Annotated in this window: 61 protein-coding genes and 2 pseudogenes (1 of these 63 running past the window's edge); 32 read left to right on the top strand and 31 right to left on the bottom strand. The window is 41.8% G+C overall.

Annotated features, from left to right (window positions below; all coding sequences use genetic code 11):
* The 4 genes from IQ274_RS28635 to IQ274_RS28620 all read left to right on the top strand — a co-directional run.
* On the top strand, positions 1–242 hold part of the coding region annotated (locus IQ274_RS28635; protein ID WP_194144223.1) for a hypothetical protein (this coding region is incomplete at its 5' end). The annotated region extends 198 nt beyond the left edge of the window; 242 of 440 annotated nt are visible.
* Positions 243–247: 5 nt separating this feature from the next.
* On the top strand, positions 248–679 hold the full coding sequence (locus IQ274_RS28630) for a tyrosine-type recombinase/integrase (RefSeq protein ID WP_194144222.1): 432 nt from the start codon (positions 248–250) through the stop codon (positions 677–679).
* A gap of 543 nt (positions 680–1222) precedes the next feature.
* Positions 1223–2374 (top strand): hypothetical protein, encoded by a 1152-nt coding sequence (locus IQ274_RS28625; protein ID WP_194144221.1) that lies wholly within the window; start codon positions 1223–1225, stop codon positions 2372–2374.
* Between the two features lie 45 nt (positions 2375–2419).
* Positions 2420–2788, top strand: a complete 369-nt coding sequence (locus IQ274_RS28620) for a hypothetical protein (protein WP_194144220.1) — start codon at positions 2420–2422, stop codon at positions 2786–2788.
* Positions 2789–3054: 266 nt separating this feature from the next.
* Here the strand turns inward: IQ274_RS28620 and IQ274_RS28615 are convergent, their stop codons facing one another.
* The 11 genes from IQ274_RS28615 to IQ274_RS28565 all read right to left on the bottom strand — a co-directional run bounded on the left by IQ274_RS28615 (position 3055) and on the right by IQ274_RS28565 (position 13748).
* Entirely contained in the window at positions 3055–4095 is a 1041-nt protein-coding gene (locus IQ274_RS28615) for a hypothetical protein (RefSeq protein ID WP_194144219.1), read from the bottom strand.
* A gap of 19 nt (positions 4096–4114) precedes the next feature.
* Complete coding sequence (locus IQ274_RS28610) at positions 4115–5824, bottom strand: DEAD/DEAH box helicase (protein ID WP_194144218.1); 1710 nt, start codon at positions 5822–5824, stop codon at positions 4115–4117.
* Positions 5825–5888: 64 nt separating this feature from the next.
* Positions 5889–6317 carry a type II toxin-antitoxin system VapC family toxin gene (locus IQ274_RS28605; protein WP_194144217.1) on the bottom strand — a complete coding sequence of 143 codons (429 nt, stop codon included), beginning with the start codon at positions 6315–6317 and terminating at the stop codon, positions 5889–5891.
* Complete coding sequence (locus IQ274_RS28600) at positions 6307–6522, bottom strand: hypothetical protein (protein WP_194144216.1); 216 nt, start codon at positions 6520–6522, stop codon at positions 6307–6309. Before IQ274_RS28600 ends, IQ274_RS28605 begins: the two co-directional genes overlap by 11 nt.
* 286 nt (positions 6523–6808) lie before the next feature.
* On the bottom strand, positions 6809–7129 hold the full coding sequence (locus IQ274_RS28595) for an AAA domain-containing protein (protein WP_228058420.1): 321 nt from the start codon (positions 7127–7129) through the stop codon (positions 6809–6811).
* Entirely contained in the window at positions 7129–8751 is a 1623-nt protein-coding gene (locus IQ274_RS28590) for a hypothetical protein (RefSeq protein WP_194144214.1), read from the bottom strand. The genes IQ274_RS28595 and IQ274_RS28590 overlap by 1 nt, the downstream gene beginning before the upstream one ends.
* A 61-nt stretch (positions 8752–8812) precedes the next feature.
* The gene (locus IQ274_RS28585) at positions 8813–10120 is read right to left on the bottom strand and encodes an NF041680 family putative transposase (RefSeq protein WP_194144213.1); all 1308 of its coding nucleotides are present in this window, start codon (positions 10118–10120) and stop codon (positions 8813–8815) included.
* Between the two features lie 98 nt (positions 10121–10218).
* Positions 10219–11190 carry a superfamily I DNA/RNA helicase gene (locus tag IQ274_RS28580; protein WP_194144212.1) on the bottom strand — a complete coding sequence of 324 codons (972 nt, stop codon included), beginning with the start codon at positions 11188–11190 and terminating at the stop codon, positions 10219–10221.
* A 91-nt stretch (positions 11191–11281) separates the two neighbouring features.
* Complete coding sequence (locus tag IQ274_RS28575; protein WP_194144211.1) at positions 11282–12394, bottom strand: ParB/RepB/Spo0J family partition protein; 1113 nt, start codon at positions 12392–12394, stop codon at positions 11282–11284.
* Positions 12391–13146 carry a ParA family protein gene (locus IQ274_RS28570; RefSeq protein ID WP_194144210.1) on the bottom strand — a complete coding sequence of 252 codons (756 nt, stop codon included), beginning with the start codon at positions 13144–13146 and terminating at the stop codon, positions 12391–12393. Before IQ274_RS28570 ends, IQ274_RS28575 begins: the two co-directional genes overlap by 4 nt.
* A 239-nt stretch (positions 13147–13385) precedes the next feature.
* Entirely contained in the window at positions 13386–13748 is a 363-nt protein-coding gene (locus tag IQ274_RS28565; RefSeq protein ID WP_194144209.1) for a pentapeptide repeat-containing protein, read from the bottom strand.
* A gap of 167 nt (positions 13749–13915) precedes the next feature.
* On the opposite strand from IQ274_RS28565, the gene IQ274_RS28560 reads away from it, so the two are divergent.
* On the top strand, positions 13916–14434 hold the full coding sequence (locus IQ274_RS28560; protein ID WP_194144208.1) for a hypothetical protein: 519 nt from the start codon (positions 13916–13918) through the stop codon (positions 14432–14434).
* 224 nt (positions 14435–14658) lie between these two features.
* Here the strand turns inward: IQ274_RS28560 and IQ274_RS28555 are convergent, their stop codons facing one another.
* From IQ274_RS28555 to IQ274_RS28540, 4 genes are all read right to left on the bottom strand, one after another.
* On the bottom strand, positions 14659–15660 hold the full coding sequence (locus IQ274_RS28555; RefSeq protein WP_194144207.1) for a hypothetical protein: 1002 nt from the start codon (positions 15658–15660) through the stop codon (positions 14659–14661).
* Between the two features lie 672 nt (positions 15661–16332).
* Positions 16333–17517, bottom strand: coding sequence for a transposase (locus IQ274_RS28550; RefSeq protein WP_228058416.1), 1185 nt, complete (start codon positions 17515–17517; stop codon positions 16333–16335).
* Positions 17518–18109: 592 nt separating this feature from the next.
* On the bottom strand, positions 18110–19642 hold the full coding sequence (locus IQ274_RS28545) for a relaxase/mobilization nuclease domain-containing protein (protein ID WP_194144206.1): 1533 nt from the start codon (positions 19640–19642) through the stop codon (positions 18110–18112).
* Positions 19617–20027 carry a plasmid mobilization protein gene (locus IQ274_RS28540; RefSeq protein WP_194144205.1) on the bottom strand — a complete coding sequence of 137 codons (411 nt, stop codon included), beginning with the start codon at positions 20025–20027 and terminating at the stop codon, positions 19617–19619. The genes IQ274_RS28545 and IQ274_RS28540 overlap by 26 nt, the downstream gene beginning before the upstream one ends.
* Before the next feature lie 149 nt (positions 20028–20176).
* On the opposite strand from IQ274_RS28540, the gene IQ274_RS37515 reads away from it, so the two are divergent.
* The gene (locus tag IQ274_RS37515) at positions 20177–20305 is read left to right on the top strand and encodes a hypothetical protein (protein ID WP_265578574.1); all 129 of its coding nucleotides are present in this window, start codon (positions 20177–20179) and stop codon (positions 20303–20305) included.
* A 379-nt stretch (positions 20306–20684) separates the two neighbouring features.
* A complete protein-coding gene (locus IQ274_RS28535) occupies positions 20685–21185 on the top strand; it encodes a hypothetical protein (RefSeq protein WP_194144204.1) in 501 nt (166 codons plus the stop codon).
* A 197-nt stretch (positions 21186–21382) separates the two neighbouring features.
* Here IQ274_RS28535 and IQ274_RS28530 read toward each other — a convergent pair whose 3' ends face one another.
* Positions 21383–21625, bottom strand: coding sequence for a hypothetical protein (locus IQ274_RS28530; RefSeq protein ID WP_322745360.1), 243 nt, complete (start codon positions 21623–21625; stop codon positions 21383–21385).
* Between the two features lie 300 nt (positions 21626–21925).
* Here IQ274_RS28530 and IQ274_RS28525 point away from each other — a divergent pair, with 300 nt between their 5' ends.
* The gene (locus IQ274_RS28525) at positions 21926–22246 is read left to right on the top strand and encodes a hypothetical protein (RefSeq protein ID WP_194144202.1); all 321 of its coding nucleotides are present in this window, start codon (positions 21926–21928) and stop codon (positions 22244–22246) included.
* Between the two features lie 77 nt (positions 22247–22323).
* Here the strand turns inward: IQ274_RS28525 and IQ274_RS28520 are convergent, their stop codons facing one another.
* Positions 22324–22554: a hypothetical protein gene (locus IQ274_RS28520; protein ID WP_228058414.1), complete on the bottom strand. Its 231-nt coding sequence runs from the start codon at positions 22552–22554 to the stop codon at positions 22324–22326.
* A 51-nt stretch (positions 22555–22605) separates the two neighbouring features.
* Between IQ274_RS28520 and IQ274_RS28515 the strand changes: the two genes are divergently transcribed.
* From IQ274_RS28515 to IQ274_RS28505, 3 genes are all read left to right on the top strand, one after another.
* The gene (locus IQ274_RS28515; RefSeq protein WP_194144201.1) at positions 22606–22779 is read left to right on the top strand and encodes a hypothetical protein; all 174 of its coding nucleotides are present in this window, start codon (positions 22606–22608) and stop codon (positions 22777–22779) included.
* A 148-nt stretch (positions 22780–22927) separates the two neighbouring features.
* Positions 22928–23518 carry an S-layer family protein gene (locus tag IQ274_RS28510; RefSeq protein WP_194144200.1) on the top strand — a complete coding sequence of 197 codons (591 nt, stop codon included), beginning with the start codon at positions 22928–22930 and terminating at the stop codon, positions 23516–23518.
* A gap of 318 nt (positions 23519–23836) precedes the next feature.
* Positions 23837–24106 (top strand): hypothetical protein, encoded by a 270-nt coding sequence (locus IQ274_RS28505; RefSeq protein ID WP_194144199.1) that lies wholly within the window; start codon positions 23837–23839, stop codon positions 24104–24106.
* Here the strand turns inward: IQ274_RS28505 and IQ274_RS28500 are convergent.
* Positions 24069–27005: a plasmid replication protein, CyRepA1 family gene (locus tag IQ274_RS28500; RefSeq protein ID WP_322745358.1), complete on the bottom strand. Its 2937-nt coding sequence runs from the start codon at positions 27003–27005 to the stop codon at positions 24069–24071. The genes IQ274_RS28505 and IQ274_RS28500 overlap by 38 nt on opposite strands.
* A gap of 543 nt (positions 27006–27548) precedes the next feature.
* Positions 27549–27800: a hypothetical protein gene (locus IQ274_RS28495; RefSeq protein WP_045875043.1), complete on the bottom strand. Its 252-nt coding sequence runs from the start codon at positions 27798–27800 to the stop codon at positions 27549–27551.
* A gap of 224 nt (positions 27801–28024) precedes the next feature.
* On the opposite strand from IQ274_RS28495, the gene IQ274_RS28490 reads away from it, so the two are divergent.
* From IQ274_RS28490 to IQ274_RS28425, 14 genes and pseudogenes are all read left to right on the top strand, one after another.
* Complete coding sequence (locus IQ274_RS28490; protein WP_194144198.1) at positions 28025–29140, top strand: ParM/StbA family protein; 1116 nt, start codon at positions 28025–28027, stop codon at positions 29138–29140.
* 3 nt (positions 29141–29143) lie between these two features.
* Positions 29144–29377: a hypothetical protein gene (locus IQ274_RS28485; protein WP_194144197.1), complete on the top strand. Its 234-nt coding sequence runs from the start codon at positions 29144–29146 to the stop codon at positions 29375–29377.
* The gene (locus tag IQ274_RS28480; RefSeq protein WP_194144196.1) at positions 29374–29619 is read left to right on the top strand and encodes a hypothetical protein; all 246 of its coding nucleotides are present in this window, start codon (positions 29374–29376) and stop codon (positions 29617–29619) included. Before IQ274_RS28485 ends, IQ274_RS28480 begins: the two co-directional genes overlap by 4 nt.
* Positions 29616–29891 carry a hypothetical protein gene (locus IQ274_RS28475; protein WP_194144195.1) on the top strand — a complete coding sequence of 92 codons (276 nt, stop codon included), beginning with the start codon at positions 29616–29618 and terminating at the stop codon, positions 29889–29891. The genes IQ274_RS28480 and IQ274_RS28475 overlap by 4 nt, the downstream gene beginning before the upstream one ends.
* Positions 29863–30057 carry a hypothetical protein gene (locus tag IQ274_RS28470; RefSeq protein ID WP_194144194.1) on the top strand — a complete coding sequence of 65 codons (195 nt, stop codon included), beginning with the start codon at positions 29863–29865 and terminating at the stop codon, positions 30055–30057. Before IQ274_RS28475 ends, IQ274_RS28470 begins: the two co-directional genes overlap by 29 nt.
* Before the next feature lie 2 nt (positions 30058–30059).
* Positions 30060–30593: a hypothetical protein gene (locus IQ274_RS28465; protein WP_228058413.1), complete on the top strand. Its 534-nt coding sequence runs from the start codon at positions 30060–30062 to the stop codon at positions 30591–30593.
* A gap of 12 nt (positions 30594–30605) precedes the next feature.
* On the top strand, positions 30606–31322 hold the full coding sequence (locus IQ274_RS28460) for a hypothetical protein (RefSeq protein WP_194144193.1): 717 nt from the start codon (positions 30606–30608) through the stop codon (positions 31320–31322).
* A 23-nt stretch (positions 31323–31345) separates the two neighbouring features.
* Positions 31346–31891, top strand: a complete 546-nt coding sequence (locus IQ274_RS28455) for a hypothetical protein (protein ID WP_194144192.1) — start codon at positions 31346–31348, stop codon at positions 31889–31891.
* Positions 31888–33789, top strand: a complete 1902-nt coding sequence (locus IQ274_RS28450) for a hypothetical protein (RefSeq protein WP_194144191.1) — start codon at positions 31888–31890, stop codon at positions 33787–33789. The genes IQ274_RS28455 and IQ274_RS28450 overlap by 4 nt, the downstream gene beginning before the upstream one ends.
* Before the next feature lie 456 nt (positions 33790–34245).
* On the top strand, positions 34246–35244 hold the full coding sequence (locus tag IQ274_RS28445; protein WP_194144190.1) for a tyrosine-type recombinase/integrase: 999 nt from the start codon (positions 34246–34248) through the stop codon (positions 35242–35244).
* 47 nt (positions 35245–35291) lie between these two features.
* Complete coding sequence (locus IQ274_RS28440; protein WP_194144189.1) at positions 35292–36320, top strand: TaqI-like C-terminal specificity domain-containing protein; 1029 nt, start codon at positions 35292–35294, stop codon at positions 36318–36320.
* The gene (locus IQ274_RS28435) at positions 36317–37750 is read left to right on the top strand and encodes an ATP-binding protein (RefSeq protein ID WP_194144188.1); all 1434 of its coding nucleotides are present in this window, start codon (positions 36317–36319) and stop codon (positions 37748–37750) included. Before IQ274_RS28440 ends, IQ274_RS28435 begins: the two co-directional genes overlap by 4 nt.
* Before the next feature lie 54 nt (positions 37751–37804).
* Positions 37805–37966, top strand: a pseudogene (locus IQ274_RS28430) (tyrosine-type recombinase/integrase); the annotation flags it as partial.
* Positions 37967–38114: 148 nt separating this feature from the next.
* Complete coding sequence (locus IQ274_RS28425) at positions 38115–38534, top strand: DUF6173 family protein (RefSeq protein WP_194144187.1); 420 nt, start codon at positions 38115–38117, stop codon at positions 38532–38534.
* 225 nt (positions 38535–38759) lie between these two features.
* Here IQ274_RS28425 and IQ274_RS28420 read toward each other — a convergent pair whose 3' ends face one another.
* The 7 genes from IQ274_RS28420 to IQ274_RS28390 all read right to left on the bottom strand — a co-directional run bounded on the left by IQ274_RS28420 (position 38760) and on the right by IQ274_RS28390 (position 46259).
* Positions 38760–41927, bottom strand: a complete 3168-nt coding sequence (locus IQ274_RS28420; RefSeq protein WP_194144186.1) for a type I restriction endonuclease subunit R — start codon at positions 41925–41927, stop codon at positions 38760–38762.
* The gene (locus IQ274_RS28415; RefSeq protein ID WP_194144185.1) at positions 41924–42346 is read right to left on the bottom strand and encodes a type II toxin-antitoxin system VapC family toxin; all 423 of its coding nucleotides are present in this window, start codon (positions 42344–42346) and stop codon (positions 41924–41926) included. The genes IQ274_RS28420 and IQ274_RS28415 overlap by 4 nt, the downstream gene beginning before the upstream one ends.
* Positions 42343–42600 carry a FitA-like ribbon-helix-helix domain-containing protein gene (locus IQ274_RS28410; RefSeq protein ID WP_194144184.1) on the bottom strand — a complete coding sequence of 86 codons (258 nt, stop codon included), beginning with the start codon at positions 42598–42600 and terminating at the stop codon, positions 42343–42345. The genes IQ274_RS28415 and IQ274_RS28410 overlap by 4 nt, the downstream gene beginning before the upstream one ends.
* 77 nt (positions 42601–42677) lie before the next feature.
* On the bottom strand, positions 42678–43964 hold the full coding sequence (locus IQ274_RS28405; RefSeq protein ID WP_194144183.1) for a restriction endonuclease subunit S: 1287 nt from the start codon (positions 43962–43964) through the stop codon (positions 42678–42680).
* 3 nt (positions 43965–43967) lie between these two features.
* Positions 43968–44399, bottom strand: a complete 432-nt coding sequence (locus tag IQ274_RS28400) for a type II toxin-antitoxin system VapC family toxin (protein ID WP_194144182.1) — start codon at positions 44397–44399, stop codon at positions 43968–43970.
* Positions 44396–44665, bottom strand: coding sequence for a hypothetical protein (locus IQ274_RS28395; protein ID WP_228058412.1), 270 nt, complete (start codon positions 44663–44665; stop codon positions 44396–44398). The genes IQ274_RS28400 and IQ274_RS28395 overlap by 4 nt, the downstream gene beginning before the upstream one ends.
* A gap of 10 nt (positions 44666–44675) precedes the next feature.
* Positions 44676–46259: a type I restriction-modification system subunit M gene (locus IQ274_RS28390; RefSeq protein ID WP_194144181.1), complete on the bottom strand. Its 1584-nt coding sequence runs from the start codon at positions 46257–46259 to the stop codon at positions 44676–44678.
* A 254-nt stretch (positions 46260–46513) separates the two neighbouring features.
* Here IQ274_RS28390 and IQ274_RS28385 point away from each other — a divergent pair, with 254 nt between their 5' ends.
* A complete protein-coding gene (locus tag IQ274_RS28385) occupies positions 46514–47284 on the top strand; it encodes a ParA family protein (RefSeq protein WP_194144180.1) in 771 nt (256 codons plus the stop codon).
* The gene (locus IQ274_RS28380) at positions 47281–48438 is read left to right on the top strand and encodes a ParB/RepB/Spo0J family partition protein (RefSeq protein WP_228058411.1); all 1158 of its coding nucleotides are present in this window, start codon (positions 47281–47283) and stop codon (positions 48436–48438) included. The genes IQ274_RS28385 and IQ274_RS28380 overlap by 4 nt, the downstream gene beginning before the upstream one ends.
* Before the next feature lie 94 nt (positions 48439–48532).
* On the opposite strand, the gene IQ274_RS28375 is transcribed toward IQ274_RS28380, so the two are convergent.
* On the bottom strand, positions 48533–49033 hold the full coding sequence (locus IQ274_RS28375) for a hypothetical protein (RefSeq protein ID WP_194144179.1): 501 nt from the start codon (positions 49031–49033) through the stop codon (positions 48533–48535).
* A gap of 254 nt (positions 49034–49287) precedes the next feature.
* On the opposite strand from IQ274_RS28375, the gene IQ274_RS28370 reads away from it, so the two are divergent.
* Positions 49288–49437 (top strand): hypothetical protein, encoded by a 150-nt coding sequence (locus IQ274_RS28370; RefSeq protein WP_194144178.1) that lies wholly within the window; start codon positions 49288–49290, stop codon positions 49435–49437.
* 237 nt (positions 49438–49674) lie between these two features.
* Here IQ274_RS28370 and IQ274_RS28365 read toward each other — a convergent pair whose 3' ends face one another.
* Positions 49675–49875, bottom strand: coding sequence for a hypothetical protein (locus IQ274_RS28365; RefSeq protein WP_194144177.1), 201 nt, complete (start codon positions 49873–49875; stop codon positions 49675–49677).
* A 6-nt stretch (positions 49876–49881) separates the two neighbouring features.
* On the opposite strand from IQ274_RS28365, the gene IQ274_RS28360 reads away from it, so the two are divergent.
* On the top strand, positions 49882–50082 hold the full coding sequence (locus IQ274_RS28360; protein ID WP_228058410.1) for a hypothetical protein: 201 nt from the start codon (positions 49882–49884) through the stop codon (positions 50080–50082).
* Between the two features lie 1559 nt (positions 50083–51641).
* Here IQ274_RS28360 and IQ274_RS36810 read toward each other — a convergent pair.
* Together IQ274_RS36810 and IQ274_RS28350 are read right to left on the bottom strand one after the other, a co-directional pair.
* Complete coding sequence (locus IQ274_RS36810; RefSeq protein WP_228058409.1) at positions 51642–53174, bottom strand: relaxase/mobilization nuclease domain-containing protein; 1533 nt, start codon at positions 53172–53174, stop codon at positions 51642–51644.
* 2 nt (positions 53175–53176) lie between these two features.
* Positions 53177–53581, bottom strand: coding sequence for a plasmid mobilization protein (locus IQ274_RS28350; RefSeq protein ID WP_228058408.1), 405 nt, complete (start codon positions 53579–53581; stop codon positions 53177–53179).
* Between the two features lie 653 nt (positions 53582–54234).
* Here IQ274_RS28350 and IQ274_RS28345 point away from each other — a divergent pair.
* From IQ274_RS28345 to IQ274_RS28335, 3 genes are all read left to right on the top strand, one after another.
* Positions 54235–54804: a hypothetical protein gene (locus IQ274_RS28345; protein ID WP_194144175.1), complete on the top strand. Its 570-nt coding sequence runs from the start codon at positions 54235–54237 to the stop codon at positions 54802–54804.
* 12 nt (positions 54805–54816) lie between these two features.
* On the top strand, positions 54817–55608 hold the full coding sequence (locus tag IQ274_RS28340; RefSeq protein ID WP_194144174.1) for a hypothetical protein: 792 nt from the start codon (positions 54817–54819) through the stop codon (positions 55606–55608).
* A gap of 131 nt (positions 55609–55739) precedes the next feature.
* Positions 55740–56414 carry a hypothetical protein gene (locus IQ274_RS28335; RefSeq protein ID WP_194144173.1) on the top strand — a complete coding sequence of 225 codons (675 nt, stop codon included), beginning with the start codon at positions 55740–55742 and terminating at the stop codon, positions 56412–56414.
* Positions 56415–56771: 357 nt separating this feature from the next.
* Here IQ274_RS28335 and IQ274_RS28330 read toward each other — a convergent pair.
* Positions 56772–57671: pseudogene (locus IQ274_RS28330) on the bottom strand (DUF3854 domain-containing protein); the annotation flags it as partial.

Genomic DNA, 57671 nt, shown 5'->3' with positions numbered 1-57671 from the left:
CAGCCAACAACCCCAACAGAGATAGTGGTAGCGGAACCTGGAAAATAATTTCTAAAAACAAATCTTCAGATGACTTACGTGAAGGTCAGCCTGTTCAACTTGTGAATGGTTATGGTAATGGTCAAGGAGGTTACTTAGATACCAGAGGCAGAAGTTGTAATGAAAATTTGTTGTGTGTCTCAACGGCTGCTGGCGCAGATAGAGATAGTGGTAGCGGAACTTGGAAATTTATTAAGCAGTAAATGGGTTGCGGTGGAACTCGGCGATCGCTTCTCGCGGTGGCGGTGGGCAGATTAATGTTTATGGCAAGGGGGGGCGGACTCGCCGAGTCCATGTTCCCCAGTCGCTATGGGTGGAGTTAATGGCACTGCGTGATGAGGCGTTGAAAGATGCGCCTGTGTTTGCCAGTGCTACGGGTAGACCTCTGGCCCCTTCCCATATTGACCGAGTGGTGAAAAGGGCGGCGAGGGCAGCAGAATTAGAGAATGCCATGAATGTTTCAGCGCACTGGTTTAGGCACAGTCACGCTACCCACGCATTAGATGAAGGTGTTCCGGTGCATTTGGTTCAGGCTACTTTGGGGCATACAAGTTTGGATACCACGAGTAAATATCTGCACGTTAGCCCTGATAGGAGTTCTGGGGAGGTTTTAGTTAAGCGATGGTCTGAGCCGTTTTAATTAGCGATCGCTTTTCTCTTCAGTGCGGGACGCAATCGCCCAAACCGATTATCTGTGTCTGACAAAGCCTCAGATTTGATGTCATCTAATTTCTGACGTACAAACACCCACGCATAAAATATGAAAATTTCATAGTACCCACATAGGTACTATGAAATTATTGTTGAGTTTTGCATAATACGAAAGCAAAGAAGGCAGAAAGCTAATCTTTGAAAAAAGTTTCCAAGCAAGGCTCAAGCTCAACGACTATGTTCGTTTGATCTAGATACACTACAGCAACTTTTTAGAAGGAAATAACCCTGGCAGTAGTTTCCTTACTTCTATCCCTATTTTAATGATTTTTAGCTCATCATCTTAGATATTAAGAACTCATCTAAGTACAACTAAAATCTGGGACTAAAGTGTGTAGGGTGATCGCCGAGATACGCGAAATAATCACACTTTTGCAGGTATCTCGGCGGACACCCGTGTAGTTTTAAAACAGCACGCTGGGAAATAAATTTAGTCCATATTTAGAAGAAATAAAGATACGGATAGTGATTTATGGTTAAACATATAGCTAGAAGGTTTTTCTCAAGAATATTAGTTATTCCATTACTGTTTATAGCTAGTAGTTGTGGTTCAGATGTTAACCTTGCAAAGGTTCGCGAATTCTCGAAAACCGCAAATTTGGCTAAAGAAGCATTGCCAGTGATTGCCAATGATATTTATCTATCCTGCTTAAGAGAAGCTCGATATAAATCAATTTCTATTCTGCCACCTGAGAGTTCGGACTCCCTATCTCCAGTTGAGAAGAATGAAATTGTAGCTAAGATCAATGCTTTAGAACAGCAGATAAGTAAATTAAAAGTTCCCGATCAAACATTAGTTGAGGAATTGAAGAAGTTAAAACTTCAATTGTTAACATCAAATTCCGAATTAATTGATTTACAATCGCGTTTAGAAGCTCAGAAAAAGTGCGATATAGAAGCTCAAAAAATAGGTCCACAAATGATAGTGGGAAACAGTATTATCATTTTATATATACAAAAATTGGGAGAAATTGCATCCGAAGATTTAATTGATTTTAATAGTCAATTTGATGAACTAAAAGTTAAATCAGATAGTTTATCTGATGAGTTGTTTGGACTTCTTCAAACAACTCAGGGAGAGCAGGGATTAATTAAGAAGCAAGTTAATGCAGGATTGGATCTAGCAAACTTTATTCTTAAAGAAATCTTTGAAGGAAAGAGACGTGATACTCTAAGTGAAGTTATCCCTAAAGCTAATATCCCTCTTAAGACCTATGCGATGGGTCTTGAAACTGTAGTGCAAAAGGTTTATATTGATACATATCTAAGAAGTGAAGAAGCAGCAGTAGATAACTACTTTATAGATTATATAGAAGAGATTTTAGACAGCAAGACAAGAAAAGAAGGAAATTCAGTTATTACATTAGCAAATACATTAATTAGTCTGGATCAAGATCGTTGGAATCCCAAAAAAGATGAGATTCAAAAGCGGCGTGATTTAGCTTATACATATATATCTTTGTTAAAAACAATAGTTAGCAGTCATGAAGAATTAGCAGCTATTTATAATGAAGGAAAACAACCATCCACAAAAGCTCTTGAAAGTTTATTGGATAAAAACACAACAGCTTTAAAGGAGTATATCAAACAGTCAAAAGAATTATCAAATAAGTCACTAGAATAAGAGTCCAAGCTAAAACAAGTAATGTAATTAAGGAGAAATTGGAAAGTGAGTGTACTTACTAATATTGATAATATAGACCTTTGGTTTGAATACTCGGACTTACTTCTAGATATAGCAGATGAAGTTGACAGTTTTCGTAGAAGACATAGAAATGTATTGACTACGCAACAGAAGGAAAAACTGAAATTCTATTCATCCAAAATTCGGAGCGATGCTCGTACATGGGCAACTGTTGCTGGTGAGAGCTTATTGAGTAGACTTGAACCACAATTAACTGAATTAAAAACAGAAGTTAAAAAGATTGAAGATTTACAATTTGAAATTACAAATGCAGCAAGTATAATTTTGGAAATAGCAAAAGTTATTGATATTGTTACAAAAGTTTTTCAGTTAATACCTAATCTGCTTGGCTGATTAAGGAGAATTTTATTTTCTGCCTCAACTAGCGACACAGAAACTGCATGAATAAATTTGCGAGTTTCTCTGATAAAATCAACACCCTAATCTGAAGTAAGTGTAGATTCTTTTTGCTTGATTAATAATGCTTCAATTCGCCCCTGTACGAAGCTGGAAGCTCAAAATATCGGCACTCCTTCTACTGGCTCGATGCGGACAGCGCCATCTAATGGTAAACTGTTGGGCAAGTGTGACAATTTCATAGGTAAATTGATTGTCATAAATTACTTTATCCAGACTGTCGGTGAGATAATTTTAGCTGACTTGTCATCTAAATAGAAATTGTAAACAGGTTCTCCTGATAATTCACAGCGAAGCGGCTCAAGAATTTTAGTGAACGGATTCCAAACTGCTGTTACAGTCCGTTTTACTTTCTTCCTTTGCAACTCACACTGAATATGTACCGTAGGTAGATGGATAATCATTGCACTGTGCAACGAAGCTTCTACACTCATTGCATAACGCTCTTGGATATCTAACAATTTTCTCTCTAACTCTCTATTAGTGGCTTCAATTCGTGCTACTTCCTTATCTAGTTCATCACCAATCAATTTTTTAAACTCAATCTTGTTGCGGATCGAGTCGCTAATCGTGTTGTAATAATCCTTGAGTCTTTCTTCATCCCTAGCTCTTGCTCTTGTTAATTTAGCCTGCCAATTATCTAGAGATTTACCAATCAATATTGCACTTTGATGTTCAATTAAGCTCAACAAATCTTCAATTGTCATCGCCAATGGTGTCTCTTGATGCTCCACAGGCATTAGGTCAGACTCCCAAAACAAAGCATCACCAATTTCTACTGGTGTTACTCCTGTTATTTCATTGATAATGAACGAAACTAAACCAATCCTTTTTTCGGAAGCATTGGCTGTGTAAGCGACATTACACAAGATGTAACGAGTAATTTCTGGTTTAGCATCTAAAAAACGAATTAAGCCATTTTGAGGTGCGAGTCTCTCCAATAAAATTTTCTCAAAGCCTGTGTTTTTCAGATGTCCATCGAATTTAACACTCAACGCACTAATAAGTCCTTTAACAGCTAATAGTTCAGATAGCTTATTTAAGACTTCTGAATGATAGGTGACAAAAACACTTTGGGGTACATCAGCAATAGTAGTAAAAGTAACTTCTTCGGGGAGGGAAAGTAGCAATGCTATATTTTCTGTTAACAACACATTTAAAATGTGTTCACCAGCAGGTTCTGCTATTCCATCATGCAGAGAAACAATTTTTTCTAAAGTAGCAATAATTGGATCTGAAATCATAGTTAGTCAAATTAATCTCTCAAGCTTCAAAATCTTCGCCAAAAATCTGTTCATCCAGTTCTTGAATTTGTTGATACTGGTTTTTGGCTTTCAACAAATTATCTGCCAATTGCTCGAAGGCTGTATCTAATTCTGGTTTTACCTGATGCTTGAGCCAGATATCCATGACAATTTCACTAAAGTCAAATTCATCATCCACGTTCCCTAAAATTGTTTCAATCTCTCCGACCACCAGTTCAAACATATTGATTTTGTCATGCAAGATCCGCAGAATATACTCTTCGATACTGCCTTTTAGACAAAAGTTAAAAATAAAAACATCCTGGGTTTGTCCAATGCGGTGGATACGACCAATGCGTTGTTCTATTTTCATTGGGTTCCAGGGGAGGTCATAATTAACGATCGCGTTCGCAAACTGGATGTTACGTCCCTCTCCGCCTGTTTCGGATGCCAGCAGTACAGAAACAGTATCTCGAAATGCGGCTATAGCCTCATCTTTCTGTTTAAGGGACATCCCACCAGTAAATTCTGCAAAGGGGATATTTGCAGCTTGCAGAGTTTGGGTCAAATAAGTGCTAGTTGCTTTATGAGTCGTGAAGACCAAGGTTTTCTGGGAAGATTTTGAGAGCATCTCTACCAATACTTTTGCTTTCTCGACCTGCTTCACTTGGGCTGCTCGTCTTGCTAAAGACTTCAGTTCAGAGTCAGGTAGGCGTTTGGTCAATTGCTTGAGGGAGTCAGCTAAAGCACCAGGGGACGAACCAGCACGCATCAGCAAATTGGTGCGGGAGAGTCTGTCTAGCTTATCCTCTGAAGAACGTAGATACTCGCTCAAGTCCTGGTAAAGTTTCTCCTCGCCTGCTGCCGGGGTAACGGTAATTGTGGTGGCGAAGCGTTTAGGCAGTTTGACATCTACTAGAGCGCGGGTATTTCGCACCATGACTTCCCGCATCAGGGAGCGCAATTTTTCGGGATTTTTAGGGACTCGTCCATTCCTGGAATCGACGTATTCTTTTTTAAAAGCGGCTTCTGTTTGTAGTAGTCCCGGTTTGAGGAGGGTCAGCAGATTAAACAGTTCAATAAGGGAGTTCTGCACTGGCGTAGCAGTGAGCATGAGGATAAACCGCTTATTGAGGGCGTTGACCAGTTTCCAGTTGAGGGTGGTGCGATTTTTCAGGTGGTGGGCTTCATCGACAACAACCAAGTCCCAAGTGCGACTGGTGACGTGAGGATAATGTTTAGCAGACTTAGCCGTGTTTAATGAAGCTATAATTCGCGGATTATTCGTCCAAAATTCGTCTATCGGTTGTTGCGGGTCACGGTTATCTGTAGTGATCGTAGCAATGTTAAATTTCTCACTTAACTCTGATTGCCACTGGGAAACTAGGGATGCGGGAGTTAATACCAGCATGGACTGTACCATACCCCTTGCTAAGTACTCGGCTATGATTAGTCCCGCCTCAATGGTTTTGCCCAATCCGACTTCATCGGCTAGTAATGCGCGTCCACCCAGTTGTCTAAGTACTTTTCGGGCTGTTTCAATCTGATACCAGTATTTGTCAATAGCAGTTAGTGTGGGCAGGCAAATTAGCTGATCATAGTCTGCCATTACGGAGAGGTTGAATAGGGCTAAACGCGCCTCGTAGAAATTGATCGGGTCATATTTACCTACTTTGAGAGCTTCTAAGGCAGTGTCAGAATTGAATTTGAATGTATAGTTCTTCTCCATGATGCACCCCTAACAGCTACTTTTAACCACACCGCGCACGCACTTTTGACCAGTTCAGCACCAATTAGGGAACTAGCTCAAAGCCCATGCCCACATGAGTGAAGTGAGCATCTTCGGTGAGGATTGTTGTAATGTTACATTCTTGCATAACGACCATTGAGGTCAAGTCAGTAAAAGAAATCAAGGGCTTATCGAGAAATTTAGAACGGAGTACTTGGGTTTGGGCAAAGCGTTCTTCAGTAATGCGTATTAAATAAAAGTTATCGGCTAAAAAAGCTGACAGCAGCGCTTTCATGGATTGGTCGGCTATCGGTGCAGGGAGTCGTCGAAAAAAGAAAGTGAATGTTTCGTCAAGAACGTAGTCAGTTGTATAAATTTGTCCATTTTGAGCAATGGCACGTTGGTAAGCTTGTGTGGCTTCTTGGTAATAGCGTTCACTTTTGTCGTGAAGCGTAAGCCAACCCCAAGTATCAATGAAAAACTTAGTCGCCATAGAGTTCCGAGTCTAAGTTGGCAGCCAGGGAGCCGTGAGATACTGCACCGATGAAGTTTGCCAGGGGGTCGCTACTGTCAGTGGGGGGGTTTGAATCTGGTGATTTCTGAGTACGAGCAAGCTGTTGAACATACTGCAACACATCTGCAAGGTGCTGCTCTGGTAGTTGTTCAATCACTTCAAAGATGGCTTGTTTGGTTGTCATAGCAATGACTTAATAATGTTGCTTTCTTATATAAAGTCTACTGCTGAAATTACCGTCTTAACTAGGACTTCTCTTCTTCTGATACACTTCAATAAACTGGAAACTAAAACCGAGTCGGTTGACCAAACCTCAACGTATTTTCTAGGAACAAGAGCCAGTGTCAACTTCAGACCATCTTTGCCGCATTATTGCCCTGTTTAATCAGGTGGGTGGTATCGCCAAATCGACACTGACAACAATTATAGTGTTAGTGCCGTATTGCTGATGCCATATATTCAAACCTCACTCAAGTGCGAATTTCTCCATTATGCCGAATGTGTTCAACTAACCGCTTAGTTTCACCACCAGCTAATTCTAGTTCCCTGAGATTGCCCACCAAAATAAACAATTCCCTTGCCCTACTAACGGCGGTATTTAGTAAATTAGGTTTCCGGTTGAGAAACCAAAAACTATGCTCTTGGTGGCACTGGTAAGGAGAGAAGATGATAGCTGCTTTCTCTCCCCCCTGGAAGGTGTGAACTGTGCCAATATCATCCCAAGAAAAGTTTCGCCAACGGTTAGATAGTCGATACTTGAGCGCGTTAGCTTGCTGCGAAAACGGCGACATCACCCCAATTGTCTTTGAGTTGTCATCCGAGTTAGTAGGTACCCATGTTTTAGCAAGGACGCAATTATAGTTTCTACAGCATCAATTTCTTCGGGATTGGTATGATTTAAGTGGCTTCCTTCAACGTGGTAAGCCAGCAGATGCTTGACCGTTGCAGTCTGCTGATCACCTGAAAGGATTTGCAGACCACCGGGATAGTTGGGGCTGCAAAACTGAATAATGGGTGGGGTGCAACGGTAATGATTAGAGAGAATAATGCCATTGCCTAAGTCGCCTTCTGTGCCATTAGCACCAGCCGCGCGGTGATAAGCGGTCGCTGTGTATTTGGCAGTGGGGGCATAGCGATAATAGTCTTCATTCCCCATGCCCCGATCCAGAAAGGCAGTTTTCAGATATTGTTTGATGGTATCGTCGCAAAGGTTTACGATTGGCTCAATTTGTTGCGGGTCGCCAGCCACTACTGCCCGTTGCGATCGCACCAGCAAGGGAAATAATTGATGTACAAGAGTTGTCCCCGCTTCATCTACCAGTGCCAGCTTTACGCTATTGGGATGAAGAATTGGCAGCATATTACGTATTGATTGCAGACTTGAGCTAATCACGGGGAAAATCAAGCTCAAGTCACGGTAGATAGCATCACTATCACTTTCCAGTTTGAGCAATGCCCCTCCGTCCCCCGTCAAGACGCTGCCGTAAGTTTCTAATGCCCTCATAACGCTATGCTTGCGTCGGAGGACTTCTTGCAACAGAAACGCCCAGGCTCGTTGAAATAGTTCTAGCTGCAAAAGGTGATAGTCACGGTAAAAACGACTGTAAAAATCGGCTTGGGGGTAACTATCAAGTTGTCCTTGGATTTGTTGCTTTTGAGCTTGCTTTAACTCTAGTTCATTATTAAAAGCTGTTAGTTGGGTTTGAACTGAAGTTACTTGCAGGTAAAGATTGCGCCATTGTTGTGAAAAATCGAGTTTTTGATTCACCTCTGCCTGGGCTGCGGTTAAACTAGGGTGGTCAAGGGGGGTCTGAAAAGGATGCCTTGTCGCCAAGGTGTTTAACACAGCTGCGTTGATCCGCAAAGCCAATCGGCGGAAAATTCGCTGATCCGTAGTAGCATTAAGCCAGTTCAAGGCGCGTTTTGTGATGGAGTCGGACTCTTTTGGCAGTTCGCGTTCTGCCTGGGTTAAAGCTTCTCGTATTTGCTGGTAGGCATCAAAGGGAAAATTTGCGTAATCAGACAAATTTGATAGCTGTTGGTGGAGTGCTTGTAACTTGGAATCAGTAACAGCAATCTCGTTATTGAGTGATTCAATTTCTCCATCCAGTTGCGATCGCCGTTCGGTATCAGTAACTTTTTGAGCAGTATTAAAGCGGTCTTGCTCTATAAGTTGCTGAATTTCACTCTCGGCTTGCAGCAATTCAAGTTTGGCTTGTTGCCAAGAATCCTGCTCAAATTCAGTATTACGCAGCCAATCTTGGGTTGATTGCAGTTTGGGTAGAGTTGACTTACGGATATTAGCTTGGTTGCCGCCTGGAAGATAAAACTGTTGAGCAGGAGAATCTATAGCCAGTCGTTGTTGGAATTTTTTAACGGTGCTGTTATTACTGGAGTTTAGACTAAGCAACACAAAACGACCCAGCTGCGCTGAGTTGATAAAACACAAGCTTCAAGTATCAAAATCTTTGATGTCAAGCAGATTTTGCTTGCTCTTTACGTGGTTTTGGCGTAGTTTTTTTAACTATGGGATAGCGAATTCTACGTTGTCGTGGTTTTCCTGGTTCCCAACCCGGAGACTTTCCACGCGGTTTGGGCGAACGGGCAGGAGTACCAATACCCTCTAAAATGATCCCCATAGCCTGAGCAACCCTTCCAGGGGTCAACTGAGCGATTGACTTTTGCCAAGGTAAAGGGTTGTCAGCAACGATATCACGAGCCAACCACAATTCCCAAGTAATCATTGGCATTAAGTCGCTCCATCTCTCACACTGTTTGGGAGTACTTAGTTTAGGAAGAGTCCAGTGCAAGCGTTGCTTTAAAAAACGATACCAGTGGTCAACAGTAAAGCGACGCAAATAAAGCCGCCAAACTTCGGATAATGGAGGCATTTCTTCTCCTACCCAAGCCAACCATAAAGGTTTTGAGACTCTTAAGTTACCTTTGTCATCAAGACGCTCAACTCGTATCAATGACATCGGACGTGCCGCAGTTTTACGGAAGTGTAAATTTTCCCATAACCTAACTATTAATTGCCCCAGTTTTGGATCGTTCATCTCTAGGGTTTGAGTTGCTTCGTCCCATGAATCGGGTTCATTGAGCTTAAATTTGATACCATGCTTCCTGGGACGACCCTTACCAGAATATGTTGGAGGTGCGCCCCATAAACAAAGGTTTGAACGTAAACGTACAAGAATATCTGCTGGAATCTCAGCAGTTTTCAAGACAAAAGGGGCACAACCATACTCGCTATCCCAAACTGAAATCGGTCTGGTAGGCAAATGCTCGCACACTTGTTTTAGCTGCCAGGTTGCCTTGTCTATGGGGTTTTCCCAACTAGTAATTCGTTCATGCCTCAAGGGTAATGCCCAACTACCAGAATCATCTGGCACCCAAGCAATAGTGCTGTATCCCTCACCAATGGTAATCGGTTTATTTCCAGGCACTGTTACACTCGTGTGTTCAATTGTTCTTTCTTGAAGAGTTACTGCATCGGGACGAGGCCAAGCAGTATGGTCGCCTGCCAACAAGGGACGACCTTGTGTTGGCATTTGTTTTATGTACAACTGCATCAATTTTTGTCGCTTTGGTCTGCTGTCTTGTAGAGCTTCATAGATGCTTGACCACTTGCGTCTAAAAAATGGAGATAGGGATAAATCTGCCAAACTGTAAGCATTACGAGTCGTCAAGATGGCATCAGTCAATTCAAAAGTCGCATCGTGGGCTTTGCCCAGATGGTTGTAAGCTGCTTGACGAAATTCTTGAAGTTTGTCAAATTTCATATTGGCAGGTGAGAGTAGGTGGTACTTCTCTCAGGTTCTGTCAAAAGGGGGTCTGTGTTCAATCAGACCCCCTTTTTTTGTCCTTTAAGTTTGACCATTTAGTCTAAACTCCAGTTATTAGCGCCGACAAAGAATATTAAATTATTTACATCATCAAGACCCTGAACAAGCCGTAACGCTCGATTTACTACTTGCTGGGCTATAAGGTGCAGAAACACCTCCGTTTTTCCATTTCCTGGTGGCCCACAAATAGCAGTTAGTAAATTCTCCTGGGCGTGTTTGAGGACAGATGCTTGAAATTCATCAGGTGCATGAGAGGGAAAAGCACCCCAGAACATCACTTCATCTCTGGGTAATTGTGGCTGACCCCATAAGTACTGCATTGCTGGGTGAGTTTCAGTTAGCCATTCGCTATTACAGTCAGGTTGTTGAAGTTCCTTGAGGATTTCTTGTATGTCAAGTTTCAGAAGGGCGTTATAGGGCGTAAAATCGCAGCGAAGCAAATAAGGTTGTCGAGAGGTTTTGTACTTGACTTCGGGTAAATCTACCAGTTCAAGAAAGTCTCGAAGCGTTGGGAATCTTCCTTTAAAAGTGTCTTCTAAAAATTTTCCAATTCCTGAAGCAACAATCAGTGATTCGGCTTGCTCCTCCTCTAGCCCGTACAGCCGCATCAAATTAACAACCACTGGCTGAAACTCGTATTCGGTCAAGTCCCAGCCAGTTTTGCGGTAATTACCTTTAAAGATGGGTGAAATATCGATGGTGAACAGAGGCAGGTATTTCAGCTTTTGGTCTTTGCCCTTGCCGTTGATTATATAAATTTGTGGGAAAGCAACAGCCATCTGAACATCATTTTTGTTACCTCTTTTAACTGCTTGCTGCTGTTGCTGGAATTGTGTAAATACTTCGCTATCTAACAGTAGCTTGTTGCCAACAAGCTGCACTCCCTTATCTACTACTTTTGAATAGATATCTGAAGAACGCTCAACCTCAGCTTGAGTCAGTTCTTCTAACCTGATGTAGCCTAGCCAAGCTTGTACTATCTGGATAAGTTTTTCTGACTCTAGCATGGTCACTTAAACATGAATCTTAGGCACTAAAGCTTAGTATAAAAAATATTTGAGCATTTTGCTTTCTACATCCTGGTTTTGGTATGTAAGGTTACTCAGCATTTGTCAGCGTCTCCAATTGGGCAAGTAGTTTCTCTATCTGTTTGCGCTTCTTAGGGTCTGACCAAATACGGGACTTTCTGAGTTTGGTAGTCGCAGCAGTAAAGCGCTCTTTGTAATCGTTAGACTCGGTGTTTTCGGTAGATCCTGCGGCTTTCTTCTCACTAATGCGCTGTCTGATTTCGCTTAAAGACCAGTTGTTGGCAATAGCTTGTTCTAAAAAGGCAATGCGCTCATCTAATTTCTGAATTTGGGCGATCGCTCTAGCTTTGGTGTACTCAAGTGAGCCTTCCCTTAGTGCATCAAGGATATCTTCTGGGAGGTTTAACAAGGGCAGGCGGTTCTTAACGAAAGATTCCCAGGCCATTAAGCCTAAGCCTTCAAACACTGTTTCAACAATTTTGAGGTCTTGGTTTACAGCAGGCTCATGATTAAGGGCTGAATCATCCGTTTCGGTTTCGCCCATAACGTTATGGGTAGATAAGCCAATATCACCTTCATCGTCGCTGATAGCGTTATTAGTGGACTCAGTTTCAACTCCGCCCATAACGTTATGGGTAGGTTCATCACCTTCACCAACGGGAGCGCCCATAACGTTATGGGTAACTGTAGATGCTTTGTTCTGTAGGCGTTGTAGACGATAGAGTAATGGCGGGATATCCTCAACGCTTCGACCTAGTTTGAGAGACAGCAGTTGCAGGATACCTTCAGTTTCTTCAACTGGGTTGAGGTCTTCCCGCAGCAAGTTTTCTATAAGTGCAAATTGAAAAGCTGCGTTGTCGTCTAACTCTCTGATGACGACGGGGACAACTTTCAGCCCAATACTTAAGGCAGCACGATAGCGGCGTTCTCCTGCGACTAATTCGTGTTTCTGTCCATCAAGAGGGCGTACCAACAAGGGCTGCAAGATGCCATGCTGTTTGATGGATTCAGTTAACTGCTTTAATGCTTCAGAATCAAAGTAACGACGCGGTTGATTAGGCGGCAGAGAAATCTGGTCTAATGGGATGCTCACTTGAGAATCGACATTATTGATGCCTGTGGTGTCCCAAGGTACTTCAATTTTGCTTTTGAGAGGTTGGCTTGCTTTAGTAGTGCGTCTCATTTTAAGGATTCTAAACTAACGGCTATTTTTTTCAAGATGGCGACAGATGGATGCTTGGGATCGTAAACTGCAAGGGGCATTCGTTCTTCTGAAGCATCAACAAAAGCAGTAGAGCGAGGAATGGGTGCAAAGACAGTTCCGGCGCTTGCTAATTGTTCGGTGATGGCTGCTAGGGTACGAGTGTCTTGGGAGTTACGGGCATCGTATTTTGTCGGCACAAATCCCGCTATTTGCAGTTTCCTGTTAGGTTTGTTGCGTACTGTAGCGACCGTTTTTAGTAATTCGCCTGTTCCCTCAAAGGCTTTGAAATGAGTTTCCAAAGGTACGAGAACATGAGTGGCGGCTACAAGGGAGATGTAAGAGAGTAGCCCTAAGCTGGGAGGGCAATCTATGAGGATGAAATCGTAATTCTCTTGGATTGGCTCGATGGCTTCTTTCAGGCGGAAATCGCGCATGGAAGCACTAACCAATTGCATTTCTGCCGTACTGAGAGAGATGTTAGCAGGGGCTAAATCCATGCCGTGAATCCCCTCAAGAATTGGCAGAGGTTGTTCATCCACAATGGCATTGTTGACAGTTTGCTCTATGTCTCTTGGAACCAAGCCCATAAAAATGGTTAAGCTGGCTTGGGGGTCTATGTCGATGAGCAGAACACGATGACCCAATTGCGCTATTTGGTAGCCCAAGTTTTGGGTAAGGGTGGTTTTGGCAACACCTCCCGCCTGATTAAAAACTGCGATGATTCGGCTCATAAGTCAGTTGGTTTACTGCACCGTTACAATTAAAGATAGCGGTAAACAGCCAATTGGCAATGTTTATTTTTTTAGGGAAATCTCACCATCAATATACAATTCATACCTAGTTTTATCTCTAATTTCAGTCAAAAGCTAATCGCGTCTATTTAGGTTTATGTCTCTTACTGATAAAGGTTTAAGACAGCCACCCAGTCGCATCTCTATTATGCGGTCGCACCTGAAAAATTGCGATTGCATCATTCGTATTGGTTTGGTTCAGTTAAGACTTCACCATCTGGCATAACAGTATTGCAGAAATAAGCCCCATACTTTTCTGCATAACGCCAATTTACATCCAATAAATTAGCATTTTCGAGATTAACACCCTCCATACGCGTAAATCTCAGATCAGCTTCACGTAAATCAGCCCCGCTTAGATTAGCATCTCTTAAATCAGCACCCCGTAACTTAGTTTTGCAGAGGATTGCCCCACTCAAATCAGCACCACTCAGATTAATGCCAGATAAGTCAACTTCGCTTAGGATTGCGCCACTAAGCTCGACACCTGAAAAATTATTTTTACCTGCATCTAAACGACTCAAAAACTCTTCAACATCCATACTGAATTTTGTGCTTGAGGACTGGAGTTAGTGTTCCCAAAAAAGATTGAGCCATTAACGCGCAATCAAGGTACTCAGCACTGGCGGCTGAAAGACTTATGGTATGAGCTATATTAGCTAAATAATAAATTTTTTTCTTAGTTTTTTCTTAATGGACTAAATTTTTATTGATAGCAGTAGCAGTATATAAAGATGGGAGCGAAAAGAAAAATCTTAATTCTCCTCTAGTAGCCGAAGTATTGGGATTTAGTGAGGAACTTAATTTCAGGAACTTGGACATTCTTGAAGCGGTCGAAATGTGGGGAAGTACACTCTACGAAGGCGGGTTGCCACAAATTGGCTCCATCCCAGATAGTATCCCTGAAATTGCAATTAATGAAGGTAGACCCCGTTATACCTTTTACCCCAGTGAAATCGGAACCAGTGAAATCAATATCTTCCCATACAACAAGCTCCCATTTAGCATAGCTGAAAATAGCGTTCCTCATAGTAGAACCACTGAAGTCGATATCAATAAAACAACCTTTCAGATTAATGCCACTGAGGTCAACGCCTCTGAAAAAACCTTCACGTCTGTCCTCAATAGTAGCAGTAGCGAAATTTCTCCGTTCAGCAGCGTAGAAGCTCAACAATTCCTCAGCATTTATACTCATCTATACACTTTCTCATTAACCACTATATATTGATCTAAATTAGCCGCTTTCCCTTTAATGTCGGCTTTCCCCAAAATTCCGACATTGAAGGAGAAGCGATCACGCAGGTGCGGCCAAGAAAGGAAGTTGCACAGCACTGGCTACTGAAAGCCTTATAACCCAGATTTCTCACCGATACTCAAAGCCTCTGTGCTTGTGCAGGGGAGCAGGGGAGAGTTATTGTACAAGTTCTTTCCCCTCTGTTTAGCAAGTTGAAATTATGGGCAAATTTGAGAAAAAGTCAGATTTTTTCTGGCAGATTTTGTATAAATTCTAACTGCTAAGTCTTCTGGATATCCTAGACAATCACCGTAACATCCATTAACAAAAGCAGTCCCCTGATCTCCAACTAACTCAAGAACAAAACGACCAGCTTCTCCTCCTGCACTAAAATCAGTTTGCTGATAATGTCTACCTTCTGCAAACCCCTGTGTTTGTATATGTCCAATATAATTCTTCAGTTGTTTGCACTCATTTAGCTGAGTAATAGCTTGCTTGTAATAAGATTCATATTCTCTAAAACCTAAATAATTTCTATACTCAATTGGCATAATCAATCCGGGAGTTAGCTTTGCAGTAGAAGCTATACAGTAAGGAATTAAAATTACTAATAATAAACAAAGTGTATATTTTACAGACAGTTGATAACGATATTGGATTTCATTTAAAATTTTGCCAGATATGTAAATACAAACAAAAGGTAATACTAGCAAAAAACTAGAAAATAAATTAACTAAAATGAACACATCTATATATAGTAATTTAGATGTGATTTTCAATGATTTAATATTTAAATTATCTTTTACTAAAAAACTATCAATTGTTAAAGTTATAACTAAAAATATTGGAGATATCAATAAAATTCCAGTTAACAAATACAAATATATAAGATATTTGTAGGCATTAATAGGTAAAATAATCAAATTAAGAATGCAACCTATAAGCGCAGCAATAATAACTACAAAGACTGAGAAACTTTCCTGATTAACACTAAAAATTCCAAGAGTTACTGCACTACAAGATAATGCAACAAATAATGCCATTGAAAAACTAAAAGGAAAATCACCTGGGTTATTCAACCAAACTCCAATAAAATCATCTCTCCAAAAAAAACTTGGTAAAGCTAATAAAAACAAAAACGGGCAACTAACGAAAAATATTAGACTAGTAATAGCTGCGGCAGATGTTTTAAAATCCAAATATTTATAATTCTTGTTCATTTTTGTTTTGAAATTTAGCGGTTAATAATCAAATTTACTGAAGATATTTCAACAGCAAATATAATCTATTATTTAAAATGAATTGCTTGTTATAACAAATTCATTTCAGTTTAAATTTATTTAATTTTAATAGTTAATAACTGAAGTGTCACTTTCTATCTAGAATTTAGAACTCGTTGCGATGAGGCGGCGTAGCGGAGTGGCTCTTGCGGGCATGAGGGTTTAGTCAACACAACCAGTAATCTCCCTGCCCGTAAGAGCCACCGCCTCATCGAGCGAAGCGGCAACGAGTTCGCCGGATCAACGTGAGATTACCGACTAAAACCCCGCTTTGGTTGCTTCTGCTTAAGCATTTCTTGCTGCTGTTCAATAAGAATTTCATTCCAAGTTCGCCCACTAGGTGCAATTCTTTTTCTTGTGATCAAACCTGACCTGGAAATTATCTTCAGTACAGTATTGTCTGCCTAGACACAATAAGAATACTTGATACAAAAATGAGTATTGCGGGTAGCAATAGGGAGTATTTAGGCGGAGAATTTCTGTCTGGCTTCCAACTGACGCTCACACTTTTTGGATCAAAAATGAGTATTTGCGCGTCATCTGAAGCCAAATCATTGCTATTAAACAACTCTTGAGCAAAACTCTATCTTTTTATCTGGTTGACTGACAAAACTACGAAGTATAAGAAAAATTTCTGACTCGAAACTCGCGTGCGAGAGATTTTTGAGCTTGTTTTTGAGATGCAATCACGGGGTTTGGATCGACATCTCCAGAAAGGGAAAGAGTAGAAAACAATCTCCATCCGCGATGCAAAACACCCTTGACCCACTCCCAACCAAGACGTAGATAACTATTACCCCGAAAAGTATGACAATCGACTAAACGCCGTTGACCAGTTTTGACAACTTCTTGTCCCTGAGCAGTTAAAAACAAGGTGGTAATTGCCATAACTAGGCATAAACGAGACAATGCAATGGGGGAACGAATTAAGGACTTTTCAAGTTGAAAGCCATTGGATTTTTCATCCAAAAATTCCTCCTCAATATCAAACCGTTCCCCGTACTCGCGAAAAGTTTGTAGTGAGGTTGGTTCATCACTGACGATGTACCAAAGCTCGTTACTAACCAAATCTCGCGCTAAAGCTAGATTGACCGGACCATAAGGATTTGTTTTAGTTATCTGCACACCCTGAAGAAATAGAGCATTTCCTAGATTCAGATGATAATCTCTTAGTTGACAGGGTGGTTTACCTGCTCGTAGTACCCACAAATCATTCTTTACACGGATACGGTAGTGCCACCCCAAATTCTGCTCCAAATAGTTCATTAATTTTGTATCGGCAAAACCTCGGTCTGCCATAAATCTAACTTTGGTTCCCGTTGGTAACAATCGAGATATGCGGCGCAATAAAAGTTCATAGACATCAAATGAGATACTGCTGCTTTTATGCTCAATTACACGCCATCCAACTGGTACAGCACGTCCACGATATCGAACTGATACTCGAATTAAACAATAACGATTCCACAACATGCTTGTATCTTCGATTAAGACTATTTCCTTTGAACCCCAAGCAGATAATGCTGCTTGAATGATTGGGCTATATAACCGTTGAACATTTATGCGGGGATTGTGTAACCAACGGCTAAACCGTCGTTGATGGCTTTGGGCGAACTTGGCGCGACTATCGACATAGATAGTCCACTTCGTCAAACTTATGCATCCTGAGCAAATTAGTCCGATAATCATCCAGATTAAGGTATGCAGATGGCGAATATCCGCCCAAGATTTTGATTGACCTAGTAGTTTAAGCAGTTCATTATAAATGTGGGAGGTTTTTGCCATTGTCTGAATCATAACTGTGTGTGGTTATCAGTTAGAGTACGACATGGAATGCCCTTTGATGAAGGGTTACACCTCCCCCTATCTCCACTTTTGTCAGTCAACCAGATCTTTTTATATTACTTTATACTACATTTGTAACCCAAAACCTGGACTCCACTTTTTAATTACACCAAAGCTTGCTGTAAACATCACTTATTACATAGGATTTATGTAGATTATAAGTATTGAAATAGTAGTTCTAAATACCTTCCCCAAGTGGTAGCTGTTGGGTAGCCCAACTGGTGACACACCGCTACCAGTTGAGCAGTAAAAAAACGAGTTGTTGAAAATTTGATGATTCCCCAACTGGTAGCTATAGAGTAGCCCTACTACTACCAGTTGAGCATAAGACTTTTAGAGAAAATTCTTGCGTAATGCTTACTGAATATGACTTACAGCAAATTTTGAACGCCTGTTTCATTCTCAATAACTTCAAAATTATTGAGAATTAATAATACACTTATATTGCAACTGTACTTCAAAAAACTGCTCTCTTAACTGCCCAGCTAGTAAAAACTAAAGCCTCGCCTCGGCAGCAACGAGTCAGGTGTACGCTCCGCGTGGCTCACAAGCTAAAACCACGGTCTTGCTGTCTTTGCTTTTGTTGCTCCTCCCTCAGATGAGCTTCTAGTTCCTGACTCCAATCAGGATTATGGGTTTTGAGCCTTTTACCCTGTGGCAGCAATTCTAAAACTGCACTAGCTGCGTTATTCCCCTGCTCATCATTATTGAATGCTACAACAACCCTATTGAAAGTCTTGAGAAATTCCATAGGTAGCTTATTCGGGTCATCAGCTACCATAAACATGGTTCTAGTTGCTGGTAGCCCCTTGCAACTTGAGATAACATAGGTGGCTGCTGACATGGCATCAATTGGTGTAGAACACAAAAAGACGTTTTCTACCTTGTCCGTTGGTTGCCCCCCTAATCTCAGATAAAACCAACCATAAGCTGTAGAGGTGTTTTGGTCGTACTCCACAGTGCGATGATTTTCTCTAGGCTTTGACCAAACTAATGCACCAGTTTTTTCACCATCTAAATCACGCTTGATAAACAAAATATTTCGTTGCTCATCCATGTAAAGCAACTGATTACCATGTAATCCTTGCACAATATAATCTGGTATATAGCGTTTCTCGCTTAAGTACTTGTGCAACACTTGCCAAACAACTTTATCCTCTGGTGGTGGAGTGAACTGAGGCTGTTGCTGTTTGCGTTCAATTTCTTGAAAAAGTTTTTCTAACTGCTCAACTGGGAGTGGTTTAACAGGTTTGAGCAGCAATTCATGAATAGGTTCATCATCGCGTTGTGGCTGGTAGTCAACGCCACGATGTTTTTGCAAACCGGGGAAGGTATAAGCTGCCCCTAACTGTGTACCACTGAAAGCCTGCCCATCTTTCTCATAAGAAATACCTTTAGACTTCCCATTTCTGGTAAATCCTGTTCTCACACTGACACTAGCTTGTTGCAGCCGCATGATCAGCGTTGGCATTTGGGGATTATCAACACTAGCCCTATCAATTGTCTGCTGAAGTTCCTCTTTGATAGTGCGTCCTGGTGGCTGGTCAAGTTTACCTAGTTCATATTCTTCTTGCTCTCGCCTTATGCGCCTGATTTGTCCGGTGCTGGGTGTGCGATTCAGTTTTTCTCTACTGCCCTGCACTTGCACTAGGTCATAATCAATTTCAATCTGCCGCAGCACTTTCTCAGAGCGTACATAATCCCAAGAATCATGCACTACTAGCCCTGTATCCATCCTGATTCTGCTGGCGGCAATGTGGATGTGGTCGTCGTCGGTGTTGTGGTGGCGGAAGATGGCGAATTGATTGGCATCAAAGCCCATTTCCTTCATGTAACGGTCGCCAATCTCGCTCCACTTCTCATCATCTAATTTATCGTCTTTAGCTGCTGACAATGAGACATGGTAAACAACTCGGTCTGCATCAGAATTAAGTTGTCTCGACAGCTTAAACTCTCGCGCCAATTCACGCGCATTTCTTCCGCTCATGTTGCCGCCGATTAGTTTAGCTTCATCGCGCGATTCCAAGTAATTTAACAGATGGCGAAAACCTCTACCCTTCGTCTGCTTCCCAATCATCGCCTTCTTCCTCATCTTCCCAGTCGTCAGATTCCGTGTCAGCTTGGGCAATCTCTCGTCTACACTGATGCAATACTTCTAAAAGTTCTTGTAATAGTTCTGGCTTGGCTGGTGGAGTACGCCCCATTTTTATGGCTGTGTTTGTGGCTTTAACGAGTTGGTTTAAGTTATTGCCAATTTGTCCTAGTTCCCAATATGTTTGCAGGCTAATCTTACTTAATCGTTTTGGTAATGGACGCATCAACGCATTGCGTCTCATCAGTTCACTCGCTGACATCCCCGCATCAAGTGATTTTATTCGCAGCAAGTCCAGTTCGATGTCGCTCAACCTGACTGGAAAAATATGCTTTCGGACTAGAGCTTTTGACTGCTTGCGATTCGCCATAAATCGAGAATATCAGGGACATTGCGAGGGGGGTTTTTCAAGGGGGGTTTCCCCACTTGAACCAGTCTGCTGTTCGAGCGCAGCGAGACAAAGCGTAAGCTTTGAGGCATGGCTGGCTTCAAGCCCATTTTGGGGGCGAGGTATGTGTCATGTGCTACGTAAGTACGGAGGACACAGCAGGGGGGCTGAAGGTGGGAGTACAACGGCGTAGCCGTGATGCTGACCATCCTACAACTTTAAGAGAGATATATCAACGGCACAGCCGGAATTTGAGATAATCAAGCAGTCGGTAAATTCTGGTTTTGCGTAGCCACAATAAAGGAGATAAAACGGCGTAGCCGCTATATGAAAATTCTCTGATTCAGCGAAGCTGGCACACAAAATAATAGTTCAGCGTAGCTGTAATATGAAAAGATAATTCAGCGAAGCTGTTTTAAGTAAAGTTCTCTTATTCAGCGTAGCTGTAATAGTCAGATTTTTTAGCATTAGCTTGAATAAGAATACCAGCGAAGCTGCCACACTAAAAACTATAAGGCGTAGCCGTAATACGAAAAGTTGATTCGGCGTAGCCGCAATAGTCAATTTTTTTGAGGATTTTGAATCAGATTTTTTCAAATAGCCGATAATTATCAGTTAATCGGTATTCACGAGATAACCATGAGTGAGCATCAGAATTCAGAAGTGATTACGAAGGGCAAGATTGATAAAGCCATCAATCTGCTGAAGGAGCAAAAGCCAAAAGAGCGAGAAGATGTATCGGACAGAGACGCAGTTCGGAAGATGAGGAGATATATTGAAAAACTGACCTCTGATAAATATGGCTACACTTATGATGAAGTGTCAGAAATGCTGAAAGGGTTAGGTATTCATTTGAGTGGCAGCAGAATTAAGTATTTAATAGGGGAGTTGAAGAAAAGCAGCCGTCAGCGAAAGAAAACTGAGTCAGAAGAAAATAATCAGTCATTAGAGCCTGCTGCTGAAAGGCAAGGAGCAGTTAAAGCTAGTGGTGAAGCTGGTAAACCATCTGAAAATAATGGTCAGCGTAGAAGAAAAAATCAACAGCCAGCAGTAGAAGAACAAAATAATAAACCAGAGTCAACTAGCCAACCAAACAGGTCAGGCTTTGTACCTCAAATTTATCGAGATGAAGATTTATAAGCTGGTTGAATCATGGATAAAGCGACTAATCCTCATATAAAAGCAGCAGTCAATAAAAGAATAGTGATGTATACCAGCGAAAAGGGAGGCACTGGGAAAAGTATTGTGGCCAGATTTCTTTTAGATATGTACTTAGCCAATGATATTAACGTTGTAACTTATGATTGCGGCTCTAATAACCCGCAACTGTGGAGACACTATAACTGTTCAGTTCCTGAACGTTTAAATATCCAGCTAAGGGGAACAGCAATGAAATCACTCAGTCTATTAAGTATATTTTCATACTTTACTAAGTCCAAAATCAAAAGCTGGCCACCTGGTTTGAGAGCAGCTTTCAAATTAGGCAGTAACAGAAGCAATGGTAAGTGATGAACAATTACTATAGAGACAATTACATTAAATTGTTCTGTTGGAAACTCCCACTTCAAAATATCAGCCACTTGAAAATCTATATTCGGATACTGTGTGAAACTGCTGCAATCAATGAGTGATTTTTTCTTTCTGAGTATCACAAACTTTAATGCTGGCAAATTGTCGTGCTTGACGAGGAAATATTTCTCGCAAATCAGCAAACATGGAGGCGTTTGAGCAAGCCCTAAACACTTGCTACTTTTACCCCGTGATAGCCAAAAGGTAGAACATGGGTTATGTCCTTTGACTTATGAATTTTTGATAAACAGTGTTTACAGTTAGGTATTTAGGTAAGTAATTACCTAAATACGTAAGTGAGGTAAAAAATAATGTCATTGCAATTAATTGAAACCATGATTTGTGAATTAACTTCTCACGAAGCTTCTCTAGTTAGTGGTGGCTTTGAAATTACAAATGATACCAGAGGTACAAGAACCTTTTTCCCTTTTAGTGCGTCATCAGTACCAACAAGAAGAACTTTAGCACCTGGAGCCAGTGGTACCTATACTGAGGACTACGTTTTGTTTAATTCTACAAAAAATGGTTTTAACCCAGTAGTACAACCAGCAAGCGGTTCATTAAGTTTTGCTGAAGAAGATAATAGTATATTTCTTCGTGGAATTGCTGAATTCAGATCTCCAGATAGCTAAAATTTAAGGTAGTCCTAAATTTGACATCCTCTCCCGCTAATCCTGACGGATGTAGCGGGAGAGGATGTCAATATGGATTAATCTGAGTAAATCTCAGTGGGTAAGCAACGCAAAATAATCATCAGCAAGCCAGCCCTAACAGAAGGGGTGCAGCTGTGCAAAATCCGCCGGTTCTCAGTATTAGTAACCCTTGTGGCAACTTCAGCTATATACTCAATGGCATCATCGGGTGATGACTCCGATTCAGTAATCAGCATGGGGAAGTATTCACGCGCAAACCACCTTTCCTCATCGCTCAGGTCTGTCAAATTTTTATTACTATCGCTATAAAGACTATCTAATAGCAGGAGTAATATTTTTTGAGCATTGCAAAAAGTCGCTCACAGCTTGGTAAATTGTCCCCCAGCTTGGAAGATTTTGGCAACGTGAAGAGAGGAGTTTGGATTTCTGTAGCTGCCGAGGGGCATGGAGTACACACACTACAAAATATTACAGGATTAGACTTCTTTTTGAGCCTTAATTCTGCACAGTAAAATAGCTGAATCTGTGTATATTAGTGCAAATTTTGACTCAAAATTGGCTCAATCGCCTATTTTCAGAGTGGACAATTGTGCTTGCGTTGTGCAAATTGGTACAAAATAACTATTGTTCAGGAACTAGAGCTTCGGATGGAAGAATACAATGTCCAAGATCAATGGTTGCTGGTGCTGGTTTTTCGGGTTAGCGATTTTGATGAGTAGTACGTTGACGCCTATCTCTATCCTTGCTCAAGAAGTTAATTTAGAAGACGCGAAAGCTCGTACCAATTCTAGCTTCAGAAGAGAAATCAATAAACCTAATATATTTAGAGTTAATCCGTCATTACAATTTGACAATCCTTGGAAGTTTGTGAATAGAACAGCGTGGTTCGTACTCAATCAGGGGTGTTCTAGTTTACCTTTACTCATCATGACAGGGCGTGGCGGAATACCGCCCAGTCCCACCGAACCGTTAATTGGTGATGCGATAATAATTAATTGGATAACGCTTGAGACAAAGGATGAAAATCGGGCTGACGATACTCATAACAAAAGGGCAGAGTTGCAAACAAACACTGGAAAGAATTTTTTACAAAAGGTCAATCCTGTCAATCCCCCTACTCAAATTGTGGAAGCCCAGGGGTTGGTAGTGGATGCCAATCGCAATGTGTTTCTGGTCGCTCAAACACCAACTGTCAAACTCCATAGTCCCTTATTCACCCCTGTAACTTGTCTTAACCCTAAACAAAGATAAAGATGCTTCTTCCTGCTTTAGTTACTAGAAGTCAAGAAAAATATTAATAGTTGGGAAAGCAGTAATTTTTATGTATTTACTAGAACACCGATTCCGTATTCGGAATCATGACGAAAACACCAGGTTTTGTTGGGTTGCAACAAGGAAGATTTGGTTGTAAAAGAGGTTAAAACAGGGTTTATCAGTCTTGTGTTTTATTAATGAATCGGTGTTCTTGGTGTTTGACGCTCTCAAGCACGTTGTTGATGCCTGGGTTAGCCGTGCCATCAAACCACAACAGCGTACATAAAATATTGGGGGTTTGAGGGATTATGACCATTGGACTGTATTACTTGTCCAGTAAACCTGTATATCTATTTAATTACCGTTAGTGGACGGAACGAAAAACAGGCATTTTGGGACGAATGTAGTCCTAACTATCACATTATTAAGCAAAACAAGCGCAAGTCACTCTTGCGAAAATCGCTACTATTGCATGAGGCAACTAGGGCTGTAGATTCCGGCTACAACTGGCACAGTATTTTGATGGATTTGCAGTTAGGAATTGTGGTTAAGCCTGGGCTGTATCTAATGCCAGCCAGTTTTTGAAGATTTCATCACGTCCATCGTCAGCGTCAACCACACGATAAACTCGCTGGCGATCGCCCGTGCCATCTCGACAGATGTATTTGAGTTTCAGCCCTATCTTCTTCAGCAATCGCCTTAAGATAACGATGGGGCTGTCATTGTCATTGAGGGTAATTCCCAACACTGTTTTGACTTGCCACTTCACAGACAGGGCATTGTTAGCCATCTGTACTAGGTCGGCATCAGTTCCCCGGAATTCCCGGTCATCGGCGATGAAATTGGGGATGTTGAACAGTTCCAAGGCATGAATTACCAAACCCAGTTGACCACCGTTAAAGTCTGGTAGCCATGCGCTCTTGCAGGCAAGCATCTTTTCACCCAGTTTGCGATCGCGGTCAGCAACTTTTGCTCTGCCCAAGGTCAGGTAAAAATGCAGTCTCAGTTGTGGGTAATAACCTTGATCGTCTTTTTTGACGAGTTCCGAGGTAACATCCACACCGTAACGCTGTTCTAGCTTATATTTGCGCTCAATGTGGCGTTCAGTTGTGGTTTTAGCCCGTTGCTGTTGTAGCGCCGAATATTTGGCAGCAGTCATCGCAGTTGTATCGGCAGCAGTTATATCCTGACATTCACTGTTGTAAACTTCATTTGTTTGGGCGGTGATTTCGTTGTTTAACTTTTTGCGAATTTTGTTGTCATGGACATCGACAATGTTATGGCCTTCGTTGCCTAATTCCTCTAGCACAGTGTCGCGGTAATGAATCATACCCGCATTGATGCGACAGGCCATTTTGCCAAAAACGTTTAAGGCAGTGCGGTTAATGTTGATTTCATCGCCGTCAATGATCAATGAAGCATTTTGTAGCAGCTTCAAGTTAGCTTGAAAGCGTTTATGCTCACAGGCTAACAGGGATTTGAGGTTAATTGCTCCATTGCCAATCTTTCCTAAGCCATGACTGGCTACCCAAAGATGACGCGGTATCGCCTCTCGGACACGGGCTAAGGCTTGGCGAGTGGCATTTTCTGGTGCTACTCCCCGGAAGCATCCCCAAACACTGGTAAAATGCCCCCAAATGTCAATGCTGACCCCTGTGCCGATGGATGGGGAGGCCAGCACAATGTCATATTCCAGCAGCACTTTGTTTAATCTTGAGATGCAGTTGTAAGCTTCGTGTTGCGGGTCGGCAATCGTTTCGGAGTCAATACGAAGGATTTTGCGATCGGGAAATTGTTTCTTGAACCTCGCTTCTAAGACTTTGGTTCCCCATTTGGATTTAGCTTTTTGGCAATCAACGGCAATAAAGGGCTTACCCCCGGTTTTGATGTGGGCTTCCAGAGCAGCTAACCAATTAACCGGGGTAGTTTGTTTGTAGTGGTAGATGTTCCAGGGTTGACCCTTCCAGTTGTTGACCACCACCCAAGGGGTAACGTTGGTTTCTGCTAGACCCATAACCATTTCTGGTGATAAATCAGATAAGTCAGCATCAGCCAGGATAACTTTACCCCGTCCAGGGGCGAAGGCATTTTTGAATAACTGGGAAAGTTGGTTGAGGACTTCCACTCGATGCTTCTTAACTTCAGTGTTGGCAGAGAGCAAATGCCAGATCACCTGCTCGGATTCGTCAATGATTACTAGGGGTTCTTTCCAGTAAAGGGCGTTAAATCTGGCTTGACCGTTGGGGTGTAAACTGTCTACACACAGCGCAAAACCAAGTAAAATCCCGGTTTCGCTGTTTCTGACTTCGGTAATGTAGGGGATGCCTACCCGATCCGCGATCGCTTGGGCTAACTGTACCCTGTGCGATAAGAGGATAACGGGTTGACCGTTAGCGATCGCCTCAGCAACGATCGCGGCAAATGACTCGGTTTTACCAGAACCTTTAACGGATTTGAGTAAAATCAGTTTAGCGGTTTCCGGGATGGTCAATGCTCCCAGGTAACGCTGATTGAGAACGAGTGCCGCCTCAATTGAGAGTCGGCTGTACTCTTTGACCTGCCATTTTTCTTTTGTCAGTGCTAGTGAGATAATTTCATCAGTAACAGCTGGCCCCCTAGCGGCAATTAAGTCATCAATGCCTTTTTCAGGGTAACTCCACTGTGTCACTAGGACTTGACAGCCACACTTCGTTAACAGTTTCGCGGTTTGGCTAATGGCAATATTCACCCGTTGAACTGTTTCTGGCTTGGTGTCGTGGTCAAAGCAGATGATGAATTTACGTCCAAGGGTAGCGAAGTGTTGCAACTCTGGAATTAGGTGTAAATTACCTGTGGGCTGTCCAAATTCATCTTTGGGATTGCGGTAGCCACTGTTTATCCCAGGAAGGGCGATCGCTGCATAGCCTAAAGTAAGCAATGCCCCTGCTTTTTTAGCACCCTCACAAATCACAACTGAGATGTTGTACTTCCATACCCAATGCCAGAAGCCTAATGCCCTATCTTCATCGCTAATGGTCAAGTCATATCGTGCGGCCACACTCTCCCAGATGTGATCTGGTACTGCCAGGAAGAATGCCCGTGTTGGCACTCTTAGGGGATGTTCATACTTGATGAATTTAAGAACTTTGTTCAGGTCGCGCCTGGGGTGGTCGGGTTTCATGCCGCCCCACATCATGGGGCTATAATCGTTGAGGGGGTCAACGCCACTGCACCACCAGTTCAGTCCTTCGATGTGGCGATACTTCTTGAGTACCCCGTCTCTGAGTCGTCCATCGTTACGGCGGGGGACGTTTTGACCATAGAACAGGTAATCGTAGGCGGCAGTGCCCGATACGGAAATCACGTTTAGCGCAATAATTCCAGGGTCAACAGCACTGGCTAACCATTCATTCCAATGGTGCGCTTCTATGTCAGAGGGACGGGATATGATCTCGTACCTCTGTGTAACTTCAATTTTTTTAAGTCCACAGTTACTATTTTTCACAGCTTTTTCCCTCAAATACGTTGTTTTTCAGTATTTGGAGGGGTTATCGCGCTGCCATACCTTATATCTACATAAATCGCTGTATTACTCGAATTTTGCCCAATTTTGGCTTTGAAAACAAAGATTTGATGACTTTTTTAGCCAAAATCTGCCAACAGAAGCACATCAAAGTTGCCACAGCTATCGATATAATAGTGTGAAGGCAGCACGGACTAAATCTCATTTCCAATCAGTGGTTTCTAGTGCCAACTTTTCTTCCACTGCTTTGGTTTGTTTGAGATCCCCTCTCCTGCTCCAGTAAATAGAATATGAGTCTAAATCTCGGATAAAGCGTCACTACCTAGTAGTGGCGCTTTTGTCCATTTATCTTTTGATACTGTTGTATATTTACCTCCGTTGTACGCTTCATTTCAGTACTTGCCTGATCTTACAGAACAATCGAACGCTTGACATCCAACTTCAATACGAATTATCCGTAACGTTACTTAACAAGTCTGCTTGTTGGTGGTTGTACGTTGGGGTGGTAATCTTCTGGAGTTTCAGTCATATATTGCCCTTAGTTTTCTTGGTTTTCTCTTCAGGCTTGCTTCCTTCTGAGTTAGTCCTTCCGCCCTCTATTTCATCAAGATATTTTTGCAATGCCTTTTCTACCACTTCTGAAATAGTAGTTTCTGTAGATGCAACAAAAACACGAAGCCTTCGGGCTAAGTCTCTCTTGACCAGTCCTGTAACACGAGAATAATCAGGGTTTTCTCTCCTGCCCAAATCATCAGTCTCAATAGTTTGCTCTACCATTCTCCCACGATATTTTTAAAACATTTTTTCGTTCACCCGTTATAACGGGTGAACGTTAGTCTATAATATCATCATCAAGCCAAAAAACGCCACCCAACAAAGGCAACAGAAGCCAGAAAGTGATGCTTGGGCTTGCCCCCTACTGGATATGTGGATTTAAAGCGATTTAGCCTCTAAATTCTCCAAAGCCAGAAAAATCAAGACTTTTACCAATCATCGGAACCATGACAACCGTATATTCCAATGCCAAAAATTGGCTAGTTCAGGCAGACTTGTTAGCCAAATCCGGGCTAACTGACCTTATCGCCGGAAAAGACTCAGGAGCAGGGTATGGGAAGGCAATCATCGGTGATTTTTCGATCATGATGCCTGCCGCATACTCACTTGTTCGCAACCGCAACATCATGCACCACGAAACCATCTCAAAAGATGGCTGCTGGCTGCGTTATGTAGAAGGTTCACGCCTGGACTTAAAAGACATTCAATTCTTTTGGGGCAGTGCTGCTCTAGCTCAAAGTGACCACACCCTGCTCCACGAAGATAAAGCGAAAAAAGCAGAACTGGCACTAGAAAGCATTCTTGCAGACTTAGCAGTTCTCAATATTCCCGATGGGGTCAAGCTAGAAATTAGTTTGAGCAACCATAACCCGGAACGCTGGGGAGAGGAGATTAAACGCCGAGTCGAAGGGACTCACACCTTTGAACATCTGCACCCTGTAACTCGTTCCATTGTCACCAAGACAGTTGAGATTGTTGTTACTGGCATTTACCCCGAAGGATTCGGAAGCATTGCCCACTGCTTATTCGGTGAAGCATCCCTGGTACTAGACCCCTCAGAATTAGCGATCGCTCTCGATATCGGTTCATCCACTTGGCTTGTAACTGTCTTTAACGGCAGTGGTGCAGTGATTGACCGTCACCTGATTGAAGGTGGAGCGGGTGAACTGCATTCGATGATTGCAGAGGCACTAGACAAGCGAAACGACCGAGTAAGTCTGCTGTCCAAGGACGTGAAGCACTCGCCCAGCTTGGTGAACCAAGGGATTATTGAAGGCACTTTCACTTATGGAGGCAACCACCTCACAGGTAAGAAGTTTGAAACAGAGTACAGCCAGTGTCTAGATGAATGGTGGAGTACCAGGATTGAGAAATTCGCCAACTTTGTGACTGCTGGCAATTATCTAGACCGCGCTAAATACCTTGTCGCCTGGGGTGGGGGTGTTTCGCTGCCAGTAGTGGATCAAAACTTAGCCGGTTTAGGCTTTGTGATTTTGAATAATCCCCAATTCATCAATGCCTTGGGGTTGAAGTTATTAACTCAAATATCTTTGGGAGCCTAATCAATGAATTACGAATCTCGGCGTATAACCATTTCCTACTTAGCAGTAATTGAATTGTGCAAGATTTTTGATTTACCCCAAGATGCACCGACACAAGCACTTTCAGCAGGTGTAGAGAAGTTGATTTTTCAACACGGCAATGTACAACCATCGCCCAAAGTTGAAACAGCGCAATCTACACAGCCCAATAAATCGGCACTTAGCGCAATGGTCACTAATTTCAAAGGGGCAGCATGAACAGAACCACATTCAGAAACACGGTTTTAGGCATTGGAGCAACAGCAGCAGCGTTAGCCCTTGGCTATTTCGGAGTGCAGTACTTCGGTAAAAACAATATGTTCACCATCGCCGCAGCTGTCGGGGGTGGAGGTGTAATCAGCTATGTACTTCAGAAACCGAGTCAGCCACAAGTGTCAAACAGTGAGCCAGAAGCACCAACCGCACCAATCAAAACCCAGAGGAGAAGAAACAAGTCATGAGCGACCAAGACACCCAAAAGACACAACCATCGCTAACAACTACCGAAATCATGACCATCATCCTCGGTTGTGAACAGACTCTAAGGTTTGTGCAAGCATCGCCAAATTATCAACAAATCGAAGCCTCCGAAAAGTTCAGTACATCGAATGACCTAAAAATGGGGGATGCTGTGCAAGCTTTGATGGAGATTCACGAAGCCATCCTAAATATCGAATTCTACTCCCAAGTTGAGGGACAAACTTATGCTTTCAATGACAGCCTTGCAACGTAACCACCTGTACCAATTCCGTGGTCAACAACTGCGCTACAGCCACCTTTCTAACTCTAGAGTCAATGCACCTTTCATTTTCAATGACTCGAAAGCTAGACGCTTTGAACTAAGCCAAAACCAAGTGCAGAGGGAGGTTTTTGAACTTGTTGAGTTTTGTGAAAACTGATAATGAAGCGATTGCCTCCACCGACCAAAGTAAGTGCAATCGCCTCATCCGAAAGTGCATCAAGTACACATCGTTACAAGGATTTTAGCAGCATGGCACTCGATTACAAAAATCCCAATGATTGGGGACGCTCACCTCTAACTGACCGCGCTTTGAGATTAGAGCAATTTAAAGCAGAAAATCCTGAACAGTGGGCAGCAAGGATTGAGGCAGATATTCAGGCACTTGACACACCAATATTCGAGAGTGAAGATTACCCACCTTTCACAGGAACGGAATTCTTAGCAACTCATTCAACCATTGATGACCATCCATACTCTGCTGCATTTGGTCAATTCTTGGGCAACGGCATTGACCCTGACATTGCAAATATCTTGGCATTCGGCGAGAACCGATTTGATTTAATATCTGATGATTTTGACGACCCCATAAGGCAACTGGCAACGAGAATTTATAGCCGATTTGAAGAGATGGGTTACTGGGATGAAGTACCAGAATCTGACGAAGATATCAACTACGACTTAATACCTTATTAGGAGAATAACGCAATGGATTTTGCAATACGTAATCCGGTAGTTGGTCATAGTTCCCATATCGATGAAAAAGCGCAATCCTGGGGAGGATTTGAGTCTGATATTTTGGGCTATCTCTCCGATATCAATAAGCTCGAACAGTTTGCGGATTACGCCAATAATGCCCAAGAGTTGAGTGACCGATTAGAGCCATTCTTGGACAATGCCAAGGTTGTCTTTGAGGCGATGGAGAAGCTGACTAAAGGACAAGTTACCTGGGTCGAACTTCGTAAACAATATGGCTCTCACGTTGCTACTGCCATCGCTAAGATTCGCAAGTTAAATTCAGAATTTGATTCAGAGATGGGCAAGATAGATGCCCAAGATAGAGCGGACTTGTTGCGAATTGACCAAAAACGGAAGCACGCACTGACCGAAGTTGCCGCCCAACTTCACCACGATTTACAAGCAGAATTGTGGAGACATGAAAATAAAATCAGCAGCATCGAAAATAAGCAAGTTGTGCAAGCAGAACGGCAGGCAATCACAACAGGACTAAGAGAGAAACGCCAACAACTTTTGGCCCGTGCGCGGTATGGTTCACGAGCGCTAGAGCCAAATCAAACACCCCAAGAAGTAATACCAGTTACTAGCCAAACTTCTGCACCAGCATCAAGTGTTTCTGCAACGGGAACAGTTCGCGGTTGGGGTGCAATGTTGGGTAACTTGTGGAACAAATTGGGCGACAGATAACTATTAGTTAAAAGGCAAGGCTGATGCTAGTAAGGAAACGAAATGAAGATCCTCATAGCGTCAGCCCTTTCTCATTTGAAGGGCTGGCACAAACACCACAACAACAGAAAATTGAGCAACCATCACAACCGCAACCACTGCCAGAAAATAACAGAGGTCGGACATTTAGACGTGCTGGTAATGCCTGTGAAATTATCGCTGGCAGTTGTTTAAACAGTGCAGTGATTTTTACTTTTCATCTGTTGCAAGTTCACCCCGTTGGAATGTTCCTAGCTGTAGGTACTGCACACCTGTATTTTACTGCCACTGCAACAGGTGAAGGGTTCAATAATTTCGTCACTAATTTAATGACTGGTTGCAGTGCTTCATTAGCGTTGTTATGTGCGCTTTCCGACCCGTTGGGTGAGTGGAATGAAGCGAGAACTTCTACACAAACAGCTAATACTTCAATTGAGTCGGTTTATAAGCCAAAAACTACTGAATCTTCAAGTTGGATGGATGGTGCAGGAGTGGGCATATTTCTAGCGATATTAATGCTTTTTCTATTTGGTGGTAAAAGAGGTAAATGAACTATCTATCTGAGAAACATAAACAGTTATCCGAGTCGCAACAATCGGGTTTAATGTTGTGGTTTGGTCGTCTGCCAATGGACAAGAAAGCTGTTGCAATTGGGCTGAGTTTGACTGTAGGTATTGGATCAGCTGCAATGGCGTGGCAAGGAACTAGCAGCGATCGGATCTACTTCTGCATTAAAACCCCTTCAAAAACATTGGTATGCCGGGATAAAGATAACCGACCGTTTCGCATGACCCCCCATTACTGGCAAGAATGGAAACTGTCTGGAATGCCCCGCCAAGTTGTCAGAGATGCAGCAACCGGAGTTAACGGCTTAGTCAAAGCGACTAACCCATATAAGCCGTTGTGGGCGTTTGGGGGATTCCTGGGGTTTGCGCTAGCTGGGTGGATGCTGCGGCACTGCCAATCGGAAGAGAAGCAGAGAGCAGTTTTTGAAGACATCGCCCAAAAACGGGATGCTGCAAAAGCTGAGATGGCTGCACGTTCCGAGCTACTAGAGAGTTGCCGAGACGTTGCGATCGCAGAAGTCCAATTACAAGCTGACTTGGATCTAATCGCTAATGATCGCACTGTTGATATCACCAAAGCCGAGATTTACGCCCACACGGAAATTGAAGTGACCCAAATGGAGGCAACTGACGCAATCTTTGAGGCGCAAACGGCGGGGATGACCGAAGAACAGAAGGCGGAGTATATTAAGCAGTTGCGAGAGATGAAAACGCCCTATTTGCAAGGTAGTCAGACATTGCAAGGGACGATTGACCCGAACGATAAGGTTACTGGATCTGAGCCAGGAGCGATTGCAGACGGCGACAAATATCGCTGGATTAACAACACCATCGGCTACCCCACTTTAATCTTTGGTGGCATGGGTGCAGGTAAGTCCTGGACTACCAGAGAGATTATCTGGAAGAAAGTACAAGCTGGGTGGAACATCGTAGCGCTTGACCCTCACGGAACTGAGGTTGAATGGCGAGGTGTGCGGCTGATTACCGGCTACAAAGAAATAGCCGAATTCATGCAATGGTACATGAATGAAATGCGCCAGCGCTATGAAGATTACCGCAAGAGCGGCATGACTGAAGAACAATGGACGGAGAACCTAAGAGTATCGGGCAAGATGCTATCAGTTATCTGTGAAGAATTTACGACATGGACAGATAACATTGTTGAGCCAATGCCAGATGATTGTGAGGATGAAAAATGGAAGCCCGACCCTGATTTTGTTGGCAGGTGGTTTCGCTGTGCCATGACCGAATCCCGCAAACAGTTGATGATTCCTTTGTTCGTAGCTCACGACCGCACAATGGAGATTTTAGCCAAAGCTAAAGGGTTATCAAAACTTCGAGATGCGGCACTGTTAGAAGTAGAACTAATCGCAACTATTGACCCAATCACCACAGAAGCTAAAGCTAGTGGTAAAGGAGCAATTAAATTACCTGGGCATGGGCAATGGATTGATATTGAATTGCCCAAGTTAGACCACAAGCGAATTGATTTTCGGCTTGATGAGCCTTTGAGAGGCGATGGTTTTAACAACACCAAAAGCGTAGACCCCAATCCTCCCCAACTTTCAACAGATCATCAAACAGCCGAGCGCATCTGGCAACTGGAATTTAATTTAGATAAGCCCCCGGCAGAGTCTAGCCCTACCCAATCACTAACACCCAATGCCCAATCGCTGCTGCAATTTCTCCAACGCACCGGGAGAACATCGGCAGTCATACAGGAGATACAGCCCAACTTTAAGGTAAAGGGTCAACGGTTCAGTTCAGAGGAGCTAAAGCGACTGTTTAATGAGTTGGTTGAGAACAGTCTGGCCGTCTGGCTAGATGCCTCGACCATCGAAATCAGCGATTTTCAGACAGACCAAGAGAACGGACAGGATTAGACAGAATCCTTAAACAGCAAGGGACAGACAAGACAGACAACCAGACAGAAACTAGACAGTAGACAGAGCGCCCTCGGCATTGCACTGGGGGGTTTATTATTAGGAGCCTACCTCTTGATATCAGGATTGATATCAATGCCTCACCTAGAGAGCATCTCGGTGAGGCAATTGAATTTGAGTGGGAGAATCCGATTACCTGCTGTAAGTACAACCGTTGACCATTGCAATAGGAATAATAACTACGCCGACTGGTTGCTTTGGAGATTTGGCTGACCCCGACTGTACAAATAACTACATCTTGCACGTAGAACAGTCCAGCGAAACCCAAGCCTACCCATAATGAAGTCAAAATTTGTTTGTGTGTTCATGATCTTGGATAAATGTGGTTTTTCTAGTTGTATTGTGAGAGGAGGTAACGGACGTTAACGAAAAACCGCATTGTCATTAACGGTAAAAATGAATAAGTTAAGTACATATACTGAAAGTTCTCTGACTCAAGTTGCCAGTCAGCTGCAAGCTTCAAATGATTTTTTGGCGGAGTTGCAGCAGAAGGCTAAGACAACTCAACGGGGGTATGCTGGCAATATACGGATATTTTTTGAGTATTTTTTGCAAAGGGAGCCGAATCAGAAAGATGTTGAGGAGTTCTGGGGGTTGGATGACCAGACGGCTAACGGGTTAATCCTCAAGTTTAAGAATCATTTGGTGGCAGAGGGTAGGAAAGCGGCGACGATTAACCGTTACTTGGCCGCCCTCAAGTATTTAATTAAGGTGGGTCGCAATCTCAAACGCTGTCAGTTTTATTTTGATGGCGACCGCATTGAGTCTTTAAAGGTCACTAAGTACAGGGATACGCGGGGTGTTGTAGTTGATGAGTACAACAAAGTTTTTGATGTAATTGATACCACTTGCACTAAGGGAAAGCGGGATTATGCTTTATTTCTGCTGCTTTGGGCAAATGTTTTGCGGCGGGGGGAGGTGGCGAAGTTAATGGTGGGAGATTTTGATTACCACGATTTGACTTTAACTGTTTACGGCAAGGGTAAGGGCAATGATTCTACTAGGATTGACTTAAACCCAGAAGTTGCAGAGGCGGTTAGCGACTGGCTGGGCTGTCGTACAAATATTAAACCCAGCGATCCTTTGTTTATCGCGCTGGACTTCCACAATTATGGACACCAACTCACCGGGGATGGTATCTACGCTATTGTAAGAAAAACCTGTGAACGCGCTGGCATCAAAAAGCGGATGACTCCCCATAAAATAAGGCATTCGGGGATTACTGATGCTCTTGATTTGGCACAGGGAGACTACCGGAAAGTGCAGCATCTAAGCCGTCATGCTGACCCCAGGACGATTCTGGTTTACGAGGACAATAAGAATCAGTATCAGTTGGAGTTAACTAATAAATTAGCATCTCGTGTTGGTAAAAGACGACAACCCGGTAACAGCTAGTAATCATGTTTGGATTTATTGTTAAAGATATTGTATTGGAGACAAATATGAATACTACCGAAACGATTATGAAAACTATAGAACCGATGAGAATAACTTTGGGAGAATATGTGAATGGAAAAATTTATTCTGGTATCAGAACAGGTTTTGATAAAGCTTTTGTTATTGATGGAATCAAACGTGTTGAACTGGTTGCTAAAGACCCTAAAAGTGCAGAAATAATTAAACCTTTAACACTAGGTAATCAGGTGCGAAAGTGGTACATTCAAGAGAATGATAGATGGTTGATTTTCACGAAAATAGGAATCAATATTAATCACTATCCTGCTATCAAAGAACATCTGGAGCAATGGAAAGAAGATTTAAGTGTGAGGCTAAGTAGTTTAAAATTAAAACGTAAATATTTTGAACGATATCAGTGGTATGAAATCCCAGATAAGGTTGCTTACTTTCAAGCCTTTGAAACACCTAAAATAGTCTATCCTAACGTTACAAATGAATCTAAATTCGCTTTTGATACAAATAAGTATTATTTAGGAAATCAAATTTCTTTTATTGCTAAAAACGATCTATTCTTAATAGCAATACTCAATTCATCAATTGCATGGAGTTATTTTAAAGAAAATGTAAGTTTTTTAGAAGACGCATTACGTTTTTCCCGTCAGGTTGTAGAAAAAATTCCTATTCCCACTGCCACCGAACCACAGCACAAAGCAATAGAAACCCTAGTTGGCTATGTCCTGTACCTTTCAGAACACCTCAAAGACATACCGAGTCGTGGCAACAAGCTCATGGAAGTTGCAGACGACAAACTGATGCTGAGTTATTTTGAGCAAATTATTGATGCAGTAGTAATAGAGCTATATTTACCCGACGAACTTCATGCACACGACAAAGAATTTATGCGTCATCTCCTACATGAGAACTTGCAAAGCTTAGACAAAATTCAAGGCGATAAAATACAAGCACTCCGCGAAATTTTTCGACGTTTGTTTGACAAAGAGCATCCAATTCGTGTAGGTATATTCTTTTTGGATAGCGTACCGATTGTGCGGAAAATTCGAGGGGTTGCATGAAAATAACGAAAATCGAACTGAAGAACTTTCGAGCATTTTATGGAGAACACACAATTGACTTAGGTAAAAAAGGTAAAAATCTACTCATTTATGGTGAAAATGGCAGTGGTAAATCCTCTCTACTCAAAGCAATTGAGCTATTCATCGATTCTCATGTACGCGACATCCAATTCTCCCAGCATCGCAACTTTTTTGTAACTGATGCTGATGGCGGCTATGTGAAAATCTCTATGCGCTCTAGCGAACGCGACCCCGAAACCACTTACGAATGGTCGGATATCACCCGCGAAAGCCATGCCCCTGTCATCATTGAAGCTTCAAAAACGAAGGGGAGTCTGGATTATAAATCTCTCTTAGAAATTTATTTTCCTCATATTAAAGATAGCGAAGTTGACCTGTTTTACCTATTAATAAATACTATCCTAAGCAACAGTACAAATAATATTACAGGGAAACGTTTTAGTGAAGAATGGGCAGAAATTGAGCAAAGCGTTCCTCGCAGCAGAAAACATACTCGTAAAATAGAAGAATTAGAAAATATTTTAACTGACTTCAATTATGGTCTGAGTGCTACCCTAAATGTTCTTCAAAACGAAGCATCGAATATTCTCAAATACTTTGGTTATCCTGTTATCCTCGATTTTGACTTTCAGGGAATCATTCCTGATATAGAAAACAAATGCTTAAAAGGAAATGAAGTTATTTTGCGTGTTGACTTCCTTAACACTAAGTTTCCCTTAGCTCATCAGTTTCTGAATGAAGCCAAACTATCAGCAATCTCACTTGCGATTTACTTAGCTGCTTTGCAAATCAATCCAAGCAGCGCCCTGAAAGTCTTGGTACTTGATGACGTTTTGATTGGCTTAGATATGTCTAATCGTTTGCCTATCATTGACGTTTTAAAAGACCAATTTAACGATTACCAAATCTTCTTGATGACTTATGATAAAGAATGGTACGAAATCCTGAAGCGACATTTTCCTTCTTGGAAAACTATCGAACTCTATGCAGGACATGGCAGCGATTACGAAATGCCAGTCCTTATCGAAAACAAAAAATATCTCGACAAAGCCAAAGCCTATTTGCAAGCGAATGACCACAAAGCGGCTGCAATTTACTTACGCACAGCTTTTGAAGTCAAAATAAAATGGTTTTGCGAAAAAATGAATATTGCCATCAAGTATCGTGAAAAACCGAAAGACTTAAATACCAATGACTTTTGGGAACCCATTAAGAATGCTAAAAACTCAGACGGAACTCCAAAATATATTAACGAAGATTTAGTGTTTCATGTTGAACTTTATCGCAGTTTTATCATGAATCCCCTCAGTCATGCTCAACTTGTGATAGCACCAAGACAAGAAATTCAAGACGCGATAAATACTGTAGAACGCTTAGAACAAGCTCTTGATGCGCTCGTTTTAAAGTAACGTTGTGATAGAAGAATGGCAGTACGCTTGTGATCAAAAGGGCATCACCGTGCCCACAGCTTTCGGAGGACTGCGTTAACCAGGATGAGCGATGCCAGGATACCGTTGCGCCACATTCAGGAGATATCGGGACATCGGACTTTGGCAGCTTTAGAGCGATATCTAGGTGTAACTGAGAAGCAGAAGCAAAACGCGATCTCTGCTTTGGATTTTTGAATATTTCTGTACCAGACTCACACAGGAGGTAGCACTGAATTAGCGATCACTGCTACGTTTTGTAAGAAACTTATAAAAATCATTGACATTCTCATTTTATTTCATTAAAACTTATATAAAATTTGCTGAATTTTTAATTATTAAAAGTATGACTGAATTTCATTTAAATTCTTTGCATGGAATACAGCGATCGCTAATTAATGAGAATACACGTAAATCTAAAGCTCTAGATTCAACTAATTTTCTAGCCGACTTACAAAGATTAAGTTTAGCAAGTCAGCAGGCTAAAATTCTTATAAAACAAATTAATGACTTTGATGAAAGTTTAGATAGTGATCAAGAAGTTGGTGTAAGGCTAGTTTCTTTTGGGCAATCCATTACATTTCATGTATCTAATATAGGTTACTTTAATCCCAGTTTGATTGTCTTCTTAGGTCTAACAGAAGAAGGTAAACCAATTCAATTAATACAGCACGTTTCACAGATAAGCTTTCTTTTAATGGCATTACCTAAGCTTAATCCTGAAAAACCCAAAAAACGAATTGGTTTTATTCAAGAAAGTAACTAATATTAAATAAATCGGTAGAATCATGAGTCAGTATTGATGAGCCTCTAATAGGGGAGCGAAAAATTTCGGGTTCTCGCACAATTTTTGTGATGGGTGTTAAAGGATTTATTTAATCCTTACAAAGTGATTTGAGAACTATTCAAGAAATTTCTGGTCACAGCGACCTGGGGACGTTGCAGCGTTATCTAGAGGTCACGCCAGAGCAGAAACGACTAGCAAAGGTAGTCATTGGATATTTGATGTGTTGATTGAGACTTCAAATTCAGTAAAAACTTTGGCTTGCTCTAACACCAGTTCCATAGCTAGTGCCTCCATATCGGGGGGATAACCATATTGACGCAGTAGCCTTTTAACTGCCACTTTCATTCGGGAACGGACACTTTCTTTAAGATTCCAGTCGATAGAAGCATTTTTGCGAATGCGATCTACTAGAACGATCGCTAATTCTCGCAGTTTATCAACACCCATCACATCCTGTGCGCTTTGGTTTTGTGACAGCGCATCATAAAAGGCCAGTTCATAGGGTTCTAGTCCCAGTTCTTCACCCCTGGCATTGGCAGCTTTCGTGTCATTTGCCAGTTCCAGCAGTTCTTCTAAAATATCCGTAACGCTGATGACTTGGTTGCGATAGCGGCGTAGGGCATCTTCTAACATTTCCGAAAGTTTACGACTTTGGACAATATTTGTCCGACTGCGGGTTTTAACTTCATCCTTGAGTAGTTTTTGCAGCAGTTCTACCGCGAGGTTTTGGTGTTCCATGCCCCGTACTTCTGCCATAAATTCATCGGAAATGATGGAGATGTCAGGATTTTTAATACCAGCTTCATCAAAGATGTTAATCACTGCATCGGATACCAACGCTTGATCTACGACTTGACGGATGGCGGTTTCGATGTCTTGGTTGCTGAGTCCACTACCATCACCACTTCCTTCTAGTTTTCTGAGGCTGGCTTGGATGGCTTGGAAAAATGAGATGGTTTCTGATGCGGCGATCGCTTGGGGGTGGGGTACGGCGAGAGAATGGGCTTTGGATAGGGCGATAACTTCACTGAGAAATCTATCTTTGATGTTTGGTGCAGCTACGTAGTTAGTGGCATTTTTGAGGATATTGAGTTTTTCGCCAGTGTCAGCATCAAAATAATGCTGATAGGTAAAGCCTGACATGATTTGCTCGACAATTTCCAATTTGGCTAGGAGTAGTCCCACAGCCACTTCTTGATTGATGGTGAGGTCGCCTTTACCGCCACTTTGAGAATAAAAAGATAGGGCTTTTTTGAGTTCGGTGGCCAGTCCCAGATAATCCACAATCAAACCGCCTGTTTTTTCAAAATAGACGCGGTTGATCCGGGCGATCGCTTGCATTAAATTATGACTTTTAAGCGGTTTATCAATATACATCGTGTGCAGACATGGGGCATCAAAGCCTGTGAGCCACATATCGCAGACTATGGCTAATTCTAGGGAGTTTTCGGGGTCTTTGAGGCGTTGGGCGAGGTTTTGACGTTGGGCTTTGCTGGTGTGATGTTTAACTAAATTACCTTCATCAGCAGCAGAGGTAGTAATTACAACTTTGATTTTGCCTAAGTTGAGATCTTCACTGTGCCAATCGGGGCGGAGTTGAATTATGGCATCGTAGAGATTAACGGCGATTTGGCGGCTCATGGTCACAATCATGGCTTTGCCTTTGTTTACCAGTTGCCGTGCCTCAAAGTGAGTCACAATATCTTGGGCAATCTGTTTTATTCTTTTAGTAGAACCAACAATCGCTTCCAGTTTTGTTTGTTTAACTTTGGCTTTTTGGGTAGTGCTAAGTTCTTCAAAGCTCAGGTCTTCGTCTAGTTCATCTAGGAGTTGTCTACCTGCTGCGTCTAAATCAACTTGTACTAAGCGGCTCTCGTAATAAATCGGCACGGTTGCCCCATCTTTGACGGCTTGGGAGATGTCGTAGATGTCGATATATTCACCAAAAATAGCGGGGGTGTTTTTGTCGGTTTGCTCTACGGGTGTACCTGTGAAGCCGACAAAGGTAGCATTGGGCAAGGCTTGTCTAATATATTTTGCAAAGCCGTATTTGGTGCGTTTACCAATCACGTTGCCTTCGGCATCAAGGACATTAACTTGTTTAGCTGTAAAACCATATTGGCTGCGGTGTGCCTCATCAGCCAGGACAATAATATTAGGCCGAGGGCTGATTTGGGGATAGAGGGTTTCGCCATCCGCCGGGGAAAATTTCTGGACGGTGGTAAAAATGATACCGCCTGAGTTGGTGTTGAGCAGTTGGCGGACTTGTTCTCTATCTCCTGCTTGTTGGGGGTCTTGTCTGAGGAGTTGCTGACAACCTGCGAAGGTATCAAATAGTTGATCATCTAAGTCATTGCGATCTGTCAACATGACGATGGTGGGGTTCTGGAGGTTTTGGTTTAAAACCAGTTTTCCTGCCAGAAATACCATTGAAAGGGATTTACCGCTTCCTTGGGTATGCCAAAGTACACCGCCTCTGCGTGCGCCTTCTTGGGATGAGGCATTAATGATAGATTCGACGGCTTTATTAACTGCGTAATATTGATGATATGCGGCGATTTTTTTAATGGTGGTAATGCTAACTATGCCTGTTTTCAGGTCTTCGGTTTTGGACTTTTCAAATACAGTGAAGTGACGAATTAAATCTAGTAAGGTTTGCTTGTTGAGTAGCCCGTTAGTTAAAATTTCTAGTTCGTTAATCTGGTTTTCGCCTGTGGGGTTTTTCCATGTGGAGAAGCGGTTAAACCCAGCCGTAAGTGAACCAGCACGGGCGGATAGTCCATCTGAAATTACTAATAGGGCATTGTAGGTAAATAGGCTAGGGATTCTGCGTTTATAGGTTTGGAGTTGGTTATAGGCGGCGTTAAGATTAGCTTTTTCAGTGGCGGCGTTTTTAAGTTCGATGACGACGAGGGGTAAGCCGTTGATGAACAGCACAATATCGGGGCGGTGGTTATGGTTGTCTTCAATTACTGTAAATTGGTTGACGGCGAGAAATTCGTTATTTTCGGGGTGTTCCCAGTCAATTAATTTAAAAGGTTCGCCTCTGGTTTCACCGTTTTTTTGATATTCAACGGTGATGCCTTCTGTGAGGTATTTATGGAATATTTCGTTGTTGTTGAGTAAGTCGTAACTAGCAATATTAAATATTTCCCGTTGTGCCTGATATTGGGCATCATGGGGAATGGTGGGGTTAATTCTTGATATTGCCTGTAGGAGTCTATCTTTTAAAATTACTTCACCGAAGCTTTCTCGCTCTTGCTTGATGCCTTCTGGTTGGATGTCGTAGCCGTTGCTGTAGCTATAACCAAGATTTTGCAAGAGTTTGAGTTGGTATTGTTCGATTTCGTCTTCGGTGAGGGTAGATTTCATACATCCCAAGGGTTAACTATCTTAATTTGGCAGTCTGCGAAGTCATCAACATTTCGAGTGGCGATTTCTGCGTTATTCGCCAGACAAATAGCAGCAATTTGAGCATCAGCTTGAGAAATAGGTTTACCAATTTTCTTTCTATTTGCGGCGATTTCGGCAAAACATACAGCCGCATTTTGCTCAAAGGCGAGAATCTGTCCTACAAATTCCTCAATAAACATAGCTTGGGCAGTTTCCCTTAAGGCTTGGCTACGTTTACCATCGGGTAAAATGGCGATGCCATAAAGAATTTCGGCTTGGGTAATGCTGGTTATAAATAAGTTTTCTCTTGGCTGTGTAGCAACCCAATTTTTAACCTTCCTTGAGCCTTGGGGCTTCATAAGTTCTGATAATACGTTGGTATCGAGAACTGTTTTCATGTTTCGGAGGCATCAAAGCTAGGGGCTGTTCTCATGGGTTCTCTCGTGATTTCGGGTAGTTCAAAATCACCGAGGTTTGCAAAGCGTTTTTCTATGGCTGCGGCCAGGTTAATTTTAGGTGATAGTTCTGGGGCTAATACACTTTGAAGTATGGCTTTGATTTCGGCTTCGATGGTGTGTCCGTGTTGGGCGGCGCGTTGTTCTAAAAGTTTAGTTATATCTGGTTCTAGCTGGTGAATGGTGATATTAGACATAGAAATTTGGTAAATAGGTTATTTGATTAATTATAATTTCATTTTTATATGATGTCTTCAGTGAAAGATTTTATAGGTTATTCCTTTATGCGGAGTTGACCACTAATTAGTTTAGGTAATAAGGCATCACGAGTTTTAGTTAGAGTTTGGATTTGCTTCTGATTTGAGCTTGTTTTCAAGAATAGAGGACGGCATAAATTTTGGTAACTTTTAATTGTTTTAATATCTGGGATAGACAATTTATAATTTGCAATAACATCATTTGGTATTCTTTGGCGACCAGATGAACCAGTCATATTTTTAACAGCAAAATCTCGAAAATATGCACTACGAGCAAGAGGATAAACATACTCAGGACAACAATTTTGTTTTGCTCTTAAAACTATAAATTCAGTTGAACCAAATGCTACTTCCTCATTATCTAAAATACTTACAAAAGCTGTTTTCCCGTTTTCTAAACAAGGTGTAATTCTTGCTAGTAATGTGTCTTGATTTCTAAATTTACTCCCAGACGTAAATTCTCTAGTCACATAGCCTGTAATCTCCATACTTGAAGTAGATAAAGCTTTCATATCTACATATTTAACAATTTCACCATTTTTAATTGATTCTCTCGGATTTACTGTAATTAATTCTTCCAACTTCCCCACACGCCAACCTTCGGGAATATCGCCTAACTCTGAGGGAATCATCGCCCCACCAGATGATTTATAGGGCTTACCGTCTGCGTTGGGGAACTCGAAATCTATAAACCAATGCTTAAATAGAGTTTGTGCGATCGCCTCTAATGTCTCATTCTGTCGCCTCAGATTTTCGATTTTGGCATCCAGACAAGATAAAACATCAGCAATTCTTTTTTGTTCGACTAGGGGTGGATCTAATATTGGTAAATTGCAAACATCCCCCAGGTTGAAAGTAATTTGTACTGTTGTATTACAGTGACTATTTATATACTGTTGAACTTGGCTAGATTGAAGCCAATATTTCAACCAATTTTTATCTATATTTTTATCAATCGGCAAAACTCCTACAGCACGGGCAACATTCCAGTTTTTATAACGAGAATCAACTATTGCAACCTCACCTACATTTCCTACCAGAGTTATTAAAATTTCATCGCCTTCAAGCCTACTTCTTTTGTACTTTGATTCGATATCGGGAGATATTTTTAATACTTCATCTGTTATAATTCTGCCATTTTTTATATTATTAACTCGAATAATTGGAAGTCCATTTTCATCGTGAAATCCAGGTTGAACTACACCATAACAAATTCCTCTTTTTTGTTTAATGTATTTACTTAATGTATATATATTCCATTCTTCAGGTATTAAACCTATTTCTGTTTCTTTCCACTCACTCATAACTCAACCTTCACCACTATTAACAAACCAATTTTCAACCGTTAAATTATTAATAAACTCAAAATCAGAAACATTATTAGTTACCAAAATTAAATTATTACTGTAAGCAATACTCGCAATTTGACCATCAATAAAAGCAGGAGTTTTGCCCATCTTAGATAATCTAACCCTTTCTTGGGCGTGCCACTGTGCAGCTTTTAAATCATAATTTAGTATTGTCATTTTCAAAGGTATTTGATTAATATACTCCAGCAAAAAATGCCGTTTTTGTGACTCCACCAAACGTAAACAACCAAATAAAAGTTCGTGCATTACAACCGAACTAGTCGCAGTCTCTAGTTGATGCTCAGTAAGTTTTTTAACTACATTAACATTAGGACTTTGACGAGTGGCTTCTGAAATAATATTTGTGTCCAATAAATACTTGATATTCAAAACTCAACATCCCTACCGACAGAGCGATCGCGCAGATCCGCAAAATCTGCATCATCAAAAGTAATATTCTCCTGCTGCATCCTTTCTCTAAATTGTAAAGTCATATCCCAAAAACCCTCAGAGCTTGTTTGTTCTTCCTCTTTTTCTGCTACATCCTCAAGAATAGATGTGATTTCTTCTTCTAAAGTCCGTTGATGACTCTGAGCCAGACGTTTTAGTTTTTCTATAACAATGGGGTTAAGCTGTTTCAAAATAACTTGAGTCATATTCATCTCCTTAAAAATCAACCAACTCATCACTAACAATAAAGCCCACCTTTAACAATTGCTGTTTAATCTCCTCATCTAACAATTGCCCCTCTCGCATTTGCTCACCTAATGCCATTGTAAGCTCACTCATTTTCTCCTCAAAGCTCACCCCATCCTCCACTTCATCAGGAATACCCACATATCGCCCTGGTGTCAACACAAAATTATGCTTCTCAATTTCAGCGATTGATGCAGACTTACAAAAGCCCTTGATATCGCGGTAACTCCCCCCCGACTTCTTCCACTCATGGTAAGTATCAGCAATCTTGCTAATCTCAGCTTCCGTAAAAGTCCGACTACTGCGATTTACCATATAACCCAACTCTGAGGCATCAATAAACAATACCTCACCGTGTCTATCCCTGTTTTTATTCCCGTTCTTATACCGACTGAGAAACCATAAACAAGCAGGAATACCCGTATTGTAAAAAAGCTGCGTTGGCAACATGACAATACAATCCACCAAATCCTTCAACACTAAAGCTTTGCGAATATCTCCCTCACCGCTTGTATTTGACGACAGCGAACCATTCGACAACACAAAACCCGCCGAACCTGTGGGTGCTAAGTGATAAATAAAATGCGATACCCAAGCAAAATTGGCATTCCCAACTGGAGGTACAAGGTCTTTATCCAGCCAGCGTCCATCATTTCGCAATAACTCGCCGCCCCAATCACTATCATTAAAAGGAGGATTAGCAATGACAAAATCCGCTTTTAAGTCCTTGTGAGCATCATTGAGAAATGAACCTTCAGGATTCCACTTAATATTTGAGCCGTCAATCCCCCTAATCGCCAAATTCATCCGACACAATTTATAGGTTGTCTCGTTGCTCTCCTGCCCATAAATTGAGATATCATCCAAACGCCCTTGGTGATTTTTGACAAACTTCTCACTCTGGACAAACATCCCCCCAGAACCACAACAAGGATCAAACACGCGCCCATTGTAAGGCTCTAGAATTTCCACCAATAACCGCACAATACTTTCAGGTGTATAGAACTGCCCCCCCTTCTTGCCTTCGGCTAGAGCAAACTGTCCCAAAAAATATTCATAGACTCGCCCTAAAACATCCTGTGCCTGTGCCTCAGCATCCCCTAATGTAATTGATCCAATTAAGTCAATTAATCCACCCAAAGCTTTTTGGTCTAATTTCTGCTGTCCATACACCTTGGGCAAAATCCCTTTTAACCGGTTGGCATTTTCCTTCTCGATTGCTTCCATAGCCAAGTCAACAGTTTTACCAATATCAGGCTGTTTTGCTTGTGCCTGGAGAGATGGCCACCGTGCCTCAACTGGCACAAAAAACACATTCTCTGCCGAATACTCATGCCGATCCTCTGGATCTGCTCCTGCATAATCCCCTTCACCCGCAATCAGCTTTTGGTGCAATTCCTCAAATGCATCAGAGATATATTTCAGAAAAATTAGCCCTAAGACAATGTGCTTATACTCAGCAGCATCAATATTTTTTCGCAGCTTATCCGCCGTTTTCCATAGTTTCTGCTCAAATGACTCTGAGTTATTCTGCTTTGCTGCTACTTCTGCCATCTTATCCCTAGTTTTTTCAAACAAACCTAAACCAGCCAAAATTATCGTTTTCGTTCATTATCAGTAAATCACAAACTTTTGGAAATGACGTAAAAACAAGGGGGTTCAGACCACATCGACAATTTTTATAAAGTCTACTGCTGAAATTACCGTCTTAGTTAGAACTTCTTTTCTTCTGATACACTTCAAGAAACTGGAAACTAAAACCGAGCCGGTTGACCAAAGATCATCGTATCTTCTAGGAACGAAAGCCAGTGTCAACTTCTGACAAACAATGCCGCATTATCGCCCTGTTTAACCAAGCGGGTGGTGTCGCCAAATCGACACTGACCCAAAATTTGGGATATCACTTAGCAAAACGAAAACATCGCGTTCTCCTCATTGACCTAGACCCCCAAGCAAGCTTGACCAAATTCATGGGGTTAGTGCCATCTCAGTTACAAAAAACCGTTGCTGATGCCATTATCGATGAGCAGCCCTTACCAATTCATGAGGGCATTCACGGCATGGACTTGGTTCCAGCAAGCCGAGTCCTAAGTGGAGCCGAAATGCAGTTAGTCAGTGCTGCGATGCGCGAGTTGCGCCTTAAGGAAGCCGTTGAATCTGTTCTAAATGAATACGACTTCATTCTTATAGATTGTCCCCCCAGCTTAGGATTGCTTTCCTATATCGCCTTAGTCGCGGCCACACACGTACTCGTCCCCGTTGAAACCCATATAAAAGCCTTTGAGGGAACGGACGAACTCTTACAAACTATTACCCACGTAAAAAATAAAGCTAACCGCAAAATCACTATAGCCGGGTTTGTCCCTACGCGGTATGCTCAACAGAACTCAGCCGATAAACGCGCATTGGCAGCCATCCAAGAGCAACTTTCCGCTTGGGGTCGTATTTTCCCACCCATCCCCAGAGCTACCGCTTTTGTCGATGCGTCAGAAGAACGTGCGCCCCTAGCAGTATTTGACCCGAAACATCCTGTAGTCACTATTCTTGAAGAAATCGCCAAGGCTTTGGAGGCTTTATGATCCGACGCAAACAAACAGACAAACCCTTTGGGGGTCAAATTACAACTCCACCCCCTGCACCTTGGTTATCCTCACCAGATGGCGAGTTGCCTTATGCTACTGAAACTACTATCAAACTTTCAGATATAGTTCTGCCCCAACACCAGCCCCGACGATACTTCGACCCACAAGCATTAAAAGAATTAGTTGAGTCAGTTAAACAGCATGGCATTCTCCAACCTCTGTTAGTGCGTCCACTAGGTGGAGGGAAATATGAATTAGTAGCAGGAGAAAGACGTTATCGGGCAGGGCAGTCAGCTTTGCTTGAAGTCGCGCCTGTGGTTGTGCGTGAGCTATCAGATGACCAAGCGTTTCAGTTGGCTTTGATTGAAAACCTACAACGAGAAGACCTTAACCCTGTTGAAGAAACTGAAGGGATCTTGCACCTGTTGGCAATCCGGCTGCATTGCGATGTAGAAGCCGTCAAATCCTTGCTGTATCGAATGAAAAACGCTCACAGCAAGGGGGAACAGCCGTCAAAATCCTCATTAAATGAATCTAGGAAAAACGTTTTTCCTAACTCAGATAATCCACAAACTGAGGACAACATTTCTGACCAGTTAGCCGAGAAAAATGAATCTAGTAAAAACGTTTTTCCTAACTCAGATAATCCACAATCTGAGGACAACGTTTCTGACCATTTAGCCGAGAAAAATGAATCTAGTAAAAACGTTTCTCCTAACCTAGATGAAGAACAATCAAACACGGTACAACAGGTGTTTGAGAGTTTGGGACTCATGAATTGGCTATCGTTCATTACCACACGCTTACCGTTGCTCAATCTGCCCGAAGAAATTTTAATAGCACTGCGAGAAGGGAAACTGGAATACACCAAAGCACAAGTCTTGGCGCGGGTAAGAAATAATGAAATCCGAAAAAAACTTTTATCCGAAGCGATAGCATCGGATTGGTCTTTAAGCCAAATCAAAGAAAAAATCACAGATTGGACTGATGATGAACAAACATCCTCATCTAAAACAACTAACCAAATACCAGACCGCCTCCAAAATATCACCCAGCGCATTAAAAAGCGTCAGCTTTGGAAAGAACCTAGAAAGCAAAAGCAGCTAGTAAACCTTTTAAACAAGCTCGAAGCCTTACTAGGGGATGAGTGACTTTAGGTAAATTGTCAGGTAATCTCTACGAAGAGAGTTTTTAACCTGTGATTCATGCTGTAGCACTGGGTTAGGTGGGTTTAGGTCACTGGGGTTAAGTTAATCGATGTTTTGTGTGAGTGAAAAGTTTAGATAAGTCTTTTTGAAAATCCTCTGTCCAGTCCTCATATAGCAAATCTAATAGTTTTCTATATATTATTTCTAAATTTTCGTTGACATCTTCTAAAGATTTACCTAAAGCGTAAACTCTAGGTTTTTTATCTTCTTTATCAAATCTTTCATCATAAATTATGAGTGGGTAACATGAGTTAGTTTGGTCTACTAAAACAAAACCTGTTTCTTCGGCAAGTGGGTATAGTTCAAGGAAATCGGGGCAACTATATAATTCTTTTTTGTGAAATGCTTCAATTAATTTAGTCATTTCTTGCGATATCCAATCATAGTTTCTTTCTTGGTTATTACCAAGTATATTTTGAGCTATTGAATAACAAATTACGTAGCGGTAAAAAATAGGGTATCCTGATTGTCCTATAACATTTTTCTCTTGAGCCAAAAACCACTCAGGGCGTGTACAAATCTCTAATTTACGTGGCATATATTTTTCTGGAAACTACCTATTCATAGTTCCCAGAAAAGGAAATGAAATAGCTACAGTGAAAATTTATTATCGTATTGTTTATTTAGTCTAATTTTATACTTAAACACTATTTAGACAAGTGTAGTAGCATAGGAGGTTTTAACATTTAGGGGAAAATCCCTAAATGAGGTTTTTACCCAATATTGGGTAAATCTCTTTAATCAACAAATAACTCATGCTATTTTTAACTATCCCTGTATTTCATAAGGATTATGAACAAAGAAACGATTCTGTTTACTATGTTTGCTGTGGTTTTTGTGGTTCTAGCTATGCGTAGCGTGATAGATACCCAAGCCCAATCTGTGTTACTTGAGTATTCAAAGCTATTTCTAGCAGGGTATTTGGGTTACTTGCTCAAATAAAAAATGTCTCCAGATAGTTTGAATAACTGAAGACTTGTAAAATTGAAATCTGTCCAAAGGTTACACTAGATATCTCAAATAGACAACCTTTAACTGAAGGTTGTCTATTCTGATTGATAGACAATTCTAATTGTTCTATTTGCCCTGACTTGGGTAGAGCTTGAGCCACTCCGTAACCCTGATAATTTTGGGGCAAGGATTACTTGGGGGCTTGACCATCAAGCTTGACATTGGGTTTTACTTAGCGGCGATCGCCGCATACGTTTTATCTGTGGGGTTTAAACTTGGTGGTTGATTTTTAGGTGGTTGGGTAGCTGGGAAGGTTGGCAAGGTTGGGTCAACTTGGCGGTGGTCTAGCTGACAGCCATCTATTTTTCTTAACTTGACACCAATGGGGTGCATTCCAGGATTTAAGAACTCGTGGCTCGGAGTCGGCAAAGCGGAGTGGCTCTTGCGGGCTTTTTGGATTTAGTTGGCCCAACCAGTAATCTTTCTGCCCGTAAGAGCCACCGACTCCGAGAGCGTAGCGGTCACGAGTTCGTCGGTTCAACACGGCTACTGACGGGTCTACTCCAAAAATCGCATTCAATTCTTGTGATTAAACCTGACCTAGAAATTATCTTCAGTACACTGTTGTCTGCCTAGACACAATAAGAATACTTGATACAAAAATGAGTATTGCGGGTAGCAATAGGGAGTATTTAGGCGGAGAATTTCTGTTTTGCTTCAAACGGACGCTCACACCTTTTGGATCAAAAATGAGTAGTTGCGCGTCATCTAAAGCCAAATTATTGCTTAGAAACACATTTTGAGCAAAACTCTACTTTTTCATATTACTTTATACTACATTTGTAACCAAAAAGCTGCACTCCACTTTTTAGTTACACCAAAGCTTGCTATAAACACCACTTCTTACATAGGCTTTATGTAGTTTAGCAGTATTGAAATAGTAGTTCTAAATACCTTACCCAAGTGGTAGCTGTTGGGTAGCTCAACTGGTGACACACAGCTACCAGTTGAGTAGTAAAAAAGCGAGTTGTTGAAAATTTGATCATTCCCCAACTGGTAGCTATAGAGTAGCCCTACTGCTACCAGTTGAGCATAAGACATTTATTGAAAAATTCTGGCGTAATGCTTACTGACAATGACTTACAGCCAATGAAAATCGCCTGTTTCATTCTCAATAACTTCAAAATTATTGAGAATACATAATACACTTGTGTTGCAATTGTACTTCAATAATTCTTTCTAGAGCTTAACCCAGCCCACTTAACATCCAATTTTTTTTCTTCATACCTGAATAGAAATTGTTCCTTTTACAATCTCCACGCTTGTCAATAGAGATGAAACTTGTTTTAAGTAGTGAAATTGTCTGATTAATCACAGTTACAAATAGCAGACATTTTGCACCTAAAACCCCTATTTATATACAAAATGTCTGCTATTTTGCACAGCTTATACACGCTTCTAACTGTTATAGCTGTCAAGGAACTTTGACTATTCACTACAAAATGTCTGCTATTTTGCACATCGCTTTTTTGAAAAATTGGTGTCTAATACATACACCAAATACCCTTTAGCCATTTTTATCAAACTGGCTCATTCTCAATAACTCTAAAATTATTGAGAATATATAATACGTTTGTGTTGCAACTGTACTTCAAAAATCCCGCTTAATCGATCAACTTCTTCAGTAAGTGAATCTAAAATTTCTCCTGTGAGTTCAGGAGCCATTCTATATATTTAGCGTTAACTGAAACAAAAACTCGTCTAACGCAACAACTACACTAAACACTCGTAACCCCGCAAACTTAGTGTAGTTTAACCGTAGTAAATCAGTCTCATCCGACACTAATATTTTTGGCCGTCCAAAAGGACAGAAACAGTGGTTTTTTGTCCTTTTGGCCGTCCAGTAAGCGCCAACCTTACTCAATTGTCATGCTCTGCTGACAAATGCCCACCTGTCAACGGACGGCCAAAAGGACAAAAATGACCAGTTCTTGTCCTTTTGGCCGTCCAGTGTTTTGGAAAAAAATCTTCTGTAACTTATATCCCGTCTAAATTACAGCCACTTTTTTGCGCTATTTTTATTGTCAATAAGACCCCATCTTATTGACAATGCGTAATCATGATATGTTGCAATTGTGTTTCAAAAATTCTTTCTTGAACTTAACCCACGAGTCAGGTGTACGCGGGAGCATGGCTCACAGACTAAAACCACGATCCTGCTGTCTGCGCTTTTGTTGCTCCTCTAACAGAAGAGCTTCTAGTTCCTGACTCCAATCAGGAGTAAAAGTTGTCACTTTTTTACTGTGAGGCAACAATTCTAATACTGCACTAGCAGTAGAATTTCCTTGTGAATCATTATTAAACATCAGGAAAACTTTATCAGTATCTTTGAGAAATTCCATAGGTAGGTTATTCGGGTCATCAGCTACCATAAACATCGTTCTAGTTGGCGGTAGCCCAAGCCATTTGTGCATCAGGAAAGTGGCTGCTGACATCGCATCAATTGGTGTAGAACACAAAAAGACGTTTTCTACCTTGTCCGTTGGTTGCCCTCCCAATCTCAGATAAAACCAACCTTTTTGTGTAGAGGTGTTTTGGTCGTATTCCACAGTGCGATGATTTTCTCTAGGCTTTGACCAAACTAATGCGCCAGTTTTTTCACCATCTAAATCACGCTTGATAAACAAAATTTTTCGTTGCTCATCCATGTAAAGCAACTGATTATTATGTAATCCTTGCGAAATATAATCTGGTATGTAGCGTTTCTCGCTTAAGTACTTGTGCAACACTTGCCAAACAACTGTATCCTCTGGTGGTGGAGTGAACTGAGGCTGTTGTTGTTTGTGTTCAATAAGAAGAAGAAACTTTTCTAACTGCTCAATTGGGAGTGGTTTAGCAGGAATCACCAGAATTTGATTAATGCGCTCATCATCACGTTCTGGTTGGTAGTCAATTTCCTTATGTTTTTGTAAACCTGGGAAGGTGTAGGCAGGCCCCAAGGAAGTACCGCTAAATTTCTGGTCATTCCATGAGTAAGAGATGCCTTTACTTTTACCGTTGCGTGTTAGCCCATGACGCATCTCAATACCCAACAGTTGCAATCGTTCCATCAGTTGGGGCATAGTCGGTTTATCTACTGTGGCACGGTCGATTAGTTCAATTAGTTGGGTTTTGATAGGCTGTTGTGGCGGCGTGTTTCTCTCACCCTGCTCGTATTCTAGTTGCTCTCTTTCAACTCGTCGCTGTTGCCCTACGCTGGGGGCGCGGTTCAGTTTATCCTTGCTATTGAGGGTCTGCTGTAACCCATATTCTAGTTCTAGCTGTCGAATGATTTTTTCAGAGCGCACATACTCCCAGCTATCACGGGTAATCTTGCCGTCATCCAAACTGATTCTGCTGGCGCAAATGTGTATATGGTCGTGGTTGCGATCGCTGTGGCGATAGATAGCATATTGGTTAGCTGTGTAACCCATTGCATTCATGTACTTGTCGGCAACCTCGCACCAAGTATCATTGTCTAGCTGTTCGCCTGGGCTTAGTGAAAGCGAAACATGGTGAACTACTTTTTCTGCTTCTGGATTAAGTTGTCGAGACAGTCGGAATTCTCTGGCTAATTCTCTGGTATTTGTGCCAAACATATTGCCGCCAATTAAGGATGACTCCTCTTTGTTTTCAAGATAGTCAAGGAGTCCGCGAAAGCTTTTACCTTTGGTTTGGTTGCCAATCATTTTTACTCCCAGTCTTCCGAATCACCATCATCTTCTATGTCATCATCATCAGTAATTTCAGTTTCGATTTGGGACAGTTCCCGACCAATTTGTTGTAAGAGTTCTTGTAGCTGTTTTAGTTGTTCTGGATCTGCGGGTGGTCGCAGTCCCATTTTAATAGCTGTGTTAGTAGCTCTGGTGAGTTGGTTAATATTGCTGCCGATGCGTACTAATTCTCTATAAGTAGCTAGGGTTATTTTGCTCAGTCGTTTGGGCAGTGGTTTTAGTAAAACACTGCGTCTAGTTAATTCAGCTATGCTTAGTCCCGCGTCTTGTGCTTTGAGCTTAATCATCTCGTGTTCGATTGCGTTGACACGAGCTTCCAATGTTTTAGTACGAAGCAGGTTTTTTGACAGTTTCGGGCGCATAACTGTGGGAGGTATGAGAGGGGGTATCCAAAGGGGGAAACTTCCCACTTTGGCAAGCCTGTCGTCCGAGCGTAGCGAGGTTTGCCGTAGGCAAAAGGCACGGCTTGCTTCTAGCCCAAATACGGGGGGAGATGGAGGTGTCTGATACTACTGCTGTACGGAGGTCAGAGCAGGGGGCTGAAGGCGGGAGTACAACGGCGTAGCCGTGATGCTGACTATCCTACAATCTACAGAGGGAGATAGCAACGGCGTAGCCGGAATTTGAATCAAATCAAGCAGGAGATAAATTCTGGTTCGGCGTAGCCGCTACAGAGTGGGTACAAATGGCGTAGCCACTATATGAAAATTCTCTGATTCAGCGTAGCTGCCACACAATGTAATAGTCCGGCGTAGCCGCAATACTAAAAAATAATTCAGCGTAGCTGTTTTAAGTAAGATTCTCTGATTCAGCGTAGCTGTAATAGCCAGATTTTTTAGCATTAGCTTGAATAAGAAGACCAGCGAAGCTACCACACTAAAAAATACTTTGGCATAGCCGTCAAACTGAAAGCGCGATTCAGCGTAGCTGCAATCGTCAATTTTTTTTAGGATTTTGAATCAGATTTTTTCAAATAGCCGATAATTATCAGTTAATCGGTATTTATGAGATAACCATGAGTGAGCATCAGAATTCAGAAGTAATCACGAAAGAGAAGATTGATAAGGCCATCAATTTGCTGAAGAAGCAAAAGCCAAAAGAACGAGAAGATGTATCGGACAAAGAGGCCATCAGGAAAATGAGACGGTACATTGAGAAGCTGACCTCTAATAAGTACGGCTACAGTTATGATGAAGTATCGGAGATGCTGAAGGGTTTGGGTATTAATTTGGCTGGCAGCAGAATCAAATATTTAATCGGTGAGTTGAAGAAAAGCACTCATCGCCATCAAAAGACCGACTCAAGGGGCAACAGTAGTACTTTATCAAATCCGGCTACTGAAACTCAGCTAACGGTGGGAAATACTGCGATTGAAAATACTGCGATTGAAACTGAGTCAGCAGTGGTAAATACTACGTCAGATCAAGGTAGTAGTGAACCGGATAAATCAACAGTAAATAGTGCAAAGGGCAAGAGAAAAAGTAAACAGCCAGCACCGCAGCAGCAACAGGCTGAATCAAACCTAGAGGGTGAATTAAACAACCCTGCCTTTCAACCAAAACTTTACAGTGCTGAAGATTTATAAACTGGTTGAATTATGAGTCAAACTTACCCGATTAATGGAGAAAGAGCAGCACTGAATAAAAGAATAGTAGTGTGTACTGGAGAAAAGGGAGGCACAGGTAAAAGTATTGTGGCTAGGTTTCTATTAGATATGTACTTGGCCAACTTGATTCATGTTGTAGCGTATGACTGCGACTCTAACAATCCACAACTTTGGAGACACTATAACAGAGTTGTAAATGGAGGGGTCAAAACAATCAAATTTAATCAACATGGGTTCAACGAGATTTTCAAGAATGATTTACAGCAATTAAGTCCTACTGTAGCTTTAATGGATCTGCCGTCTGGAGTGGGAGATTATTTTAAGGATTTTGTTCAAGATGTGCAATCGTCAAGCTTGGGCTATCGCATTACTATGGTATCGGTACTAGGCAGAGTCAAAGACAGCGTAATTCAACTCAAACGATTAATAGAAGCTTGTGGTAATCAGGTTGATTATGTAGTGGTGAGAAATTTGTATTGGGGTGAAGCCGAAAAAGCGTTCATCAAGTACAACTCATCTAAAACCAGACAATCTGTATTGGAGTTAGGAGCAATAGAGGTAGATTTTCATCCGATTGTAGATAGAGTTATCGATAGAATTGATTCACTTGACGCAGGCTTTACAGAAGCAGTGAACTATGAAGGAATAGAGATTTCCGTTATGGGCAGGTTAACTGCATGGATTACTAGAAATGAACCGGAGTTGATTAAAGCTGGCTTATTTTTAAGGCTTGAAGGCGCAAAATCCAGAAATTCTCAAACCCTAAAGCAAGTAATAATTTAAGGGATTTGAATGTAAATTAATTAACCGCTTAACTCCGGTAAAATCTCTCTCAAGAGCAGCGTAACGCTAGAGCAACTCAGAAGCATTCATAAGCAGATACACAAAAGTGTTATTGGTAGGAGAAATACAACATGGGCGAGGCCAAACGGCGGAAAACGTTAGATCCTAATTATGGAAGAGTTCGTCAGTCTCCCAAAAACAATGTACAAAATGATATATCGCCTCTAGTAAATGCCTTAATTAATTTACCTAACAATTTATGTTGGGAGCTTTTTACTGCGGGAAACTCTAGCGATTGGTTGGGAGATGAAATCGAGATTCCCATAGACAAAGATACCCAATCAATTATCTCAAGATTGTTCTGCCAGGATCACCTCAGCCCGATTGATGCACAAACTGTTGAAAATATATCTACTGTCTGTTCAGTTCAGAGGCAGAATAATCATGAGATTTGGTGCGACTTATATCGCATAGTTTGTCTTGTGGATGAGGAAATTCTCCTCAAAGTTCTAAAAAATAAATCTCTAGAAGAAACAGACTACTCACTGCGCTCAATGATTCTGTTTGAAATGGCTTGCCCATGTATTCTCGATGACGACGAGGAGTTTTGGTCGGATGACACCTCCCCAACCCCCACAGAGATTTCAAACTTTTTATTCGAGCGCCTGTCCAAAGAGAAATACAGTAATACTGAGGTACAACAATTGAAAGCGTTTTGCTCTCGTGTCGGGTCGCTATTTTCTCGAAAGTGGGCAGAACACTGGTTTGAACAAGATTTAGAAGCTGACTTTGAAAACGAACTTTAGTGAGCTTTGAAGTTATTTTTCTTCTGTTGACAGATGACAGTTGCTTTACGGCTTTAATACATCAGGCTGGCTGGCTTTAAATCCATTACTGGGGGTTAATGGGTTCATGACCATTTACCTGTGTGATTGACCTGTATGGATCGTCCAGTAAATTTGTTTATCTATTTAATTACCGTTAGTGGACGGAACCGAAAACAGGCATTTTGGACGAATGGTAGTCCTAACTATCACATTATTAAGCTTGTCTGCACTGGGAAATGGTACGAAAGTCGCAATTATTCCATGAGGCAACCCCTGCTGTAGGTAAAGGCTACAACTGGCGCAGTATTTTGATAGATTTACAGTTAAAGATTCCGGTTAAGCCTGGGCTGCATCCCTAGACAGCCAGTTTTGGAAGATTTTATCTCGCCCATCGTCACCGTCAACCACACGATAAACTCGCTGGCGTTCGCCCGTGCCATCTCGACAGATGTATTTCAATTTCAGCCCTATCTTCTTGAGCAATCGCCGTAAGATAACGATGGGGCTGTCATTGTCATTGAGGGTAATTCCCAAAACGGTTTTGACTTGCCACTTCACAGATAGGGCATTGTTAGCCATCTGTACTAGGTCGGCATCAGTCCCCCGGAATTCGCGGTCATCGGCAATGAAATTGGGGATGTTGAACAGTTCCAAGGCATGAATTACTAAACCCAATTGACCACCGTTAAAGTCTGGTAGCCATGCGCTCTTACAGGCAAGCATCTTTTCACCCAGTTTGCGATCGCGGTCAGCGACTTTCGCTCTGCCCAAGGTCAGGTAAAAATGCAGCCTCAGTTGTGGGTAATAACCTTGATCATCTTTTTTGATCAGTTCTGGGGTAACATCCACACCGTAACGTTGCTCTAGCTTATATTTGCGCTCAATGTGGCGTTCAGTTGTGGTTTTAGCCCGTTGCTGTTGTAGCGCCTCATATTTGGCAGCAGTCATATCAGTTGTATCGGCAGCAGAAATATCCTGACATTCGCCGTTGTAAACTTCATTTGTTTGGGCTGTGATTTCGTTGTTTAACTTTTTGCGAATTTTGTTGTCATGGACATCGACAATGTTATGACCTTCGTTACCTAATTCCTCTAGTACAGTGTCGCGGTAATGAATCATACCCGCATTGATGCGACAGGCCATTTTGCCAAAAACGTTTAAGGCAGTGCGGTTAATGTTGATTTCATCGCCGTCAATGATCAATGAAGCATTTTGTAGCAGCTTCAAGTTAGCTTG

The sequence above is a fragment of the Nostoc sp. LEGE 12447 genome, assembly GCF_015206985.1.
Taxonomy (GTDB): domain Bacteria; phylum Cyanobacteriota; class Cyanobacteriia; order Cyanobacteriales; family Nostocaceae; genus Nostoc.
The sequence above is the reverse complement of the archived record's forward strand: the minus strand, read 5'-3'. Positions and strand labels throughout refer to the sequence as shown.

Excerpts from the sequence above, each read along its gene's own strand:
- IQ274_RS28450 (WP_194144191.1), top strand. The coding sequence starts at position 31,888 with ATGAACTATCTATCTGAGAAACATAAACAGTTATCCGAGTCGCAACAA.
- IQ274_RS28540 (WP_194144205.1), bottom strand. The coding sequence starts at position 20,027 with ATGGCGAATCGCAAGCAGTCAAAAGCTCTAGTCCGAAAGCATATTTTT.
- IQ274_RS28465 (WP_228058413.1), top strand. The coding sequence starts at position 30,060 with ATGAAGCGATTGCCTCCACCGACCAAAGTAAGTGCAATCGCCTCATCC.
- IQ274_RS28420 (WP_194144186.1), bottom strand. The coding sequence starts at position 41,927 with ATGAAATCTACCCTCACCGAAGACGAAATCGAACAATACCAACTCAAA.
- IQ274_RS28475 (WP_194144195.1), top strand. The coding sequence starts at position 29,616 with ATGAGCGACCAAGACACCCAAAAGACACAACCATCGCTAACAACTACC.
- IQ274_RS28595 (WP_228058420.1), bottom strand. The coding sequence starts at position 7,129 with ATGTCGCCGTTTTCGCAGCAAGCTAACGCGCTCAAGTATCGACTATCT.
- IQ274_RS28425 (WP_194144187.1), top strand. The coding sequence starts at position 38,115 with ATGACTGAATTTCATTTAAATTCTTTGCATGGAATACAGCGATCGCTA.
- IQ274_RS28605 (WP_194144217.1), bottom strand. The coding sequence starts at position 6,317 with ATGGCGACTAAGTTTTTCATTGATACTTGGGGTTGGCTTACGCTTCAC.
- IQ274_RS28575 (WP_194144211.1), bottom strand. The coding sequence starts at position 12,394 with ATGAGACGCACTACTAAAGCAAGCCAACCTCTCAAAAGCAAAATTGAA.
- IQ274_RS28610 (WP_194144218.1), bottom strand. The coding sequence starts at position 5,824 with ATGGAGAAGAACTATACATTCAAATTCAATTCTGACACTGCCTTAGAA.
- IQ274_RS28370 (WP_194144178.1), top strand. The coding sequence starts at position 49,288 with ATGAACAAAGAAACGATTCTGTTTACTATGTTTGCTGTGGTTTTTGTG.
- IQ274_RS28375 (WP_194144179.1), bottom strand. The coding sequence starts at position 49,033 with ATGCCACGTAAATTAGAGATTTGTACACGCCCTGAGTGGTTTTTGGCT.
- IQ274_RS28600 (WP_194144216.1), bottom strand. The coding sequence starts at position 6,522 with ATGACAACCAAACAAGCCATCTTTGAAGTGATTGAACAACTACCAGAG.
- IQ274_RS28525 (WP_194144202.1), top strand. The coding sequence starts at position 21,926 with ATGTCATTGCAATTAATTGAAACCATGATTTGTGAATTAACTTCTCAC.
- IQ274_RS28345 (WP_194144175.1), top strand. The coding sequence starts at position 54,235 with ATGAGTGAGCATCAGAATTCAGAAGTAATCACGAAAGAGAAGATTGAT.
- IQ274_RS28565 (WP_194144209.1), bottom strand. The coding sequence starts at position 13,748 with ATGGATGTTGAAGAGTTTTTGAGTCGTTTAGATGCAGGTAAAAATAAT.
- IQ274_RS28350 (WP_228058408.1), bottom strand. The coding sequence starts at position 53,581 with ATGCGCCCGAAACTGTCAAAAAACCTGCTTCGTACTAAAACATTGGAA.
- IQ274_RS28510 (WP_194144200.1), top strand. The coding sequence starts at position 22,928 with ATGTCCAAGATCAATGGTTGCTGGTGCTGGTTTTTCGGGTTAGCGATT.
- IQ274_RS28460 (WP_194144193.1), top strand. The coding sequence starts at position 30,606 with ATGGATTTTGCAATACGTAATCCGGTAGTTGGTCATAGTTCCCATATC.
- IQ274_RS28585 (WP_194144213.1), bottom strand. The coding sequence starts at position 10,120 with ATGAAATTTGACAAACTTCAAGAATTTCGTCAAGCAGCTTACAACCAT.
- IQ274_RS28535 (WP_194144204.1), top strand. The coding sequence starts at position 20,685 with ATGAGTGAGCATCAGAATTCAGAAGTGATTACGAAGGGCAAGATTGAT.
- IQ274_RS28550 (WP_228058416.1), bottom strand. The coding sequence starts at position 17,517 with ATGATTCAGACAATGGCAAAAACCTCCCACATTTATAATGAACTGCTT.
- IQ274_RS28490 (WP_194144198.1), top strand. The coding sequence starts at position 28,025 with ATGACAACCGTATATTCCAATGCCAAAAATTGGCTAGTTCAGGCAGAC.
- IQ274_RS28380 (WP_228058411.1), top strand. The coding sequence starts at position 47,281 with ATGATCCGACGCAAACAAACAGACAAACCCTTTGGGGGTCAAATTACA.
- IQ274_RS28455 (WP_194144192.1), top strand. The coding sequence starts at position 31,346 with ATGCTAGTAAGGAAACGAAATGAAGATCCTCATAGCGTCAGCCCTTTC.
- IQ274_RS28580 (WP_194144212.1), bottom strand. The coding sequence starts at position 11,190 with ATGCTAGAGTCAGAAAAACTTATCCAGATAGTACAAGCTTGGCTAGGC.
- IQ274_RS28485 (WP_194144197.1), top strand. The coding sequence starts at position 29,144 with ATGAATTACGAATCTCGGCGTATAACCATTTCCTACTTAGCAGTAATT.
- IQ274_RS28555 (WP_194144207.1), bottom strand. The coding sequence starts at position 15,660 with ATGAACAAGAATTATAAATATTTGGATTTTAAAACATCTGCCGCAGCT.
- IQ274_RS36810 (WP_228058409.1), bottom strand. The coding sequence starts at position 53,174 with ATGATTGGCAACCAAACCAAAGGTAAAAGCTTTCGCGGACTCCTTGAC.
- IQ274_RS28405 (WP_194144183.1), bottom strand. The coding sequence starts at position 43,964 with ATGAGTGAGTGGAAAGAAACAGAAATAGGTTTAATACCTGAAGAATGG.
- IQ274_RS28415 (WP_194144185.1), bottom strand. The coding sequence starts at position 42,346 with ATGAAAACAGTTCTCGATACCAACGTATTATCAGAACTTATGAAGCCC.
- IQ274_RS28390 (WP_194144181.1), bottom strand. The coding sequence starts at position 46,259 with ATGGCAGAAGTAGCAGCAAAGCAGAATAACTCAGAGTCATTTGAGCAG.
- IQ274_RS28480 (WP_194144196.1), top strand. The coding sequence starts at position 29,374 with ATGAACAGAACCACATTCAGAAACACGGTTTTAGGCATTGGAGCAACA.
- IQ274_RS28340 (WP_194144174.1), top strand. The coding sequence starts at position 54,817 with ATGAGTCAAACTTACCCGATTAATGGAGAAAGAGCAGCACTGAATAAA.
- IQ274_RS28445 (WP_194144190.1), top strand. The coding sequence starts at position 34,246 with ATGAATAAGTTAAGTACATATACTGAAAGTTCTCTGACTCAAGTTGCC.
- IQ274_RS28410 (WP_194144184.1), bottom strand. The coding sequence starts at position 42,600 with ATGTCTAATATCACCATTCACCAGCTAGAACCAGATATAACTAAACTT.
- IQ274_RS28545 (WP_194144206.1), bottom strand. The coding sequence starts at position 19,642 with ATGATTGGGAAGCAGACGAAGGGTAGAGGTTTTCGCCATCTGTTAAAT.
- IQ274_RS28470 (WP_194144194.1), top strand. The coding sequence starts at position 29,863 with ATGCTTTCAATGACAGCCTTGCAACGTAACCACCTGTACCAATTCCGT.
- IQ274_RS37515 (WP_265578574.1), top strand. The coding sequence starts at position 20,177 with ATGTGCTACGTAAGTACGGAGGACACAGCAGGGGGGCTGAAGGTGGGA.
- IQ274_RS28435 (WP_194144188.1), top strand. The coding sequence starts at position 36,317 with ATGAAAATAACGAAAATCGAACTGAAGAACTTTCGAGCATTTTATGGA.
- IQ274_RS28495 (WP_045875043.1), bottom strand. The coding sequence starts at position 27,800 with ATGGTAGAGCAAACTATTGAGACTGATGATTTGGGCAGGAGAGAAAAC.
- IQ274_RS28440 (WP_194144189.1), top strand. The coding sequence starts at position 35,292 with ATGAATACTACCGAAACGATTATGAAAACTATAGAACCGATGAGAATA.
- IQ274_RS28395 (WP_228058412.1), bottom strand. The coding sequence starts at position 44,665 with ATGACTCAAGTTATTTTGAAACAGCTTAACCCCATTGTTATAGAAAAA.
- IQ274_RS28335 (WP_194144173.1), top strand. The coding sequence starts at position 55,740 with ATGGGCGAGGCCAAACGGCGGAAAACGTTAGATCCTAATTATGGAAGA.
- IQ274_RS28570 (WP_194144210.1), bottom strand. The coding sequence starts at position 13,146 with ATGAGCCGAATCATCGCAGTTTTTAATCAGGCGGGAGGTGTTGCCAAA.
- IQ274_RS28625 (WP_194144221.1), top strand. The coding sequence starts at position 1,223 with ATGGTTAAACATATAGCTAGAAGGTTTTTCTCAAGAATATTAGTTATT.
- IQ274_RS28615 (WP_194144219.1), bottom strand. The coding sequence starts at position 4,095 with ATGATTTCAGATCCAATTATTGCTACTTTAGAAAAAATTGTTTCTCTG.